Source organism: Methylobacterium goesingense (assembly GCF_022179225.1).
In the GTDB taxonomy this organism is placed as follows: Bacteria; Pseudomonadota; Alphaproteobacteria; order Rhizobiales; family Beijerinckiaceae; genus Methylobacterium; species Methylobacterium goesingense.
This window is the reverse complement of record NZ_BPQL01000058.1, coordinates 1-56,388: the sequence shown is the minus strand read 5'-3', so window position 1 is coordinate 56,388 and position 56,388 is coordinate 1. Positions and strand designations below refer to the sequence as shown.

The 56,388-nt window shown below is 68.6% G+C and carries 52 protein-coding genes and 1 tRNA gene (1 of these 53 only partly in view); 22 read left to right on the top strand and 31 right to left on the bottom strand.

Annotation, left to right across the window (positions count from 1 at the left end; all coding sequences use genetic code 11):
* On the bottom strand, positions 1–2,516 hold the 5' portion of the coding sequence (alaS, locus tag MFF30_RS11175; RefSeq protein ID WP_238279451.1) for an alanine--tRNA ligase. Its footprint begins 148 nt before the window's first position; the window shows 2,516 of its 2,664 coding nt (coding positions 1–2,516); it begins with the start codon at positions 2,514–2,516; the stop codon falls past the left edge of the window.
* A gap of 217 nt (positions 2,517–2,733) precedes the next feature.
* Between alaS and MFF30_RS11170 the strand changes: the two genes are divergently transcribed.
* From MFF30_RS11170 to MFF30_RS11160, 3 genes are all read left to right on the top strand, one after another.
* Entirely contained in the window at positions 2,734–3,150 is a 417-nt protein-coding gene (locus MFF30_RS11170; protein ID WP_238279450.1) for an MAPEG family protein, read from the top strand.
* A gap of 129 nt (positions 3,151–3,279) precedes the next feature.
* Positions 3,280–4,569: a PQQ-dependent sugar dehydrogenase gene (locus MFF30_RS11165; protein WP_238279449.1), complete on the top strand. Its 1,290-nt coding sequence runs from the start codon at positions 3,280–3,282 to the stop codon at positions 4,567–4,569.
* A gap of 1 nt (position 4,570) precedes the next feature.
* Positions 4,571–4,906: a c-type cytochrome gene (locus tag MFF30_RS11160; protein WP_238279447.1), complete on the top strand. Its 336-nt coding sequence runs from the start codon at positions 4,571–4,573 to the stop codon at positions 4,904–4,906.
* A gap of 125 nt (positions 4,907–5,031) precedes the next feature.
* Here MFF30_RS11160 and recA read toward each other — a convergent pair whose 3' ends face one another.
* From recA to MFF30_RS11115, 9 genes are all read right to left on the bottom strand, one after another.
* A complete protein-coding gene (gene recA, locus MFF30_RS11155) occupies positions 5,032–6,123 on the bottom strand; it encodes a recombinase RecA (RefSeq protein WP_238279446.1) in 1,092 nt (363 codons plus the stop codon).
* Between the two features lie 145 nt (positions 6,124–6,268).
* Complete coding sequence (gene cckA / locus MFF30_RS11150; RefSeq protein WP_238279444.1) at positions 6,269–8,950, bottom strand: cell cycle histidine kinase CckA; 2,682 nt, start codon at positions 8,948–8,950, stop codon at positions 6,269–6,271.
* Positions 8,951–9,085: 135 nt separating this feature from the next.
* Positions 9,086–10,153: a flagellar biosynthesis protein FlhB gene (flhB, locus tag MFF30_RS11145; protein WP_238279443.1), complete on the bottom strand. Its 1,068-nt coding sequence runs from the start codon at positions 10,151–10,153 to the stop codon at positions 9,086–9,088.
* A gap of 24 nt (positions 10,154–10,177) precedes the next feature.
* Positions 10,178–10,942 carry a flagellar biosynthetic protein FliR gene (gene fliR, locus MFF30_RS11140; RefSeq protein WP_238279441.1) on the bottom strand — a complete coding sequence of 255 codons (765 nt, stop codon included), beginning with the start codon at positions 10,940–10,942 and terminating at the stop codon, positions 10,178–10,180.
* Positions 10,943–10,960: 18 nt separating this feature from the next.
* Positions 10,961–11,227 carry a flagellar biosynthesis protein FliQ gene (gene fliQ, locus MFF30_RS11135; RefSeq protein WP_238279440.1) on the bottom strand — a complete coding sequence of 89 codons (267 nt, stop codon included), beginning with the start codon at positions 11,225–11,227 and terminating at the stop codon, positions 10,961–10,963.
* Between the two features lie 87 nt (positions 11,228–11,314).
* On the bottom strand, positions 11,315–11,629 hold the full coding sequence (fliE, locus tag MFF30_RS11130) for a flagellar hook-basal body complex protein FliE (RefSeq protein ID WP_238279439.1): 315 nt from the start codon (positions 11,627–11,629) through the stop codon (positions 11,315–11,317).
* A 29-nt stretch (positions 11,630–11,658) separates the two neighbouring features.
* Positions 11,659–12,069, bottom strand: a complete 411-nt coding sequence (gene flgC / locus MFF30_RS11125) for a flagellar basal body rod protein FlgC (protein ID WP_238279438.1) — start codon at positions 12,067–12,069, stop codon at positions 11,659–11,661.
* Between the two features lie 35 nt (positions 12,070–12,104).
* Positions 12,105–12,527, bottom strand: coding sequence for a flagellar basal body rod protein FlgB (gene flgB, locus MFF30_RS11120; RefSeq protein WP_238279437.1), 423 nt, complete (start codon positions 12,525–12,527; stop codon positions 12,105–12,107).
* 302 nt (positions 12,528–12,829) lie between these two features.
* On the bottom strand, positions 12,830–13,315 hold the full coding sequence (locus MFF30_RS11115; protein WP_238279436.1) for a nucleoside deaminase: 486 nt from the start codon (positions 13,313–13,315) through the stop codon (positions 12,830–12,832).
* A gap of 378 nt (positions 13,316–13,693) precedes the next feature.
* Here MFF30_RS11115 and MFF30_RS11110 point away from each other — a divergent pair, with 378 nt between their 5' ends.
* Positions 13,694–15,175 (top strand): hypothetical protein, encoded by a 1,482-nt coding sequence (locus tag MFF30_RS11110; RefSeq protein WP_238279435.1) that lies wholly within the window; start codon positions 13,694–13,696, stop codon positions 15,173–15,175.
* Between the two features lie 88 nt (positions 15,176–15,263).
* Entirely contained in the window at positions 15,264–16,031 is a 768-nt protein-coding gene (gene fliP, locus MFF30_RS11105; protein ID WP_238279434.1) for a flagellar type III secretion system pore protein FliP, read from the top strand.
* Between the two features lie 105 nt (positions 16,032–16,136).
* Here the strand turns inward: fliP and MFF30_RS11100 are convergent, their stop codons facing one another.
* From MFF30_RS11100 to fliL, 8 genes are all read right to left on the bottom strand, one after another.
* Complete coding sequence (locus tag MFF30_RS11100) at positions 16,137–16,310, bottom strand: DUF3606 domain-containing protein (protein WP_238279432.1); 174 nt, start codon at positions 16,308–16,310, stop codon at positions 16,137–16,139.
* Between the two features lie 172 nt (positions 16,311–16,482).
* Positions 16,483–19,881 (bottom strand): hypothetical protein, encoded by a 3,399-nt coding sequence (locus tag MFF30_RS11095; RefSeq protein WP_238279430.1) that lies wholly within the window; start codon positions 19,879–19,881, stop codon positions 16,483–16,485.
* 124 nt (positions 19,882–20,005) lie between these two features.
* On the bottom strand, positions 20,006–20,407 hold the full coding sequence (locus MFF30_RS11090; RefSeq protein ID WP_238279428.1) for a hypothetical protein: 402 nt from the start codon (positions 20,405–20,407) through the stop codon (positions 20,006–20,008).
* A 100-nt stretch (positions 20,408–20,507) separates the two neighbouring features.
* Positions 20,508–21,179, bottom strand: a complete 672-nt coding sequence (locus MFF30_RS11085) for an invasion associated locus B family protein (protein WP_238279485.1) — start codon at positions 21,177–21,179, stop codon at positions 20,508–20,510.
* Between the two features lie 129 nt (positions 21,180–21,308).
* Positions 21,309–22,091: a MotE family protein gene (locus tag MFF30_RS11080; RefSeq protein ID WP_238279427.1), complete on the bottom strand. Its 783-nt coding sequence runs from the start codon at positions 22,089–22,091 to the stop codon at positions 21,309–21,311.
* Positions 22,088–22,609: a DUF6468 domain-containing protein gene (locus MFF30_RS11075; protein ID WP_238279426.1), complete on the bottom strand. Its 522-nt coding sequence runs from the start codon at positions 22,607–22,609 to the stop codon at positions 22,088–22,090. The genes MFF30_RS11080 and MFF30_RS11075 overlap by 4 nt, the downstream gene beginning before the upstream one ends.
* A 22-nt stretch (positions 22,610–22,631) precedes the next feature.
* Positions 22,632–23,849, bottom strand: coding sequence for a flagellar motor switch protein FliM (gene fliM / locus MFF30_RS11070; RefSeq protein WP_238279425.1), 1,218 nt, complete (start codon positions 23,847–23,849; stop codon positions 22,632–22,634).
* Between the two features lie 52 nt (positions 23,850–23,901).
* On the bottom strand, positions 23,902–24,408 hold the full coding sequence (fliL, locus tag MFF30_RS11065; RefSeq protein ID WP_238279424.1) for a flagellar basal body-associated protein FliL: 507 nt from the start codon (positions 24,406–24,408) through the stop codon (positions 23,902–23,904).
* 269 nt (positions 24,409–24,677) lie between these two features.
* Between fliL and flgF the strand changes: the two genes are divergently transcribed.
* From flgF to flgH, 4 genes are read left to right on the top strand one after another with little or no spacing between them, the layout of a single operon-like run.
* Positions 24,678–25,418: a flagellar basal-body rod protein FlgF gene (gene flgF, locus MFF30_RS11060; protein WP_238279422.1), complete on the top strand. Its 741-nt coding sequence runs from the start codon at positions 24,678–24,680 to the stop codon at positions 25,416–25,418.
* Between the two features lie 12 nt (positions 25,419–25,430).
* Complete coding sequence (flgG, locus tag MFF30_RS11055; RefSeq protein WP_238279421.1) at positions 25,431–26,222, top strand: flagellar basal-body rod protein FlgG; 792 nt, start codon at positions 25,431–25,433, stop codon at positions 26,220–26,222.
* 14 nt (positions 26,223–26,236) lie between these two features.
* The gene (gene flgA, locus MFF30_RS11050; protein ID WP_238279420.1) at positions 26,237–27,298 is read left to right on the top strand and encodes a flagellar basal body P-ring formation chaperone FlgA; all 1,062 of its coding nucleotides are present in this window, start codon (positions 26,237–26,239) and stop codon (positions 27,296–27,298) included.
* A gap of 48 nt (positions 27,299–27,346) precedes the next feature.
* Positions 27,347–28,108, top strand: coding sequence for a flagellar basal body L-ring protein FlgH (gene flgH / locus MFF30_RS11045; protein ID WP_373320884.1), 762 nt, complete (start codon positions 27,347–27,349; stop codon positions 28,106–28,108).
* 43 nt (positions 28,109–28,151) lie between these two features.
* On the opposite strand, the gene dksA is transcribed toward flgH, so the two are convergent.
* Complete coding sequence (gene dksA, locus MFF30_RS11040) at positions 28,152–28,571, bottom strand: RNA polymerase-binding protein DksA (protein WP_238279419.1); 420 nt, start codon at positions 28,569–28,571, stop codon at positions 28,152–28,154.
* Positions 28,572–29,063: 492 nt separating this feature from the next.
* On the opposite strand from dksA, the gene MFF30_RS11035 reads away from it, so the two are divergent.
* Positions 29,064–29,609 carry a YciE/YciF ferroxidase family protein gene (locus MFF30_RS11035; RefSeq protein ID WP_238279418.1) on the top strand — a complete coding sequence of 182 codons (546 nt, stop codon included), beginning with the start codon at positions 29,064–29,066 and terminating at the stop codon, positions 29,607–29,609.
* A gap of 49 nt (positions 29,610–29,658) precedes the next feature.
* Here the strand turns inward: MFF30_RS11035 and MFF30_RS11030 are convergent, their stop codons facing one another.
* Entirely contained in the window at positions 29,659–30,084 is a 426-nt protein-coding gene (locus MFF30_RS11030; protein WP_238279417.1) for a flagellar assembly protein FliX, read from the bottom strand.
* Positions 30,085–30,389: 305 nt separating this feature from the next.
* On the opposite strand from MFF30_RS11030, the gene MFF30_RS11025 reads away from it, so the two are divergent.
* From MFF30_RS11025 to MFF30_RS11015, 3 genes are read left to right on the top strand one after another with little or no spacing between them, the layout of a single operon-like run.
* Complete coding sequence (locus tag MFF30_RS11025; RefSeq protein WP_238279483.1) at positions 30,390–31,463, top strand: flagellar basal body P-ring protein FlgI; 1,074 nt, start codon at positions 30,390–30,392, stop codon at positions 31,461–31,463.
* 40 nt (positions 31,464–31,503) lie between these two features.
* Complete coding sequence (locus MFF30_RS11020; RefSeq protein ID WP_238279416.1) at positions 31,504–31,881, top strand: rod-binding protein; 378 nt, start codon at positions 31,504–31,506, stop codon at positions 31,879–31,881.
* Positions 31,865–32,353 carry a hypothetical protein gene (locus tag MFF30_RS11015; RefSeq protein WP_238279415.1) on the top strand — a complete coding sequence of 163 codons (489 nt, stop codon included), beginning with the start codon at positions 31,865–31,867 and terminating at the stop codon, positions 32,351–32,353. Before MFF30_RS11020 ends, MFF30_RS11015 begins: the two co-directional genes overlap by 17 nt.
* 55 nt (positions 32,354–32,408) lie before the next feature.
* Here the strand turns inward: MFF30_RS11015 and MFF30_RS11010 are convergent, their stop codons facing one another.
* The 4 genes from MFF30_RS11010 to MFF30_RS10995 all read right to left on the bottom strand — a co-directional run bounded on the left by MFF30_RS11010 (position 32,409) and on the right by MFF30_RS10995 (position 38,060).
* Positions 32,409–32,723, bottom strand: coding sequence for a porin (locus tag MFF30_RS11010; RefSeq protein WP_238279414.1), 315 nt, complete (start codon positions 32,721–32,723; stop codon positions 32,409–32,411).
* A 197-nt stretch (positions 32,724–32,920) separates the two neighbouring features.
* A complete protein-coding gene (locus MFF30_RS11005; RefSeq protein WP_238279413.1) occupies positions 32,921–34,708 on the bottom strand; it encodes a flagellin family protein in 1,788 nt (595 codons plus the stop codon).
* A gap of 38 nt (positions 34,709–34,746) precedes the next feature.
* Positions 34,747–36,624 (bottom strand): flagellar hook-associated protein FlgK, encoded by a 1,878-nt coding sequence (flgK, locus tag MFF30_RS11000; protein ID WP_238279412.1) that lies wholly within the window; start codon positions 36,622–36,624, stop codon positions 34,747–34,749.
* 44 nt (positions 36,625–36,668) lie between these two features.
* On the bottom strand, positions 36,669–38,060 hold the full coding sequence (locus MFF30_RS10995) for a flagellar hook protein FlgE (RefSeq protein ID WP_238279411.1): 1,392 nt from the start codon (positions 38,058–38,060) through the stop codon (positions 36,669–36,671).
* A 256-nt stretch (positions 38,061–38,316) separates the two neighbouring features.
* Here MFF30_RS10995 and MFF30_RS10990 point away from each other — a divergent pair, with 256 nt between their 5' ends.
* Both MFF30_RS10990 and MFF30_RS10985 read left to right on the top strand, forming a co-directional pair.
* The gene (locus tag MFF30_RS10990; protein ID WP_306424572.1) at positions 38,317–38,784 is read left to right on the top strand and encodes a BLUF domain-containing protein; all 468 of its coding nucleotides are present in this window, start codon (positions 38,317–38,319) and stop codon (positions 38,782–38,784) included.
* A gap of 54 nt (positions 38,785–38,838) precedes the next feature.
* Positions 38,839–39,291, top strand: a complete 453-nt coding sequence (locus MFF30_RS10985; protein ID WP_238279409.1) for a response regulator — start codon at positions 38,839–38,841, stop codon at positions 39,289–39,291.
* 18 nt (positions 39,292–39,309) lie between these two features.
* Here MFF30_RS10985 and MFF30_RS10980 read toward each other — a convergent pair whose 3' ends face one another.
* The 3 genes from MFF30_RS10980 to MFF30_RS10970 form a co-directional block, all read right to left on the bottom strand.
* Entirely contained in the window at positions 39,310–40,101 is a 792-nt protein-coding gene (locus MFF30_RS10980; protein ID WP_238279408.1) for a DUF2189 domain-containing protein, read from the bottom strand.
* 189 nt (positions 40,102–40,290) lie between these two features.
* Positions 40,291–41,925 carry a peptide chain release factor 3 gene (locus MFF30_RS10975; RefSeq protein WP_238279407.1) on the bottom strand — a complete coding sequence of 545 codons (1,635 nt, stop codon included), beginning with the start codon at positions 41,923–41,925 and terminating at the stop codon, positions 40,291–40,293.
* Positions 41,926–42,037: 112 nt separating this feature from the next.
* A complete protein-coding gene (locus MFF30_RS10970) occupies positions 42,038–42,790 on the bottom strand; it encodes an SDR family oxidoreductase (RefSeq protein WP_238279405.1) in 753 nt (250 codons plus the stop codon).
* A 97-nt stretch (positions 42,791–42,887) separates the two neighbouring features.
* On the opposite strand from MFF30_RS10970, the gene MFF30_RS10965 reads away from it, so the two are divergent.
* Positions 42,888–42,962: transfer RNA gene (locus MFF30_RS10965), tRNA-Gln, on the top strand.
* A gap of 1,148 nt (positions 42,963–44,110) precedes the next feature.
* On the opposite strand, the gene MFF30_RS10960 is transcribed toward MFF30_RS10965, so the two are convergent.
* Positions 44,111–45,034 carry a LysR family transcriptional regulator gene (locus MFF30_RS10960; RefSeq protein WP_306424571.1) on the bottom strand — a complete coding sequence of 308 codons (924 nt, stop codon included), beginning with the start codon at positions 45,032–45,034 and terminating at the stop codon, positions 44,111–44,113.
* A gap of 124 nt (positions 45,035–45,158) precedes the next feature.
* Between MFF30_RS10960 and dctA the strand changes: the two genes are divergently transcribed.
* Both dctA and MFF30_RS10950 read left to right on the top strand, forming a co-directional pair.
* The gene (gene dctA / locus MFF30_RS10955) at positions 45,159–46,490 is read left to right on the top strand and encodes a C4-dicarboxylate transporter DctA (RefSeq protein WP_238279404.1); all 1,332 of its coding nucleotides are present in this window, start codon (positions 45,159–45,161) and stop codon (positions 46,488–46,490) included.
* Between the two features lie 60 nt (positions 46,491–46,550).
* On the top strand, positions 46,551–47,714 hold the full coding sequence (locus tag MFF30_RS10950) for a mandelate racemase/muconate lactonizing enzyme family protein (RefSeq protein ID WP_238279403.1): 1,164 nt from the start codon (positions 46,551–46,553) through the stop codon (positions 47,712–47,714).
* Positions 47,715–47,873: 159 nt separating this feature from the next.
* Here MFF30_RS10950 and MFF30_RS25965 read toward each other — a convergent pair whose 3' ends face one another.
* Positions 47,874–49,334 carry a sensor histidine kinase gene (locus tag MFF30_RS25965; protein WP_283205887.1) on the bottom strand — a complete coding sequence of 487 codons (1,461 nt, stop codon included), beginning with the start codon at positions 49,332–49,334 and terminating at the stop codon, positions 47,874–47,876.
* On the bottom strand, positions 49,331–50,014 hold the full coding sequence (locus MFF30_RS10935; protein WP_238279402.1) for a response regulator: 684 nt from the start codon (positions 50,012–50,014) through the stop codon (positions 49,331–49,333). The genes MFF30_RS25965 and MFF30_RS10935 overlap by 4 nt, the downstream gene beginning before the upstream one ends.
* 151 nt (positions 50,015–50,165) lie before the next feature.
* On the opposite strand from MFF30_RS10935, the gene MFF30_RS10930 reads away from it, so the two are divergent.
* The 4 genes from MFF30_RS10930 (at position 50,166) to MFF30_RS10915 (ending at position 55,976) form a co-directional block, all read left to right on the top strand.
* Positions 50,166–51,263, top strand: a complete 1,098-nt coding sequence (locus MFF30_RS10930) for an ABC transporter substrate-binding protein (RefSeq protein ID WP_238279400.1) — start codon at positions 50,166–50,168, stop codon at positions 51,261–51,263.
* 4 nt (positions 51,264–51,267) lie between these two features.
* Positions 51,268–52,938, top strand: a complete 1,671-nt coding sequence (locus MFF30_RS10925; protein WP_238279399.1) for an ABC transporter permease — start codon at positions 51,268–51,270, stop codon at positions 52,936–52,938.
* Entirely contained in the window at positions 52,931–53,989 is a 1,059-nt protein-coding gene (locus MFF30_RS10920) for an ABC transporter ATP-binding protein (RefSeq protein WP_238279398.1), read from the top strand. The genes MFF30_RS10925 and MFF30_RS10920 overlap by 8 nt, the downstream gene beginning before the upstream one ends.
* 391 nt (positions 53,990–54,380) lie before the next feature.
* On the top strand, positions 54,381–55,976 hold the full coding sequence (locus MFF30_RS10915) for a porin (protein ID WP_238279397.1): 1,596 nt from the start codon (positions 54,381–54,383) through the stop codon (positions 55,974–55,976).
* Positions 55,977–56,196: 220 nt separating this feature from the next.
* Here the strand turns inward: MFF30_RS10915 and MFF30_RS10910 are convergent.
* Positions 56,197–56,388, bottom strand: a 192-nt coding sequence (locus MFF30_RS10910; protein ID WP_238279396.1) for a hypothetical protein, incomplete at its 5' end; no start/stop codon positions are given.

The window sequence follows — 56,388 nt, the reverse complement described above, 5'->3', positions numbered from 1 at the left end:
TAGCGTTCGGTGAGATCGGAGGTGACTCCGACCACGAGCCCGGCCTTGCCGTCGGGTGCCACGCCCACGATGGCGACGATGCCGGAACCAAGGCGCGTCTTGCCCTCGTCGGCGAGGCTCTTGAGGTCGCGCATCTCGACGCCCTCCACCACCCGCGCCATCACCTTCACGCCACCGATTTCGGCGATACCGTCATCGGCGCCGGAGCCGGCGCCGCCCATGGCGATCTTCTTGCGGGCGTCGGTGAGTTCGCGCTCAAGGCGGCGGCGGTCCTCGATCAAGGCCGCGAGACGATCCGGCACATCCGTCGGGGAGGCCTTCAGCAGCCCGGCGATCTGCGAGAGCGTGCGGCTCTCCTCAGCGCGGTAGCGGCGCGCGGCATCCGCCGTCAGGGCCTCGATGCGGCGCACGCCAGCGCCAACCGCACTCTCGGCGACCACGGAGACCTGTCCGATCTCGCCGGTGCGGCCCGCATGGGTGCCGCCGCAGAGCTCCACCGAGAAGGCCTTGGTGCGTCCGGTTTCACCGGTCACCGGGGCGCCCATGGAGACGACGCGAACCTCGTCGCCGTACTTCTCGCCGAACAGCGCGCGGGCGCCGGAGGCCACGGCCTCGTCCTGTGCCATCAGCTTGGTGACTACGGGCGTGTTCTGCAGGAGCACCGCGTTGGCGATATCCTCGACGGCGCGGATCTCCGCCTCGTCCATGGGCTTCGGGTGGCTGAAATCGAAGCGCAGGCGCTCGGGCGAAACCAGCGAGCCCTTCTGGGCGACGTGGTCGCCGAGCACCTGGCGGAGGGCCTCGTGCAGCAGGTGGGTCGCCGAATGATTGGCGCGGATCGCGGAGCGCCGGTCATGGTCGACGGCGAGTTCCACCGCCTGGTTGAGCGACAGCGTACCCTCCTCCACCGTGACGTGGTGCACGAAGAGATCGCCGAGCTTCTTCTCGGTGGCGGTGACGCGCGCCTTCAGACCGGAGGCAGACAGGGTGCCGGTGTCGCCGACCTGGCCGCCGGATTCCGCGTAGAAAGGGGTCTGGTTGACCAGGACGAGGCCGGTCTCACCCGCCTTCAGGCTCTGGGTCTCGGCCCCGTCGCGCAGCAGCGCGGTGACGATGCCCTCGGCGCCCTCGGTCTCATAGCCGAGGAACTCGGTGGCGCCGACGCGCTCCTTCAGGCCGTACCAGACCGTCTCGGTGGCGGCCTCGCCGGAGCCGGTCCAGGCGGCGCGCGCCGCCTTGCGCTGGCGCTCCATCGCCTGCCCGAACGTGTTCGTATCGACGCCGATCCCCCGTGCCTTCAGGGCGTCCTGCGTCAGGTCGAGGGGAAAGCCGTAGGTGTCGTAGAGGGTGAAGGCGGTCTCGCCCGAGAGGTTCTGGCCGGACGAAAGATCGCGGGTCTCCGCGTCGAGGATCGCGAGGCCGCGTTCCAGGGTACGGCGGAACCGGGTCTCCTCCAAACGCAGGGTCTCGGCGATGAGCCCCTCGGCCCGGGTCAGTTCCGGATAGGCCTGGCCCATCTCGCGCAGCAGCGTCGGGACGAGGCGGTACATCATCGGTTCACGCGAGCCGAGGAGTTCCGCGTGGCGCATGGCACGGCGCATGATGCGGCGCAGGACGTACCCGCGGCCTTCGTTACCCGGCAGCACGCCGTCGGCCACGAGGAAGGAGGCGGCACGCAGGTGATCGGCGATCACTCGGTAGGAGGCTTGGGTGCCGGGCTCCGGCGGGCGGCCGACCGCGTGGGCGACGGCGTCGATGAGGGCCCGGAACAGGTCGGTCTCGTAGTTGCTCTTCACGCCCTGGAGGATCGCCGCCATGCGCTCGAGGCCCATGCCGGTGTCGATGGAGGGGCGCGGCAGGGCGAGGCGGTTGCCCGGCTCGATCTGCTCGTACTGCATGAAGACGAGGTTCCAGAACTCGAGGAAGCGGTCGCCGTCCTCGTCCGGCGAGCCGGGCGGGCCGCCCTGGAGGGATGGCCCCTGGTCGATGAAGATCTCCGAACAGGGGCCGCAAGGGCCGGTATCGCCCATCTGCCAGAAATTGTCGGAGGTGCCGATGCGGATGATGCGGTCGTCGGAGAAGCCCGCGATCTTGCGCCAGAGGTCGGCGGCCTCGTCGTCGTCGGCATAGACCGTCACCAGCAGCCGGTCCTTGGAAAGGCCGAACTCCTTGGTGATCAGGTTCCAGGCCAGCTCGATCGCCCGCGGCTTGAAGTAGTCGCCGAAGGAGAAGTTGCCGAGCATCTCGAAGAAGGTGTGGTGCCGAGCGGTGTAGCCGACATTGTCGAGGTCGTTGTGCTTCCCGCCGGCCCGGACGCATTTCTGCGCGGTGGTCGCGCGGTCATAAGGGCGCTTCTCGACACCGGTGAAGACGTTCTTGAACTGCACCATGCCGGCGTTGGTGAACATCAGCGTCGGGTCGTTGCGCGGCACGAGCGAAGAGGACGGCACCACTTCGTGGCCGGCCTTGGCGAAGTAGTCGAGGAAGGTCGACCGGATCTCGTTGACGCCGCTCATCGCATCACAACTCTGTCGTAGGGTGCCGCCGGCGTACGAACGCACCGGGGTTCGTCCAGGGCGCACGCATGCCGCGCGTGGAAATACCCCCGGCGATCCCGGGACTCCCACGCTGGCGCACTCATAAGGAGCGTTCCGGCGCAAGTCACGGTCGTTTCGCTTTTGCTCACCGCCGAGCTAGGAAGACGTCCCTCCCATCCACCACGGACATCCCGCCATGCCGGTCGAAATACGCCTCCTCGCCTGGTCCTGCCTGCTCGGGCTGGTCCACATCGTCGCCGCCTCCGCGAGCGGGTTGCAGCAGCGTGGCGGCCCCGGCTGGGCCTCCGGCAACCGTGAGGGACCGACGCCCCAGGTGACCGGCGCCGCGAGCCGGCTTGAGAAGGCGTCGAAGAACTTCTTCGAGACCTTCCCGATCTTCGCTGCCCTCGTTCTCGCCTGCGTGGCGACGGGCCGGCACAACACCGCCGTGGTGCTCGGCGCCTACCTCTACTTCTTCGCCCGGCTCGCCTACCTGCCGCTCTACGGCTTCGGGGTCCCGAAGGTGCGTTCCCTCGTCTGGTTCGTGTCGATCATCGGTATCCTCTTCGTCCTGTGGGGCCTGTTCATCAAGCTCCTGCCCTACACCCCCTGAGGCGTCGGCGACCGATCCCCCTCCCCTTGCACCCTCCCCTTGCACCCTCCCCTTGCCGGCGCGCCCGGCAGGCGCATATCGTCGGGGCACAACCGCCCCGACCACGCGGGCGGAATCCGGGAGACATTCATGCGATCGGTCCTCACCGCGACGCTGCTGGCCGGTTGCGCCGCGCTGGCGTTCTCCGCCGGCGCCCTCGCGCAAGGCGCCGCCCCCGCCGAGACAAAGGCGAAGGCCGACGCCCTCGAGAAGCTCACGGGCATGCAAAGCACCGGCACCGCCGAGGCGCCGGAAATCCCCCAGACCGGCCGGCGTGCCGACGCCCTGCGCAAGACGCTGTCCAAGATCAAGCTCCCGGACGGCTTCAAGATCGACCTCTACGCCGTGGTGCCGGATGCCCGCTCGATCGCGGTCGGGCCCAACGCGGGCGTGCTGTTCGTCGGCACCCGCAAGAGCAAGGTCTTCACGGTCACGGACCGCGACAAGGATCGGGTCGCCGACGAGGTCCGCGCCTTCGCGCCCGGCATCGACTTCAAGATCCCCAACGGCGTCTGCTTCTCCAAGGACGGCGTTCTGACCATCGTCGAGCAGAACCGGGTCCTGTCCTTCCCGGCCGCCGAATTTTTCTACGAGAGCCCCGACGTCGCCGCCGGCGTGCTGGTCAAGCAGGGCAACCTGATCCCGGCCGCGGAGGAAAGCTACAACCACACGGCTCGGATGTGCCGGGTCGGCCCGGACGGCAAGACCTACATCTCGCTGGGTCAGCCCTACAACGTGCCCCCGGCCGCCAAGCGCGAGCTCTACGCGCAGACCGGGATCGGCGGCATCATCCGAATGGATGCCGACGGCAAGAACCGCGAAGTCTACGCCACCGGCATCCGCAACTCGGTGGGCATGGACTTCAACCCCGCCGACAAGGCCCTCTGGTTCACCGACAACCAGGTGGACGGCATGGGCGACGACACGCCCCCCGGCGAGCTGAATCGCATCGCCAAGGCGGGCGAGAATTTCGGCTTCCCGTGGTTCGGCGGCGGGCATGTCCGCACCGTCGAGTACAAGGACGAGACGCCGCCGAAGGACGTGGTGTTCCCCCAGGCCGAGCTGCCGCCGCACGCGGCCGATCTCGGCATGACCTTCTACAACGGACGCATGTTCCCCGATTCCTACAAGGGCGGCATCTTCACCGCCGAACACGGTTCCTGGAACCGGACCCAGCCGATCGGGGCGCGGATCATGTTCGTGGCGATCGACAAGGACGGTAAAGCCGGCGCGCCGAAGCCCTTCGCGGAGGGCTGGCTCACGGCCGACGGCGAATATCTCGGCCGCCCGACCGACGTCGCCGTGCTCCTCGACGGATCGCTCCTGGTCTCCGACGACACGGCCGGCGCGATCTACCGGATCTACTACGAGGGCAAGTAGCATGACGCCCGCTCGTCTCATTGCGGGTCTGCTCTGCGGGCTCGCCGTCGCCGTCGTGTCGACCGAGGCCGGGGCCGGTGACGCGAAGGCCGGCCGCAAGTCCGCCATCGCCTGCCAGACCTGCCACGGCCTCGACGGGGTCTCGAAGCTGCCCGAGGCGCCGAACCTCTCCGGACAGGTCGAGCCCTATCTGGTCAAGGCGCTGACGGAGTATCGGGACGGTGGCCGCCGCAACGAGATCATGAACGTGGTGGCCAAACCCCTGAGCGACGGGGAGATCGCCGATCTGGCGGCCTACTACGCGTCGATCCAGGTCGATGTGCTCCCGCCGGGCTAGGTCCCGGCCGCGTCCACCGTGGCTTCACGGAACACGGGATGCTCGAAATAAGAAAGGCCGCCGGGTACGCCCCGGCGGCCTTTCCTGCGATGGCCCCTCCCGCCTCGTGGGCGGAGGGGATGGTCTCAGGCCTCGCCCTCGTCGAGGTCGTCCTCGGTCGGCTTGGCGTTCTCGAGGATCTTCTCGGCGACAAGGCCGGAATTCTGACGGATCGACGCCTCGATCTTGCCGGCGATCTCTGGGTTGTCGCGCAGGAAGCCCTTCGAGTTCTCGCGCCCCTGGCCGAGACGCTGGCTCGCATAGGAGAACCAGGCGCCGGATTTCTCGACGATGCCGGCCTTGACCCCGAGGTCGATGAGCTCGCCGACCTTCGAGACGCCCTCGCCGAACATGATGTCGAACTCGACCTGCTTGAAGGGCGGCGCGACCTTGTTCTTCACGACCTTGACGCGGACCTGGTTGCCGATGGCTTCGTCGCGATCCTTCAGGGTCGAGACGCGGCGGATGTCGAGGCGCACCGAGGCGTAGAACTTCAGGGCGTTGCCGCCCGTGGTCGTCTCGGGGCTGCCGTACATCACGCCGATCTTCATGCGGATCTGGTTGATGAAGATGACCATGCACTTGGAGCGCGAGATCGAGCCCGTGAGCTTGCGCAAGGCCTGGCTCATCAGGCGCGCCTGAAGACCGGGCTGGCTATCGCCCATCTCGCCCTCGATCTCGGCCCGCGGCGTCAGCGCGGCCACCGAATCCACCACCAGCACGTCGATGGCGCCCGAGCGCACCAGGGTGTCGGTGATCTCCAGGGCCTGCTCGCCGGTGTCGGGCTGCGAGATCAGGAGATCGTCCAGCTGCACGCCGAGCTTGCGCGCATAGATTGGGTCGAGGGCATGCTCGGCATCCACGAAGGCGCAGACGCCGCCCTTCTTCTGGGCCTCCGCGATGGTGTGCAGAGCCAGCGTGGTCTTGCCAGACGATTCGGGTCCGTAAATCTCGATGACGCGGCCGCGCGGCAGGCCGCCGACGCCGAGCGCGATGTCGAGGCCGATCGAGCCGGTGGAGATCACCTCGACTTCCGCGACTTGGGCGTTCTTGCCCAGGCGCATGATCGAGCCTTTGCCGAAGGCCCGCTCGATCTGCGACAGCGCGGCGTCGATCGCCTTGGCCTTGTCCTTGTCCACCATCGGGGATTCCACAACTTTCAGCGCGGGCTGGGCCATTCGTCGGCATCCTTATGCATGGGGGAGGAGCAAGGCTCAATGCGCCTCGGATGCCGATTATGTACCTGTTTTGTTCTCATTGAACAAGGCCGGCACACGAAGATTCCGGGGGTTCACCGGGTGAATCTTCGTGTGCCGGCGAACGCTAGCGGGCGATCGTTTCCTTCACGGTCTCGACGAGCTGCTTCAGGCTGAACGGCTTGGGCAGGAAGTTGAAATCCTCACCGTCCGGCAGGTTCTTGCGGAAGGCATCCTCGGCGTAGCCGGAGACGAAGATCACCTTGAGGTCGGGAGATTGCTTGCGGAGCTCGCGCAGCAGGGTCGGCCCGTCCATCTCGGGCATCACTACGTCCGACACGACGAGGTCGATGGTCTCCTTGGTCTCGGCGATGATGCGGAGCGCGTCGAGGCCGGAGGCCGCTTCCAGCACCGTATAACCGCGTGCCGAGAGGGCACGGCTGTTGACGGCGCGCACGGGGTCCTCGTCCTCCACAAGCAGGATCACGCCCTGGCCGGTATGGTCCTGCGCGACCTTGCGCGGCGCGGGCTTGCCGGCCTCGGGCCGTGCCAGCTCCGGCGCGCCCTTCAGCCGGCTCGCCGCGATGGCGGCGCTGCTCTGGCCGGCGGGGGGCGCAAGCGCGATCTCGGGCTCCGGAGCCGGCTCGGCGCTCGGCTCGTGGCGCGGGAAGTAGATCCGGAAGGCGGTGCCCTCCCCCACTGTCGAGCGCACGTCGATGGTACCGCCGCTCTGCTTGACGATGCCGAACACCGTCGAGAGCCCGAGGCCGGTGCCCTTGCCGATCTCCTTCGTGGTGAAAAACGGCTCGAAGATCTTCTCCATCACGTCGGGCGGAATGCCCTGTCCCGTGTCGAGCACCTCGATCAGCACGTGGTCGCCGGTCGGCATGCCCAGGCGGTTCTCCACCGGCACGGCGTCGTGCGTCACGTTGGCGGTGCGGATGAGCAGGCGTCCACCCTCCGGCATCGCGTCGCGGGCGTTGACCGCCAGGTTCACGATGACCTGCTCGAACTGGTTCACGTCGGCCTTGATCGGCCAGATGTCGCGTCCGTGCTTGAGGTCGAGGTCGACGCGCTCGCCGAGCAGGCGCTTCAGGAGCAGCGTGAGGTCGGAGAGCGCCTCGCCGACATTCATCACCTCCGGGCGCAGGGTCTGGCGGCGCGAGAACGCGAGCAGCTGGCGCACCAGGCTCGCGGCCCGGTTCGCGTTCTGCTTGATCTGCATGATGTCCTGGAAGGCCGGGTCGGTCGGCCTGTGGCTGGCCAGCAGCAGGTCCGAGTAGCCGATGATGGCCTGGAGGACGTTGTTGAAGTCGTGCGCGATGCCGCCGGCGAGCTGGCCCACCGTGTCCATCTTCTGCGCCTGGGCGACTTGCTGTTCGAGCTGGCGCTGAGCCGTGGTGTCGAGAGCGTAGAGGATGACGCGCTCGCGGTCGTTCTTGCCGGTCTCCTCGTCGTCTCGCGAGGTTCCGGCCGGCTCGCCACCGGCCGGGCTGAGCCAGACCCGGGCCGAGCGCGTGCCCGGACCCGCGAGGGCAATCTCGATCGGCGCCACCTCGACCAGACCGGCCGCCGCCTTGGCGAGGGCGGCCTCCAGGCCGGCCCGGTCTCGCTCGGCCACCGCGTCCCACATGGTGGGCTCGCTGTGCAGCTCGTTGCGTCCGTCCGGCAGGGCCTGGCGCGGCAGGCCGCCGAACAGCCGGGCGAAGGAGGTGTTGGCCCGGGCGATGTGTCCGGCCTGGTCCAGGGTCGCGATCGCGATGGGGCTGTTGTTGAGGAAGCGTGCGAGGCGCACCTCGGCCACGCGCTGCGGCTCGTCGGTCTCGGCACCCGCCGAACGGTTGAGCACGAAGGTGCGCGAGGGACCGGGCCGGCCGTCCTGACCGAAGGCGACGCGGTGGTAGAGGCGGGTCGGCAGCGGATGTCCGTTGCGGCGGCGCAGGTCGAGGTCGAAGCGGTCGGTGCGGACCTCGCCGGGCAGGCCCTCGGAGGCGGTGAGCATGTCGGCGCCCGGCGCGATCTCGGGCAGGCGCAGGCCCCCGGAGCCGACCGTGGCGAGGTCGTAGCCGAGCCAGGCCGCCAGTGTCGCGTTCATGTAGACGATCGAGCCGGCCGGATCGATCGACAGGAAGCCGGCGGGCGCGTGGTCGAGGTAATCGATCGCGTGCTGAAGTTCCTGGAAGACGTTTTCCTGGCGCTCGCGCTCGTGCGTGATGTCGCTCACCGTCCACAGGGTGGCGGGCCGGCGCGGCCGCTCGATGGGCCGCACCCCGATCCGGAACCACGCGAAGGCGCGCTCGGGACCGCCGGGCGGCGGCGCCATCCGGATCTCTTCCGAATGGCCGAGCCCGTCGCGGGCGGCCTGGGCCAGGCGGTAGACCGCCTCGGAGACCTCGGGCGAGCCGACGAAGACCCGTTCCACCGGCGGCAGGCTCGCGAAGGTCTCGCCCCCGGCGATGCGCAGGTAGGATTCGTTGGCGTAGATGAGGCGTCCGCCCTCCTCCACCACGATGGCGCCGTCGGGCGCCGCGTCCACGATGGCCTTGGTGATGTCGTCGCGCGCGGTCTGCCCCCCGAGCTGGATCGCCCCGATGGCGAGGGCGAAGAGGCAGAACACGCCCGCCATGGCCAGGAGCGCCAGCAGGCCGAGGATGAGCGGCTGCGCCTGCTCGTTGGCCACGAAGGACAGACCCACCGCCGCGCCGACGAGGAGCCCCGCCAGCACGAGCAGCAGGCCCACCCGCCCCGGCCGCTCGGAACGATCGATCGCGTTCGACGCGGGCTTACCCGGTCCGCTGAACTCGCCCATCCGCCGCCGATCCACTCCTGAAGCCATTCCGGTTAGCGCCCCGCTCGGCGTCGCGACAAGGGCAAACCGGCGCAAGTTGCCGGGAATTCTCATGAAAGAAGGTGCATAAAGGGTGGCGGGCCCGAGCGCGACTCCTCACGCGACGCGACGGCGCAGGCGCATCACGTACCCGATGACTTCCGCCACCGCCCGATAATGCTCGGCGGGGATCTCCTGGTCGATCTCCACGGTGGCGTGCAGGGCGCGGGCGAGCGGCGGGTTCTCCAGGATGGGCACGTCGTGCTCCTTGGCGACCGCGCGGATCTTGAGGGCGAGGCTGTCGACGCCCTTGGCGACGCAGATCGGCGCGGCCATGCCGGCCTCGTAGCGCAGGGCCACGGCGTAGTGGGTCGGGTTGGTGACGATGACGGTGGCGTCGGGCACGGCCGCCATCATGCGCTTCTTCACGCGCTGGGCGCGCAACTGCTTCATGCGGCCCTTCACCTCGGGGCTGCCCTCGCTCTCCTTGTGCTCCTGCTTCATCTCCTCCTTGGACATGCGCAGACGCTGGCGCCAGCTGTAACGCTGGTAGAGCGCGTCACCGAGCGCGATGGCGACGAAGACGCAGAGCATGCCGGCCATCATCTTCAGGGCGAGGCCGAGGATGGTCGCCAGGATGGCGATGGGATCGAGGCGCACGAACACCTCGAGCTGGTCGCGCTCGCCCCACAGGATGGTGCCGCCGACGATGCCCACCATGCCGAGCTTGGCCAGCCCCTTCACGAATTGGAACAGCGCCTGCATGCCGAAGATGCGCTTGACCCCGGCCATGGGCGAGATCCGGTCCCACTTCGGACCCAGGGCCTCGGTGCTGAACACGAACGGGTGCTGCGCGAAGCCCGCCGCGAGCCCGGCCACCACCACGAGGGCCACGGGCACCACCAGCGCCTGCGCGCAGATGATGAGCATGCGGATGCCCATCTCGGTGTAGGCGGTCGGGTCCGAGGGGACCTGGTGCGCGTTCATCAGGAAGCCGCGCAGGCTCGCCAGAAGCCCTTGCGCGATGGAGCCGGAGGCCATCAGCAGCGCCATGGTGAAGGCGGCCAGGATGAAGAAGGTGTTGATCTCGGGGCTGTTGGGAACATTGCCCTGCTCGATCGCCTTCTCGATCCGTCGCGGGGTCGGGTCTTCGGTCTTGTCCTCCGGATCGGCCTCGTCCGACATCGGATCAAGCCCCCCGGCTCGGGCTCAGCGCCCGGTGAGATCGCCGAGATAGCGCCCGATATCGTCCAGGAAGACGCCCATCATCACGCCGAGGCTGCCGAACAGCACCAGCATGCCGATGAGGACCGAGGCCGGCACGGCCACGAAGAACACCTGCATCTGGGGCATCAGGCGCGCCAGCACGCCGAGACCCATATTGAACAGGATGCCGAAGGCGATGAAGGGCGCGGCGATCTGCACGCCCAGCGCGAAGCCCCGCGTGACCGCCTTGAGGGCGAGGCTCGCCGCCTCCCCGAGGCCCGGCACCCCGTCCGGCGGCAGCAGCACGTAGCTGCGCCCGATCGCGTCCAGGGCCACGTGGTGCAGGTCGCTCGCCATGATCAGCGTGACCCCCAGAAGGGTCAGGAAGTTGCCGATCGCCGCCTGCTGTCCGCCCTGCGTCGGGTCCACCGTCATGGCGTAGGACAAACCGAGCTGCTGCGAGATGATCATGCCCCCCGTCTGCAGGGCGGCGAGCAGCATGCGTACCGTCAGTCCGAGCATGAGGCCCACCAGCAATTCGCCGATGAGGAGCGCGATTAGGCCCGGCCCCGCGATGGCACCGCCCTGCATCGGTAGGAGCGGACGCACGGTCGGGAACAGGATCAGCGTCAGCAGCAGCGCGAAGGCGAGGCGCAGGCGCGGCGAGACCATCTGCTCGCCGATACCCGGCATCAGCATCACCATGGTGCCGATCCGCGCGAAGGTGAGGAGGTAGGCCGCCGCGATGCCCGGCAGGAGGAGGTTCATGGCCTCTCATAGCAGGCTCTAGCCGCCGGACACGATGCGGGCCGCGATGCGCGTCATGTAGCCGCCAAGCGCATCGCCCATGAAGGGCAGCGTCAGGAGCAGGGTGGCGAACACCGCCACGATCTTGGGCACGTAGATCAGGGTCTGCTCCTGGATCTGCGTCAGTGCCTGGACCAGGGAGACCACGAGCCCGACCACCAGGGCCACGATCATGCTCGGACCGGCGACCTTGAGGAAGACGAAGATTCCGTCGCGGGCGACGTCGATGATGGCGAGACCGGTCATGGTGGGGATGTCATCTCGCGGCTGAGCGAACGGGATACGAAAGCGGGATACGAAAAAAGGGGCCTGCGGTCGGTCCGGATCTCCGGGCTAGATCTGCATGCGCATGATTTCCTCGTAGGCCGAGATCACGCGGTCGCGCACGGCCACGAGGGTCTGCAGGGCGGTCTCGCTCTCGGCCACGGCGGTGACGACATCGACGACGTTGGCCTTGCCCCCCGCAACCGCCATGGCCTGGCCGTCGGCTCGGCGCCCCGCCTCGCCGACGGATTCCAGGGTCGAGGACAGGAGCGACGTGAAGTTCGAGCCCGCAGTCTGAGAGGCCGGCGCGAGCTTGGGCGCGCCCTTGGCACCGATGTTCTGGATCGCCGCGTAGGCGCCGGCGGCGAAGGCGTTGGTGGTCATGGCGGCAGGCTTTCAGGTGAAGCGAAGGTTCAGGCCTTGAGGATCTCGAGCGTCCTGGCGACCATGCGGCGGGTCGCCGTGATCATGTTGAGGTTGGCCTCGTAGGAGCGCTGGGCCTCGCGCATGTCCATGTTCTCGATCAGCCCGTTGACGTTGGGCATCGCGACCTCGCCCCTGGCGTTGGCGTTCGGGTTGCCGGGTTCGTACTTGGTGCGGAACGGCGCGGTGTCGCGGCGGACGCGCCCCGTTTCGATCACGGATGCACCGGTCTCCTGGTCGACCTGGCTGCGGAAGGTCGGGATCTTGCGGCGGTAGGGCTCGGCGCCGGGGGCGGTGGGCGCTGAATCCGCGTTGGCGATGTTTTCGGCGATGACCCGCATCCGGCTCGACTGGGCCTTGAGCCCCGAAGCGGCACTGGTCAGAGATTTCAGGAAGTCCACGGGGCGCCCTCCGTCCGGTCAGCCGATGTCATCGCTCAGCGCTTTCCGATGGCGATCTTCAGGGTATCGAGGCTCTTCTGATAGAGTGAGGCGGCCATCTGGTAATCCGCCTGGTTTTCGCCGGCCTTCATCATCTCTTCCTCGAGATTGACGCCGTTGCCGCTTGGCCGGATCTCGAAGCCCTTCACCCGGCGCGGATCGGCGCCCGGCCCCTCCGGTCCTCCGGCGGGCCCGATATGGGCGGCGTTGGTCACCGCGAGGCCCCCGCCCGTGGCAGCACCCGCCGGCTGCGCGAGAGCGCCGCCGGGGCGGCCGATTTCAGGGTTCGCGAGGTCGCGCGGCTTGAAACCCGGCATGTCCGCGTTGGCTACGTTCTCGGCGATCAACTTCTGGCGGGTCTGGTGCCACTGCATGCGCGTGCGCAGCATGCCGAGGATGGAAAGGTCGGTGACGGACATGGTGGCGACCCCTCCCCACACACGGAAGAATCTGCCCGGTGGGACCGGCAAAATCTGCCGCCCCCATGGTTAACGCCGCGTTAAGATCTGCCGGGAGATCGGCCGGGAGATCGGCGCTGCGGGGTCAGGGCTCGCGCTGCGTCGGCGGGCGGGCCTGAAGGCATTCCGGCGGCGGGGAGACGGTGGGGTTCAGGGGCACACAGGCGGCTGTTGCCGGACGCGCATCGCGCCTCGGCTCCAGAGCCCCTCCGACGGTTAGCGCCGCCGCCAGGAAGGGGATCCAGCGCTGCACGATCGCCGGCTCAGCTCTCCCGCGCGAGGGATTGGCGATCGCGCCAAAGGGCGTAGGGGTGCTCCGGCTCCACGACCGGGCGGTGCGCCACCCGCATCGGCTGATCGGCCAGGGGACGGCACAACTCGGCGTAGATGCCGGCACCGAGGAGTCCGTATTCCTCCCCCTCCTCCGCGCTGAAGGCGAAATAGGCCTCGCGGATGCCGGACAGGCGCATGGCCGCGTGGCACATCGAGCAGGGCCTTCCGCTGGCGTATACGATGCAACCCTCAAGCTTCGGCGTGCCCAGGCGGCGGCTGACCTCGCGCAAGGCCACCATCTCGGCGTGATCGGTTGGGTCGTTGGTCAGCGCGATCGTGTTCACCGACCGGGCCAGCACCGTTCCATCGCGCACGATCACCGCCCCGTAGGGCCGACCGCCCGAGCGGACATTCTCACGGGCCAGGATGACGGCATCGCGCAGATGATCGTCGTGGCGGGTATCTTCTGGGGGCACGGGTCCGGTCTCCCTCACACATCCGAACGCCAACGCGGCGGCACCCGTACGGGGTTCCGATCCGTGACCCGCTTCAAATGGCGCCGTGCGGCTGCCCCGATCCCGCGGGGATCTCTCGGTTCAGGGCGGTCCCGGCTCCGCCTCCGGGAAACGGCCTAGCCGCCGGCCCGTGATCGGAGCGGCCGGCGGGCCTCGGCGGTCGTGCAAGCCCTTGTGGCACCGTCGTGCAAGCCCTTGTGGCACCGAAGCGAGACGGATCCCCACAAACGACCTGTTAACGAAGTCTTAACGTTATTGCCCTGCACCGGCGGCGCCATGATACTGACACCACTAGTGTTGCGTCGGGCCACGAGCCCCTAAAAGCGAGAGACCCCGGTCTTGTCATCGTTCTTCAGCTCGGATGGACCCTTCTCCCTTCAGTTCGCGATCATCTTTGCGATCATCTTCCTGGTTCTGGCGGCGGGCCTTCTCGTGCTGCGGCGCTTCACCGGACGCGGCACCGATTTCGCGAGCAAGACCGCGGCGCGCGGGCGCCAGCCTCGACTCGGAATCGTGGACATCTACGAGCTGGACCGCCAGCGTCAGTTGATCCTGCTGCGACGCGACAACGTCGAGCATCTGCTTCTCGTCGGCGGCCCCAACGATGTCGTGGTCGAGCGCAACATCACACGCGGCATGAACGCCCGTCTGGCGACCGACGAGACCGCCTACGACGAACCCTCCGAGCCCGTTCAGGACATGGTCGCGCCGGTCGCGCAGCGCCCCGACCCCCAAGTGGACTTTCCGCAGGCCTCCCCGCCGCAGGCCTCCCCGCTGCAAGCTCTGCCGCCCCAGGGGCAAGCCATGGCCTATCGCGAGCAGAGCTTCGAGATGCCCCTCGTGGTGCCGGCACCCATGCCCGGATCCGAGGCGATCCCCACCGTCGCGCGGCCCTTGGACCTGCCGCCGCAGCCGGCCCCCGAAGACCTGTTCCGCCCTGCCCCGCCGAGCGAAGCGCCGCCCCGCAAGGAGTCGCAGCTCGCGCGGGTGATCCGCCGCGCACCGCCGTCCCTCGTCAACCTCGTGCCCGCCGCCCTCGCCGAGCGGGTCCGGATGCCCGTGAGCCAACCGGAGCCGGTGCCCGCGCCGCTCCCCGATGCGCCCGCTCCGGTGGTCGCACCGCCGGCCACCCGGACGATCGATGCCGCGATCCTGTCCGACATGGCGCGCCAATTGGAAGAGGCCCTGCGCCGGCCCTCGGCAGCCGTGCGTCCCGCCGCGCCCATGCCGACCGAAGCCACGCCCCAGCCGGAAGCACCACACGAGGTTGGAGCCGGGCATCAGCCGGAAGCTGCGACCCAGCCCGAGCCCGAGCCCGAGCCGATTTCGCACGACCGCGCTCAGGACGCCTACCTACCGCCGCCCGAACCCGTCCTCGCCCCCGGGCCGGAGCATCCGCAACCTGCGGAAGCGGTCGACCCGATCGCCGCCGCAATGGCCGCTACCGCCGCGCAGCCCGAGCCCACACCCGAACAGGCGTTGGACGAGAGCCTGTTCCGCGAAGCCGAGCCCGCGACGCATTCCGCCGCGCAGGAGCCCGAGCCGTCGGAACCGGTCTTCGTCGATCTCCCCGCGCCGGAGTCTCCCGTCGCGGTGACGTCCTACGAGGAGCCGGTGATCCACGGTGTGGTCGCGGATGCGCCTCGGATCGAGGAACCGGTGCACTCCCCGCCCATGGCCGAGGCCCCTCTGCCGACACCGCCCGAGCCGCCCGCTCCCGCGCCTGCTCCGGCACCCGCGAGCCCGAATCCCTTCTCGGTGGAGGAAATCGAGGCCGAGTTCGCCCGCCTGCTCGGACGCCCCCTCGACCGCAAGCACTAGGCGCGCGTGGCGCGAAGGGGGTGCGCGCCGGGGCCTGGGTGATAAGAGAAGCACGCGGCCGAGCCGCGTCGCACCCACCGGAATCGGTATGATACCCGCCCTATATCGCTCAAACCGTCGCCTGAGCCGCCGCTTCGCGCCGCCGATTCTCGCCGGGGCGGGCCTGACCCTGGCGGCGGGGGCCGCGCACGCCCAGAGCCTTTCGGTCGATCTCGGCACCGGCGGTGTCACCGAGCGCGCGCTTCAGCTCGTCGCGCTCCTCACCGTCCTGGCGCTGGCCCCTTCGGTCCTCGTGATGGCGACGTCCTTCACGCGGATCATCGTGGTGCTGTCGATCCTGCGCTCTGCGCTCGGCACGCAAAGCGCGCCGCCCAACGCGGTCATCACCAGTCTGGCGCTGTTTCTCACCGCCTTCGTGATGGCGCCGGTGGGGCGGGAGGCTTACCGCACCGGCATCGAGCCGCTGATCGCCGGGCAGATCACTCAGAGCGTCGCCTTCGAGCGCGCCTCGGCTCCGTTCAAGACCTTCATGCTGCGTAACGTCCGCGAGAAGGACCTTAAGCTCTTCCTCGACATGGCCAAGGCCCCGCTGCCGGCCGGACCCGAGGCCGTCGGGCTCGAAGTCCTCACTCCCGCTTTCATGATCTCGGAACTGCGCCGGGCCTTCGAGATCGGCTTCCTGCTGTTCATTCCGTTCCTGATCATCGACCTCGTCGTGGCCTCGATCCTGATGGCGGTGGGCATGATGATGGTGCCGCCGGCCACCGTCGCCCTGCCCTTCAAGCTGATCTTCTTCGTCCTGGTGGACGGCTGGACCCTGGTGGCCGGATCGCTGATCCAGAGCTACGGCGTCTGAGCACGGACCCCCGTCGGCGAAGCACCCCTTCAAAAGCACCCATCAAACGCAAAAGGGCGCCCCTTAGGGGCGCCCTCACATGTCGATCCCGTATCGCGGCCCGGATCAGCGCTCGAGGTAGCTCTTCAGGGTGGTGATGCGGCTACCCACGAGACGCACGGCCCGCTTCAAGCGGTCCTCGGAAACGCCGAGGCGCGAGGCCATCGTGCTGCGTTGCTGGCTGTCGTAGATGTCGAGATGGGTCTTGCCGGACTTCGAATCGAGAGGTTCCGTGAGCATGGCGAAGCCTTTGATGTGCGGGGCGCGTCGGGGTCGCCGCAATGAGGGATGCGATTGGATTGAGAACGTCGCCTCCGCGCTTTTGTTGCCGCGACGCGACGCGAATTTCACGAATCGCGAGAGGCTTTTACGCCGCAGCATCACGGGCGCGTGCGTGGCCGAGTCGGGTGCCTCAGCCAGGCGGGGTCGCCGGCCCTTGCGCATCGGCGCGGGCGTCCGCGTCGCGCTTGGCAGGCGCCGGAACGGCGCTCTCGGGGTAACGCTTGCGATATTCCGACAGGAAGGCCTGGAGGGTCTCGGCGCTGGTGGCCTTCTGGGCGATCTCACGGAAGCCGGCGGTGCGCACGGCGTTGGCCTGGGTGAGGAGCGCGAAGGTGCGGGCATCGACGCTCTCGGCCATGGGACCGGCGAACTTCGCCCGTAGCCGTTCGAGGCCGAGCGTCTCGCCCGCGAGCCCGTACGCGATGGCGGTGCGGAGAATGTCGGTGCGAGAGGTGTCGTCGAGTGGCGCGCGCCGGCGCCAAGCCTCGCCCACCAGGGCCTCATGCGCCTCACCGGCCTCCCGCCAGCGCCGCCCGGTCCAGAGGATGTCGGCGCGCAGGCGGGCCGCGTCCGGGCCGGGCTCCCCCTCGATGGTCTCGAGGGCGAGGTCGGTGCGCGACAGGTCCGAAAGCGCCCGGGCGCGCAGGAGTGAGCGCGCCCGGCGCAGGTCCTCGGGCAGTTCCGGCAGATAGGTCACGTCGAGACTCTGGAGCGCCTGGAGCGGTTTGTCGTCCATCAGTCGGATCGCGGCGAGGCGCGCGGCCACGCTCGCCCGGCTCGCGCCCTTCAGGCGGTGGTCGACCTGATGCTGAAGCAGTTCGCCGGCAGAATCGAGCAGGTCCAGCTCCACCAGCCGGTCCGCGAGGCGCCGCACGATCTCGTCGCCGCGGCGCCCGATCGGGGCGAAGTCCTTGAAGTCGAAATACAGCGCAAGGGCCTCGATGCCGGTGAGCTTCGCGCTCCGCTCGCCGAGGAAGAGGTCGTCGAACAGGCCCTGCGCCAGGTCGTGCACCTCCCGAACCAGGGCCGTGTCCCGGCCCATGGCGTCGGCGCGCCGCGCGGTCAGGAATGCCTGGCGCCAGCGGCCGCCCTCGACATAGAGCTTGGCGAGGTTCGCGATGGTCCGGGGCTCGAGGTCGCCGCCGTGCCAGGACAGGGTCAGCACCTCGAGCCGGTCGATGGCCTCCGCCACCGGGATCTTGCCCGCGGCGTGACCCAGCATCGTCGCGCGCAGCCGAGCTGCCGCTGCGATGCCCGGTTCGGTGCTCCCGCTCAGGCGCTCGTAGGCATCGAGGGCCGCAACGGTCTGTCCGGTGACCTCGTCGATCCGGGCGCGCAGGAGGGCTAGGTTTTCCTGAATCGGCCGGTCGGCGCCCCGCGTCGCGGCGATGATCTGCCGGTTCGCCGCGTCCCAGTCGCCGGTCTCGATTGCGGCCTCGGCGGCGGCGGCCCGCAACAGCGACTGAAGGTCGTCGGGGTAGCGGTCGAGCACGCCCGCCGCCACCCGGAAACCGGTGTCGGCACTCGACCAGCGGCCCTCCAAGGCATCGAGATAAGCCTGCCACAGGCGTGCTTCCGGATCGTTCCGGAGAATCTCGGCGGTGAGACCGCTGCGGGCATCCCCGATCCGGCCCATCAGCGCGTTACCGATGACGGTGAGCATCGGCACGTCGCGCTGTCCGGCCAGAACCGGATCCTCGCCGGCCGCGGCCTTCAACACGCCGAGGCCCTCGATCGCGAGGCGGTTTGAGAGGAGGCTGCGCGCCAGCATCATCCGAAGCGGACCGCGCGCGGCACGGGGCGCGTCGGCGGCGGCCTGAAGCTGATCGCGGAGCAATTCGCGCACGTCGCCGCGCTGGGCCGCCTCCCAGGGGGCCCGCTCGATCGCGAGATCGTTCAGGACGCCGAGGGGCCCTTCGACGGCGCGGGCCACGCCCGAGATGGCCATGCCGGCATCCCGGCCGATGGCGACGCCGTCGATGTCGGGGCGCACGCGGAGTTCGTCGGCCTGGGCCAGCACGGCCACACCCTGCCGGCTCGGCAGCAACTCGAAATCGACGAAGACCTGCCGCTTCGGGATGCCGGCCGGCTTCGGACCGTAACCCGACACCACCGCGATGCGCTCGCCGTCGAGGTCGAGCCATGAGGCCGCGCCCGGGCGCGGCAGGTGAACGGAGACCGCGATGCGGCCCGCTGCGTCCGTGGTGCGGATCGCCGCGAGGGATTCGCTCGCCGCGAGGTTCTCGCTCGCCACGAGTTCCCAGCCGGTGGGTGCGTCCTGCGGCCCGGCGGGGACGAGGTCGAACAGGCGATCGCGGGGCACTGGGAAGCGCAGCACCGTGACGCGGCCCTGACGCAGCGGCGGGCCCAACGGCGTGAGGAGCGCGTCCCCGACCGGCACGGTGACAGTCTCGGCGGTCTCGAAGACGAGGTTGGCGATGCCGGCCCGCTCGAACAGGGCGGCGGGGGGCATGCGCTGGAACGGGAATACCACACCAGGACCCGCCGGGCGTTGGACGACCGGATCGGCGGGCGGCCTCGCACGGGTCTCGACGCCGGTTGCGCTACGCGGGCGCGACGCCTCGGCCGCTTTCGCTCCATCGGCAGCGGCCTTCTGCGACGCGGCGATCGCCTCGGCGCCTGTCTTGTCCGGAGCCGCGCCGTCCTGAGGAGTTTTGTCCTGAGCGGTCTTGTCCTGTCCCGACTTGGCCTTGTCCGGCGCCGGCACGCGGGCGACATCGACCGTGACGCCGTCCTCGTCGCGGAACGTGCGGATCTCGTAGCCGGGCGCCGGCGTCACGAGGAGGCGCGGGCCGGCGGGATCGGGCTCGACCTGCAGGGACTCGATGGCGGGCTTCAGCCGGCCACGCGTGGCGGCCTCGTCGATCCGCCACGCGCCAGGTACGGTCACGCGGGTCGCCGCCCCGACGGTGTCGAAGGGCGACGTGGCACCGGGGGGCAGGCGCAGGCTGAGCCGGGTCAGGGTCGGAAGCTGCGCGAGTTCGAGGCGCAGCGGCGTCGGCTCGACCGGCGGGCGCGCCACCTTCAGGGCAAGTTCCGCCGCGCGGGTGCGCTGGAACAGCTCGGCCACGATTTCGGGCGGCAGGGCTGGCGGGAGCCCGGCCCAGTCCTGCGGCAGGAGATCGACAAAGACGGTCTCGCCCGCCTCCTGGACGTTGACGCGGTAGGGCCGCTGGAGGGCAAGGCGCAGGCCGGTCCCGTCGGGATCGCGCCGAACCGCGGAGACGTAATCCGGCATCTCGATGGCGATGCGCTCGGCGGCGGCACCCGAGCGCTCCGAGAAGCTCAGTACCAGCACGGAGCCCGAGACCCGCGCCTTGACGGAGACCGCGCTGTCGAAGCTGAGCACGATGCGCCCGTAGCGCTCGGCCTGGGCACCCTTGATGCTGGTCAGGCGTGCCGCCTCGGCGGCACCGCCGCACCACAGGCTCCCGGCGACCAGCGACGCCGCGAACAGGCCGGCCCAGGGCCGACGCCGTCGTGTCGCGGGACCGGCACGCAGAACCATTGCAGGATACGCCAACCCCGATCGACGGCCGATCCCTCCTCGGGACCTGCCACCGGACGCTACAAGTTCCGCTACTCTCCTCCGTTGCGGCTAACGCGCGATTAATGCTGTGGCGCGGCGCGGGTCACCGCTTGGCGAAGAGGCGCGGAATGGTGCGGCCGGTCTCGCCGAAATTCTCCGCCGCACGGGTGCAGTTCGTCGGGATGTCCCGGGCGTAGACATCCGCATAGGCCAGCGCCCGCAGATGAAGGTCGCCGGCCTCGAGGTCGTCGAAGGGCACGCCGAGCCCCGTCACCACCCCGCGGAAGCGCGCGTCGTCCGTGCGCAGATCCTGACAATGGATGCGCACGAAGGCCACGAGCCCGGCGAGCTTGGCCGCGTTGTTCTTCTGGCGGTCGGCCGGCGTCTCCGGGGCGGCCGGACCCGGGGGCGGCTCCGGGGGACCGGGCGGGCGCGCCTCCTGGGCGACCGCCTGTCCGAGCAGCAGTCCGGCGATGGTCGCGGCGGCCAGCATGGGGTGGATCATGGCGCGTCTCCTGACGTGATGACGATCGCGCCGCCGGATCGATCCGAAGGCGCCCTTCACAGCCTCGCCACGGGCTGAGGTTCCGGATTGACCCAGGCGTTCAGTTCGTCAAGGCGGTGGCACGCGCCAGGGCCGGGGCGAACCCGGCCAGCGGAACGCTGATAACGGTCGGGTCCTTCGACTCGGGCTTCATCGCCGAGACGAGGAGGTTCTTGGCCGTCTTCATGGTGTCGGTCGCCAGCGTCGGAAGGGCGATCGGCACCAGACAGCCCTCCTGGCTGCAGGACAGGTAGGGCGCGCCCTTGCCGAGGACGGCGTCGTCGAGCTTGAAGGTCAGCCCCGGCTCGATCGCGAGGCCGAGGGGCATCAGGATGAAGCCCGGCGCGCGTCCATCGGACGGCGGGCGGATCTCGATGGCGAATTCCCGCCGGCCCTTGGCGCCCTGGGCCTGCATCACCGCGCATTCGGTCTTTGCGACGGAGACGTCGGCGCGGGCGCACGTCACCGTCCAGTCCCCGTAGACCTCGCTCAGCGACGTCGCGCCGACGGGCCAGACGGCCGCCGGGGTCGAGGCAGCAGGCGTCGCGGCTGCCGTCGTAGCGGGCTTGGGAGGGGCCGGTTTCGCGGGGACGGGCTTGCGGGGCTTGGGCTTGGCGGGAGCTTCCGCCGCGGGTTCGGGCGCCTCGGCGTCCTGTGCGCGGATCGGGCTCGCGGCGGCGAGCGTGATCGCCACGACGGCGAGAGGTCTGATCAGGCTGGTGAACGTCACGATGATGGCTCCCCGGACCCGGAGGGCGCGTCCTGGCCCCACGGATGGCCTGCCCCTAAATGCCGAGGGCGCGCGGCGCAATGGAGGCGGGACGCCGCGAGGATGTTTCCCGGGGGGCAGCGATCCCGATTCTCAGCGCCGGCCGGTGGGCTCGATCGCCGGAAGCTCGTTGGGACCGAGCCCCGAGGCCACCGTCGGCACGGGGGACGCGCCCTGGCCCCGGGCGCGGTTGGCCAGGGCCACGGTCAGCTTCTCGGCCGGCTCCGATTGCATCAGGGCCAGCACCTCGGCCATCTTGCGCGGGTTCATGGCGAGCACGATGGGAACCAGCACCTCCAGGTTGAGCCGGTCGAACACCCGTGCGGCATCCTTCGGCTTCATGGTCTCGTACATCGTCACGATGTTCTTCAGGGCGGCCCGTTCGGCCTCGGCGCGCTGGGTCCCGCCGCCCTCACCCTTTTCCTCGCCCTGCTTGAGGGTGTCGACACCCTCCTCGAGCTTGCGTTCGGCGGTGCCGAGGAGCTGCTCGCGCAGATCCAGCGCTTCGCTGCGCTGCTTCAAGCTGTCCCGGCGCGCGGCCAGGCGTTCCAGCAGTGCCCGCTCGGAAGCCGGCATCGCCTCGGGCGGCGGCGGAGGACGCGGCGCAGGCTTCTCCGGCTCCGGCGCGGATTTTTCCGGCTCCTTTGGGGTCACAGATCCCGTCGTTACCGGGTCCGACGGCTCGTAGTTGGTGCGGGCCTTGGCCAGGACGCGGGCGAAATCCGGCAGGGGCGCGCCGGGCTTCGCTTCCTCGACCGCGATGGCCGAGAGCTTGAGGACGAGCAGGCCGGCGGCCGCCAGGGTCACGGCATCGATCAACCGCAGCCGGAAGGGGCGCGGCTGTGGAAAGCGGACGAGGCGGCCGGGTCGCTTCACGCGGCCTTGCTCCGCAGGCGCCCGAGCGCCCGCTCCGACATCGCGAGCGCGGCGGCGGCGGCGACCCCGAGGCGCTCGCCGTTGGGGCTCGCCGGGGCGGGGGCGGCGCGCATGGGCGCCACGACGATCTCGCTGGGGTCGCGCCTCTCCACGATCTCGGGAGCCGGGGCGCGCTGGGGGGCGCGGCCGGGGGCGGCCTGGGACACGATCGAGGCGATGCGGGCGATCACCGTTTCCCCAGCCTCCACGTGGGCGGCGAGATCCGTGGCGTAACGCTCGGCGGTGCCGAGGCGGTCGCTCAGGGTGCGGTCGCATTCGTCCAGGGTGGCGCGCAGGCCCACGATCGCGCGCTCGGCGGTGGAACTCGCCATGACGAGGTCGCCGATCGTCTGGCGCAGGGCCGCCTCGTCGGCCTTGAGCTTGGTGATGCGCCGGCTCAGCCGCACCGAGGAGACGATGCTGGCGACCAGTAGGATCGCCACGAGGACGTCGGCCGTGAGGGTGACGAGGAGGCTCATGGGCGGACACTCATGTGATCGGTCACCCGTCCGTGCGGTTGTTCATGGAGGCCTCGAAGGCCTGGAGGGTCGTGCGGGACCGGCGCAGGGGCCGGGTGAGCTGAACTGCGATGTTGTCGTCGATCCGGCCGATACGCCCCTGCGTCAGAGCCCAGTCGCCGCAGCGCACGGCGATGAGGTCCGAGGGCTTGGTGTCGAACATCAGGGTGTCGCCCACCTTCAGGGAAAGCACCCGCTTGAGGGGCAGCATCATCTCGTGCAGCACCGCCTCCATGGTGGCGTCGGCCTGCCAGATCTCGGTCGCGAGGTGGCTTTCCCAGACGTGGTCGCGCCCGAGCTTCTCGCCCATGAAGCTCTGCATGAGCAGTTCACGGATCGGCTCGATGGTGGCGTAGGGGAACAGGATCTGCAGCTGGCCGCCTCGGCCATCCATGTCGAGCTTGAGGCTGATCAGGATCGCCGCGTTGGCGGGCCGGGTGATGGTGGCGAAGCGCGGATTGGTCTCGATCCGGTCGATGGCAAAGCGCACCGGCGAGAGCGGCTGGAACGAGAGTTCGAGGTCGGTAAGGATGATCTCCACGAGGCGCCGCACCAGCTGCATCTCGATGGTGGTGAAGGGCCGCCCGTCGAGGCGGGTCGACGAGCCGCCGCGCTTACCGCCGAGCAGCAGGTCGAGGGTCGAGTAGGCGAGATTCGACTCGACGGTGACGAGGCCGGAATTCTCCCAGGCATCGGCCCGGAACACGCCCAGCAGGGTCGGCAGCGGAATCGCGTTGAGATAGTCGCCGAACCGCACCGAGGTGATGTTGTCCAGCGTCACCTCGACGTTGTCCTGGAAGAAGTTGCGCAGGCTCGTCGACAACAACCGGATCATCCGGTCGAAGACGATTTCCAGCATCGGCAGGCGTTCGTACTGGACGACGCCCGAATCGACGATGGCGCGCACGCCGCCCGCGCCCGAGGCCGAGAGCTCGCGCAGGGAGAAGCCGAGGACGCCGTCGATCTCGTCCTGGTTCAGGATGCGGTCGTTGCCGGCGAGCTCGGGGAGATTGTCGGTCTCCCCGTCCTCGATCATCGTCGCCCATTCGGCGGCGACGTCGCTGGCATGGGTCGTGGTGCCCTGCTCGGCGAGCGCGGCGCCCCATTCGTCGGCGAGCGAGGATTCCCCGCCCTCGCCGTTCTGGGCGATGAGTGCGGCCGCCCAGTCGTCCTCGTCGATCGCGTCGTCCGGTCCGGCCATCAGACTCTCGTCACTCGCATGGTTCTCGTCGTCCCGCTCCGCCCACCGCCGGCTACTGGACCACGACGTCCTTGAACAGGACCGCCTCGGCGCGGGCCGGATGGATCGCGACGTTCACCCGCCGCAGCAATTCCTCGCGCAGGCGGTAGATGCCGGCCGAGCCGGACAGGTCGCTGGCGCGCAGTTCGCGCAGGTAGACCTGGAAGGCGTCCTCGATGCGCGGCATCAGGGGCTTCACCTCGCCCTCGACCTTGGCGTCCTTCAACTCGATCGCGACCTTGATCTTGGCAAAGCGCGTCTTGTCCTGGCCGGGCTCGCTGGCGAGGTTGATCATCATCTCGCGGACATCGAGGAACACGACCGGCTTCTTGACTTCGGCTACCGCATCGCCGTGTCCGTCGCCGCCAGCCTTCTTCTTCATGAAGAAGAACCCGCCGCCGCCCGCGAGCGCCAGCACCACCGCGCCGATGACGATGAGCTTCTTCTTGCCGGATTTCGGGGCTTCGCCCTCGGCGCCCTCCTCGCCCTCGGGCGCGGCCTTCTTCGGCTTCTTGGCCATGGCGGGACCTCGGGGATGGGACTGGATCGTCGGATTGGCGCCCCTGCTCGGAGGAGCCTGACATCGGTATCGGGCGAACAGAGTTAACGTGTCGTTAAGGCGGCAAAAGCTGCCGGGTCGGACTTGCCGCGCGGCGTTGCGCGTCCCCCGTCGCGGGTCACCTGGCCTCTGTCTAACCTATTCGAAGCGAACGAAAAATCGTCGTGCGGGCGATTGGCATGCACCATGCGGACACCCTGACGTCGTCGCGTGTCGGGGCTGAGGGTGTCATGCAGAACGCATTGTTCGTGGGGGTTTCGAGCCAGGTCGCGCTTCAGCGCGAACTGGACGTCATCGCCAACAACATGGCCAACGTCTCGACCAACGGCTTCAAGGCCCGCAACAGCCGCTTCCAGGAATACCTGATGCCGGTGGCGAGCGCCGATTCGTTCCAGAAGCCGGACCGGCGCGTTTCCTACGTCATCGACCAGGGCACCGCCCTCGACCTCGCGCAGGGGCCGATCGAGCAGACCGGCAACCCGCTCCACGTCGCCGTGCGGGGCGACGCGTTCCTGGTGGTGCGCACGCCGAACGGCGACCGCTACACCCGCAACGGCGCCTTCGAGACCAACGCGCAGGGCACCCTCGTGACCAGCGACGGCTACCCCGTGCAGGGCGACGGCGGCCCGATCCAGATCGGCCCGCAGGAGACCGGGATCGCCATCGGCCCGGACGGGACCGTCTCCACCAAGCTGGGCATCCGGGGCCGCGTTCGCCTCGTCACCTTCGCCAACCCGCAGGCCCTCACCAACGAGGGGGCCAACCTCTACGGCTCCACCGCCCAGCCGCAGGCCGCAGGCCTCGCGGGCCGGGTGGAGGCGGGCGCCCTCGAGCGCTCCAACGTCAGGCCCGTGGTCGAGATGACCCGGCTGATGGACGTGAACCGCACCTACACCATGGTCTCGGGCGTGATCTCGCGCCTCGACGACCTGCGCGGGACGGCAATCCGCCGCCTCGCCGACGTCGCGTAAGGAACACCGCAGATGCGCGCCCTCTACGCCGCCGCCACCGGCATGGCGGCCCAGGAACTCAACGTCCAGGTCATCTCGAACAACATCGCGAACCTGCGCACCACCGGCTACAAGCGCCAGCAAGCCCATTTCCAAGACCTGCTCTACCAGAACCTGCGCCGGGCCGGCTCCTCGACCTCGGACCAGAACACCCAGCTCCCCGCCGGCCTCGCCATCGGCTCGGGCGTGAAGACCACCTCGACCGCGCGGGTGATGTCCCAGGGCACTCTGACGAGCACCGAGAAGGACTACGACGTCGCGATCCGCGGCGAGGGCCTGTTCCGCGTCACCCTGCCGGACGGCCGCACCGCCTACACCCGCGACGGCTCGTTCGACCTCTCGGCACAGGGCCAGCTCGTCACCCGCGACGGCTACCTCGTCGATCCGGGTGTCACGGTGCCGAACAACGCCACCTCGGTGACGATCAGCGCGCAGGGCGCCGTGCAGGCGACCGTGCCGGGCCAGACGGCGCCGCAGGCGCTCGGGCAGTTCCAGCTCTCGCGCTTCGTCAACAAGGTCGGCCTCGAATCGATCGGCGACAACCTCTTCATCGAGACCGCGGCCTCCGGGCCGGCGATCAACGGCCTGCCCGGCGCCGAAGGCTTCGGCAACCTCCAGCAGAGCTATCTCGAAGAGGCCAACGTCAACGCCGTCACCGAGATCTCCTCCCTGATCGCCGCGCAGCGCGCCTACGAGATGAACTCGAAGGTGGTGACGGCCGCCGACCAGATGCTCTCCACCACCTCCCAGATGTTCCGCAGCTGACCGGGCTCCCAACCATGCACGCCCTCCGGCAGATCACCCCCTATCGCCCCACGCGGGTCGCCACCCTCAGCGCCGGCGTCGTCGGCCGCGCCCTGCTCGCCGTCCTCGCGCTCTGTCTGCTCGTCGGCCAGGTGCTGGCGCAGGACGACCGGGGGAGCGCCCCCTTACGCCTGCGGGGCGACGTCACCGCGCGTGGCGACGTCCTCACCCTCGGCGACCTCGTGGAGGGCGCCTCCGCGGAGGCTGCCCACCAGCCGCTGTTCCGTGCGCCGGCCCTGGGTGCGACCGGCACGATCCAGGCCCGGCGCATCGCCGACGCGGTCGCGGGCCTCGGCCTCGGCGCGGTCGAGACGGGCGGGCGGGTCCAGGTCTCGGTGCTGCGCTCGGCGCGCCGGGTCACGGCGCCCGAGATCGAGGCCGCCCTCAAGCGCGCCCTCGAAGCGGGCCACGCTCTCGATGCCCGCAACCTCGCCGTACGCCTCGACGGCGAGGCGCCGGTGCTGCTGGCCCCCGTCGACCTCGACGGGCCGGCCTCTGCCCTGGACGTGGCCTACGATCCGCGCTCGCGCCGCATCGCCGCCCTCATCACCCTGGGCGAGCGCCAGGCCTCCCTGCGCGTCACCGGCCAGGTCGTGGAGATCCGCGAAGTCGCCGTCCTCGGCCGCGCCCTCAACCGGGGCGAGGCCGTCACCGCCGCCGACATCACGCTGGAACGGCGCCCGCGCGAGGCCACCCCGCCGGACGCACAGGGTGCGCAGGGCGGGCTCGCGGGTCAGGTGGCCCAGCGCGGCCTCAGCGCGGGCGCGATCCTGCGTGCTGGCGACCTCGCGCCGCCGGATCTCGTCGCGCGCGGCGAGGCGGTCACCATCGTGTTCGACGCGCCCGGCCTCAACCTCTCCCTACGGGCGCTCGCCAACGAGAGCGGCCGCCTCGGTGCCACCATCACGGTCACCAACCCGATCTCGAAGAAGATCCTGTCCGCCACCGTGATCGGCCCCGGCCGGGTCTCGGTCGGCCCCGCCCCGGCGATCCGGCAGGCCAGCGCCGCCCTCGACGCGCCCGCCCTTCAGCGCTGACCCTTCGCGGTCGGCCCGTCCATCCGGTTTTCCAAAGGTTCGGTCCCGATGCTCCCCCGCCCGATGACCCACCATGCGTCCCGCCCCCTGGCCGTCGCGCTGCTCTGCACGGCGCTCGGCGCCTGCAACACGGTCGACCGGCTCTCGCAGATCGGGGCGACCCCGGCCCTCTCGGCGATCGAGGATCCGACGGCGCAGGCCGGGTACAAGCCGGTGCGCCTGCCGATGCCGGAGGTTCAGCCCGTCTCCTACGCGCCGAATTCGCTCTGGCGGACCGGCTCGCGCGCCTTCTTCAAGGACCAGCGGGCAGCGCGCATCGGCGACCTCGTGACCGTCAAGGTGAACGTCACCGACAAGGCGAACCTGAACAACGAGACCAAGCGCTCGCGCTCGAACGCCGAGGGCTTCGGCCTGCCCAACGCTTTCGGCCTGGAGAAAAACGCCGGGGTCGCGGCGGCGGGCATCGCGGCCGACAAACTCCTGAATGCCACCTCGACCTCGTCGAGCGATGGCGCCGGTTCGGTTCAGCGCAACGAGACGGTCACCACCAGCGTCGCCGCCATCGTCACGCAGATCCTGCCGAACGGAAACCTCGTGGTGGAGGGCAAGCAGGAGATCCGCATCAACTTCGAGGTGCGCGAACTCATCGTGGCCGGCGTGGTGCGTCCCGAAGACATCGAGTCCGACAACACCATCGAGTCGACGAAAATCGCCCAGGCCCGCATCGCCTATGGCGGCCGCGGTCAGATCAGCGACGTCCAGCAGCCACGCTACGGCCAGCAGCTGGTGGATGTGATCCTGCCGTTCTGAGCAGCAGGCGAGGCGGGGGCGTCGCCCCCCACGCTGCCGGTCTCTAATCGTCGCGATACACCCGCTCGCGGCGCTCGTGGCGCTCCTGCGCTTCGAGCGACAGGGTGGCGATGGGTCGGGCGTCGAGGCGCTTCAGGGAGATCGGCTCGCCCGTCTCCTCGCAATAGCCGTAGGAGCCGTCCTCCAGCCGGGCCAGCGCGGCGTCGATCTTGCCGTTGAGCTTGCGCTGGCGGTCGCGCGCCCGCAATTCGATCGAGCGGTCGGTTTCCGACGAGGCACGATCCGCCAGGTCGGGATGATTTTCGTTCTCGGTCTGGAGTGCCACCAGCGTATCCTGGGCTTCGCGGAGAATGTCCGATTTCCAGCTCAGAAGTTTTCGGCGGAAATATTCACGCTGCCGATCATTCATGAACGGCTCGTTCTCACTCGGTACGTACCCGTCCTCAATCGTGATCTTCGCCATTCGCGCCTCTTGCAGCCGGTTCGCGGCGACCATTTCGCGTGGCTATAATGCAGGGGCCAGGCCACGACAACGCATCGTGAACGCCGCCCACCGCAATCCTCACGGATGATTCTGGCGCTGCGGCAAACACGCAACGGCTGTAAGCACTTGGGGGCGAAGGCCAACGCGCGACAGCGACGCCTCTTTGTCACGGCCACGCCGTCCTGCGTTAAATTGCAGGCGTCGCGTCCAGCCGATCCACAGGCGTCCAGGCCCGGACAGGAGCCGACCCACCGATATCGCGGAACCGCCACGAGGGGTTCACGTTGGGCTCGGCGCCGTCGAAACGCGCTGCCATCCGAGCATAGCGCAGGCCGATCCAAACTTTTCAGCCTCGCCTGACGTGAACACCGGCCGACTTGCACGATTGTAAGTCTGCCCCTGACCTTACGAAGGTCCGGGGCCGGGCCAGAGAATTCGTTTCCTCATCATCCATCATTTGGAGCAAGCGTCATGGCCACCAAGACGAAGACCCTGCACGACGCGTTCTACGAGACGTTGAAGGACGTCTATTATGCCGAGAAGCAGTCCGTCCGCGCTCTCAAGAAGTCCGCCAAGGCGGCCGAGCATGAGGACCTGCGTAGCGCTTTCGAGACCCATGCTGAGGAGAGCGCCGAGCAAGTCGAGCGTCTGAATCAGGTCTTCGAGATCATCGGCAAGCCGGCCCGGGCCAAGACCTGCGAGGCCATGCAGGGGATCACGTCCGAGATGGAGGAGGACCTGGAGGATTTCGCCGGCAGCCCCGCCGCCGATGCGGTGCTCACTGCCTGCGCCCAGGCCATCGAGCATTACGAGATCGCCCGCTACGGCACACTGAAGACCTGGGCCCGCCAGCTCGGCTACGAGGACGCCGCCAAACTGCTGGAGCAGACCCTGGAAGAAGAGAAGAAGACCGACGCGCTCCTCAGCCAGATAGCCGAACAGATCAACGCCGAGGGCAGCGAGGCGGTGGAGGAGACCGAGGCGGCCCCGCGCGCGAAGGCCAAATCCAAGGGGTGATCCGACCCTTTCCGAGACGGGGACGCTGACCGAGGCGGGGCCCCGGATATCAGGCGGCGCGGGCTGCCGAGAGCTTCGCGATCTCGACGGCCGCCCGCAACTCGATATCGGCGATCAGTCCGTCGAGGCGCGGGTCGCCGCTGACACCGGCGCGCTCGGCAAGACGCGATGCGATGGCCTGGAGATCCCGCGTCGAGACCCGGCCCATGATGAGCGAGGCCTTGAGCCGGTCGAGCCCGTCGAGAAGGTCGTTGCCACGCTTTGCCGAGCGGCGGCGGCGTTCTTCCGGCGTGTCCGTGTTCGTCTGGAGGGTGAGGATCGCGTCCAGCCCCGCCAGGGTGGCGGCCGGCGTCGCTGCGGCGCTGCTTGGGGCCGCAGCGGGATTCGACACCGCGAAGGCGGGTGCGCCCTCGGCGCGGCGGGGAGTTCCGGCGGAGGCGGTGCCCGTGGTGACGAAGCGGGTGTCGACGCGCATGGCTTGAGACCGATCGGGGCGATGGACCGCCCAACAGCCCCAGCATCCGGGCGGCGTGGTTAACGAATTGCAAACGGCCCGGCAGAAGCTGCCGGGTCGGCAGGAACGGCGTTTCGGACGGCCCGCCCACGGAGCATGGTCTTTTCGAAAACTAATTTTATAACAATAGCTTAGCGAACCCAGTCCGCGTGGCACGCTCCTGGCAGATGGAACGGGACCCGTCCGTCTCAAAGTGCGCCATGATCGATCGGTTTGCCTGTCCCGCCCCGCTCCGCCGTCTCGCCCTGTGCCTCCTGGTGCTGGCGATGGCGATCGGCCAGACGGTGCCTGCCCGGGCGCTGTCGCGAGTGAAGGACCTCGCCAGCGTCGAGGGAGTGCGCCAGAACCAACTCGTGGGTTACGGCATCGTCGTCGGCCTCAACGGCACCGGCGACACCCTCAACAACATTCCCTTCACCAAGCAATCCCTCCAGGCGATGCTCGAGCGCCTCGGCGTCAACACGCGGGGCGCGACCATGCGCACGCAGAACCTCGCGGCCGTGATGGTCACCGCGAGCCTGCCGCCCTTCGCCACGCAGGGGAACCGCATCGACATCACGGTCTCGTCGCTGGGTGACGCCAAGTCCCTCCAGGGCGGCACCCTGCTGGTGACGCCCCTGCTCGGCGCCGACGGCGAGGTCTACGCCCTGGCACAGGGCTCGGTCGCCATCGCGGGCTTCTCGGCCGAGGGCGACGCCGCCAAGATCACACGGGGCGTCCCAACCAACGGACGCGTGCCCAACGGGGCCATGATCGAGCGCGAGATGGCGTTCAAGATGAATGACATGCGCTCCCTGCGCCTGTCGCTCCGCAATCCCGATTTCACCACCTCGAAGCGCATCGCCGCCGCCATCAACGATTTCATGGGGGCCGACACCGCCGAGCCAACCGATCCGGCGACCGTCACCCTCCAGATCCCGGCGCGCTACTCGGGCAACATGATCCGCCTCGTCACCGAGGTCGAGCAGCTGAAGGTCGAGCCCGACCAGACCGCGCGGGTCATCGTCGACGAGCGCTCCGGCATCATCGTGATGGGCCGCGATGTCCGGGTTTCCACCGTGGCGATCGCGCAGGGCAACCTCACCGTGACCATCACCGAGCAGCCGCAGGTGAGCCAGCCCGCGCCCTTCTCGAACGGCACGACCACGGTGGTGCCGCGTACCGGCGTCAAGGTCGATACCGGCGACGGCAACAAGCTCGCCCTGGTGAAGGAGGGCGTGACCCTGCGCGAACTCGTCGACGGACTCAACGCCCTCGGCATCGGCCCCCGCGACCTCATCTCGATCCTGCAGGCCATCAAGGCGGCGGGCGCCCTTCAGGCCGACATCGAGGTGATGTGATGCCGGCCCCCTTCCGTCTCAGCCAAGCGAGGTGACACCCATGCTGTTCGCACCACTCGCCGCCAGCGCCGCCCTCGGGGTCGGCAAGGCCATCATCGGCGACATCGCCAAATCCGTGCAGGGCGCGGTCGGGTCCGCGGCCACCACCACGGGCAAGGCCGCCGCCGAGGCCAAGGCGCGCAAGGCCTCGACCGACTTCGAGTCGATGTTCCTCGAGCAGTCGCTGGATCGCCTCACGCAGTCCGACGGCACCGACGGTCCCCTGGGCGAGAACGGCACTGGCGGCGGCGTCTACCGCTCGATGCTCACCAAGGAATATGCCGCGCAGATCGTGAAGAGCGGCGGCGTCGGCATCGCCGACGGCGTCTTCCGCGAGATGATGAAGATGCAGGAGGGAACCGGTGCAGCGAGCAACTGAGGGCCAGCTTCCCCGCGTCACCGACCGGGCCGGCGCCGCCGCCCTGGTCGCCGCCGTGATGGTGAGCCTGGACGCCCTCGAGGCGCTGCTCGCCCGCGAGAGCGGCCATGTCCGCGTAGGACGCCTGCGCGAGGGCCTGGCCGAGACCGAGCGCAAGACCGGGCTGGCCTCCGACTATCTCCAGGGCCTGGAGGCGATCAAGGCCAACGCCATCGCGCTCGCACGCTTCGCACCCGAGGGCATCGCCGCCCTGAAGGCCGCCCATGCGCGCTTCACGCAGGCCGTCGAGACGAACCAGGCGGTGCTGGCCACCGCCCGGACCGTGTCGGAGGGTCTGGTGAAAACCCTGGCCGACGAAATGAACCGCGCGCGGACGCCGACGGTCTACGGCCGGCCCTCGCAAGGTCCCTCCCCCTACGGCCGCAGCGGCGTCGCCCGCAGCCAGCCCCTGGTCCTGTCTCGCAACCTCTGAGCGGCGCCGCGTCCCGCGCGGATTCCGCAACGGCGGCGGCTGAGGCTTCGTCCGCTCAGGGTCGGCCGTGTCCCATGCGCACGAAAGCGCGCACGGGGCCGAGATCCGATTCGTTGCGGGTGTCGATGGAGAGCTGGCCCGCCGTGACCGGGCCGGAATGCTGCGTGCCGAGATCGACCCCGGCCACCGCGCGGCCGCTGACCCGCACACAGGTCGCAGAACCCGGAGCCCGCACGAAGCCGGGTCCCAGCCGCGGACAGGGCAGCATCGCTTCCCGCTGCGGCTGCGGCACCGGTCGCTCCGCGGCGCGGGCGGGCCCGGCACCGCTGAGCACGGCGCAGATCAAGCCGGCACGGATCGCGACGTTCATGGTGCGGGCTCCCCGGGGATGCTGTCGCTCCAGGATTAGGCCATCTCGGGCGGCGCGCAAAGCCACCCGGATACGGGCTTCGAGCAAGTCTCACTGGGTCTGACACATAGGTCAGCCTCCCTGAGGTCCGGCGGACGACCGCCGCCGCGCCGTCGCGCGGGCGGACCTCGATGAGTCAGGCTCATCAAGGTCCCGTATTAGCCGAGATAGTTCACCAGGGTCAGCTTCGACAGCATGGAGGTGACCTGGTAGCTCGCCTGGAGTTGCGTCTGCAGTTGCAGAAGTTGCGCGGTGACAGACTCCGCCGAGATCGTATCGACTCCGTCGAGGGAGCCTTCCAGCGCGGCGCGGCTCGTCCGGTTCGACGCCTTGGTATTGGCGAGCGTGCTCGACGCGAGGCCGAGATCGGCGGCGATGCCGGGCACGCCGTCCTTGGCCGTGTCGGACACGAGCAGGTCGCGCGCGCGCTCGGAGAGCGCGTTGAAGTGCTGGGCCTGCGGTGTTCCGGCCGCGCCGCCGGTGCTGGACTCCGCCGCGACCATCGCGAGCCCCGACAGGACGGCGCGGATCGGCGCCTCGTTGGCCTGCACGCCGATGTTGAGCACCCGGGTGGCGCTGACCTGCGCCGTTGCGGTGGCGCGGGGATCGGCGGCCGTGTCGTCGCCGGTGTACCAGATCACCGTCTTGTCGCTGGCCTGCCCGGCATAGCCGTTGCCCTCGACCCGGCGCGGGGCGAGCCCGGCCGAGGCCGAGCCAGCAAAGAAGTCCTGCGTGGCGCGGGAGGCCGAACTCGCGCTCAGGGTGGTCGTGGCCGCGCCCTTCAGGGCATTGTTGACGGCGTTCGACAGGTTCGCGGCGATATCGCCGGTGAGGGCGAAATCGGTGGTCGAGGTCGCGTCCGCGCTCGCGCGTGCGGTCAGAGTCAGGCTCTGGGTCGTGCCGTCGCGCAGGGCCACGTTGATCGTCACGGTGTCGCCGGCCTTCGGCGTACCGGTGATGCCGAGGGTGAGCGAGGCCGGAGTGCCGGCGCCGAAGTTCGCCTGAAGGTCGAGGGCGGCCGGCCCCTGGATGCTGGCGACGGGGACCGCCTTGAAACGGTCGTTCAGGTAGGTCTGCGCCTCGGCGGCGGTCGCGAAGACCGGCATCGTGTCGGCATCCCCCGTCGCCGAGGAGGCTCGGGCGGTCAGGTCGACGAAGCTCTGGCTACCGTCAGGCTGGTTGACGGCGACCCGGATGCGGTCGCCCTCGGCAGGTGCGGCCGCCATCGTGAAGGTCACGTCAGGGCTGGTGGCTTTGGTCGTCGTGCCGGCGGTGATCCCGGCGGTGTTGGAGCTGGTGGCCGAGAGCAGCCGGAACCCGAAATTCGCCCGGGCCTCGGTGCCGGCCACGCCGGTGCCCTCCTCGCTGAGGGTCACCACCGTGCCGGCCGCGCTCGCGCCGATGCGCCCGTTGGCGTTCGGGCCGAGATCGGCCGACTTCTGCTCGGCGATCAGGGTCTTCAGCCCGTCGCGGCCCGCCGCGGGCTCTCCGTTCAGGATCGCGTCCGTGGTGGCCACCGGCGGGGAATCGGTGGCGCGGCCGCCGAAGATATACTGTCCGCCGAGGTCGACGTTCAGGGCATCGATTGCGGCATTCAGGCTGTCTCGCGCGAGCTTGGGCGTGTCGACGGCGGTGGACGCATTGCTGGCGGTGAGGGAGCGCTGCAGCGTGGCACCCAGGGTGTTGACCTGCGTCACGCTGGTGTTGGCGAGGGCCACCCGGGTGGTCGCCCCCGTGATGGCGGCGTCGTAGCCGTCCAGGGCGGAGAGGGCCGCGTGCGCGCTGAGGCTGGTGGTCCGTCCGACGCCGAGGCCGCCATAGGTCGTGGCTGTCTTGCCGCTCGCGAGCTGGTTCGTCAGCGTATCCAGGCGACCTTTCAACCCGACCAGATTGGCGGTGTTGCGGTCGCCCACATAGGTGCTGGCGTTGAAGGGCGCGATGCTCATCGGGACCTCGCGAGGTGTGGGCGCATGGCGGGCGGCACCTAGATCCGCAGCAGGGTGTCGAGGAGGTCGCGGGCGGCGGTGAGCACCCGCGCGTTGGCGCTGTAGGCGGTCTGGAGCTGCACGAGCTTCGACATCTCCTCGTCGATGCTCACGCCGGAGGTGGAGGCGACGCGCGACTGGGCGGTCGCCAGAGCGATGCCTTGGCCCTCGTCGAGACTCTTGGCAGTGGCGGCACCGGCGCCCTGCGCGTCGATGATGCGCTGGGCGAAGGTCTGAACGCTGGAGCTGTAGGGTGCGTTCACGCCCCCGATCCCGCTCGCCGCCCCGAAGGTCCGGTTGTCCCCGGTCAGCGCCGTGTAGAGGAATTGCGGCCGGGTCGGGTCGGAGGCGAGCGACTTCCCCGAAGTGTCGACGAGGTTGGCGGTGTTTCCGACCAGCGCGGGGTTCAGTGCGATGCGCTGCGCAAAGCCCGTCAGCTGCGAGCCGGTGTCGAACGATCCGGTGTAGAGGGTTCCCTTGGCGGTGATGTCGACGAAGAGCGGCAGCTGTCCCTGCCCCGTCTGGAAATCCGTCGTGTTCAGCGGCTGGGTCACGCTCGCTGCGACGCCCAGCAGGGTCGGCGCCCCGGTGGTGGGATCGGTGGTGATGCGCAGGCCGCCGGTTCCGGCGCCGGGCTGGGTGGTGACGCTGAAGGTCGTGCCGAGGGCGGCCTGGATCGCGTCGCGCAGGCCCGTCGCCGTGCCCGACACCTTGAAGGGCACGACCATCGCGGTCGGATCGTTGAGGTCGGCGGCGGCGACGGTGGGTGCGGTGCTGCCGCCATAGGGCATCAGCACGAGGTTGCGTTGGACGCCCGCGGCATCGCGCAGGCTCACCGTGATGGCGTTGCCCGCTTTCAGGCCGTCGAGGTCGATGTCGAACCCGCTACCGGCGCCGGCGGTGACGGCGGTTCCCGTCGCCTGCCGGTCGGACATCGAGCGCGCGAGGCCGGCCGCCAGCTCGTCGAGCTGGCGCTGTGCCTGGGGCAGGACCGTGTCGCGCAGTTCGATTCCCGCCGCGAGGGATCCGGACCGGATCGCATTGGCGGCGATGAGGTCGATGCGTGCCCCTCCGGGCGTGGTCGCCGTGATGGTGCCGACGCCGCGCGTCGCTGGATTCTGCGTGTAGGCCGCGTCGGGGGAGAGAGTGCCGCGCCCATCGAAGCTCAGGGTCGCGGCCGAACCGCGATCGACCAGCGTCATCCCCGAATTGGTGATGACCGAGACCGTGCCGTCGCGCTGGTCGACGGTCTGCACGTCGAGATAGGCCGACAGGCCCGTGATCGCCCCGTCGCGCTGGTCGAGAAGGGCGTTTCGCGCCCCCTCGTCGTTGGTGGCGGCGATCTGCGTATTCAGGGTGGCGATCGACGCCAGGTACGCGCTGGCCTTGACGGTGTCGCTGCCGAGTTGACTCTCGGTGGCGGTCCGCAGGTTCTGGACGCCTTCCGCGATGCCGCCGATGCTGTCGGCGAGGTTGGCGGCCTTGGTGAGCACGGCCGAGCGCGCGGGGACCAAGGTCGGGTCGCTCGCGAGCGTCTGCAGCGAGAGCGCGAAATCGTTCATCACCCCGTCGAGGGCGGTGGCCGTGCCCGGCGTGCCGTAGAGCTGATCGAGCTGCGTCCGCACCGCCGCGAGCGAGCCGGTATAGGCCGCCCCCGAGGTCTCCATGCGCAACTGCTTCAGGGACGCCGCGTCGAGGGCGCGCCCGATCGTGCCGATCGAGACGCTCGAATTGCCGACGCCCTGCGCCACCGAGGTGACGGTGCGCTTGGTGTAGCCGGCTGTGCCGACATTCGCGATGTTCTGCGAGACGACGCCGATCGCGGCCTGGGTGACCTTCAGCCCGGCGGAGGCGGTATTGACGGTGTTGAAGCTCACGAACCCCTCCCCCCGATTCTACGTGACGATCGCGCTTCTCGAACTCAGCGGATGATGTTGATCAAGGCGGACATCATGTCCTGCGAGGTGGAGATGACCTTCGTGTTGGCCGAATAGGCCTGCTGAGTGACGATCATCTTGGAGAACTCGCTGGCGATGTCGGTGTTCGACTGCTCGACGTTGCTGCCGATGATCGTCGTTCCGTTCAGACCGACGAGGGGCGTTCCGGAACCGAGAGTCTGCTCGTAGGTGCCGTTCGAGTTGGCCTTGAGGCCGTCGGAATTGTTGAACTGGACCACCTTGATGTTCGCGAGTGCGATCGTGTTCCCGTTGCTGTACTTGCCCATAACCTTGCCGTCTGCGGTGACGCTGAGGTTGTTGAGCGTTCCCGACGTATAACCGTCCTGGGTTAGGGTGTTCGTCGTGACCGTGCCGCCCGAGGAGGTGTAGCCGGTCAGTCCGCCGCTGCCGTAGTTGAGTTGGATGTTGCCGAGATTGACGCCGTCGACCGTCAAGGCCGGGATGGCGACGGTCGAGGTGGCCGGCGCGGTAAGCTGGCCGCTGTTGTTGAACTGGAACGCCGTACCGGCATTCGTCCATGCGGTCGCGGTGCTCGTGACCGTGCTCTGGTTGGCGTAGAACAGGTTCCAGACGTCGTTAGTCCCGGCCGTCGCATCCGCGTTCTGGACCTTGGCCCAGCGGGTCTGGATCGCCACGGGGCCACCGCTCGCGGTATAGGCGGTTAGCGAAGGTCCATCGACGCTTCCGTTGATGAAGCTCGCCGCATCCGCCGCCGAGACCGTGGCGCTCCCGGTGCCGGACAGGATGGCCGGATTCGCGCCGGAGGCCAGGGTACCGAGGAGTTCGGAGCCCGGAATGCTGGCATTCGCGTTCTTGGTGGCGGGCGTCTTGGGCAGGTTGGCCGAGTACGTGATGGTGCCGGTGGGGTGCGCCGGCAGGATGGAGTTCGTCACCTTGACCGGGCCCTCGCCGGTGGCCTGCCCGGTGACGGGGTCGAGGCTGTTGCCCTTGAGGTAGGACCCGGCGCCGTTGACGAGGTAGCCGTCCTTGTCCAGGGCGAAGTCGCCGCGTCGCGTGTAGGAATCGTTCGTCGAGAAGCTGGACTGGCCGTTCGCGTCCCCGGACTTGGTCTGGACCACGAAGAAGCCCTCGCCGTTCAGCGCCATGTTCGTGCCGATCTCGGTGGCGTTCAGGCCGCCCTGCACCGTGGTCGTCTGCCGCGAGTTGGCGGCTACCGAGCCGGCGACCTGCCGCGTCGGTGTCTGCTGCTCGGCGACGAGATCGACGAAGTTCGTATCCACCCGCTTGAAGCCGACGGTCTGCGAATTCGCGATGTTGCCGGAGATGTTCTCCAGCGAGAACGACTGGGCCTTGAGGCCCGAAACGGCCGTCTGCAGCGCGGTGAAGACATCCATGGCCGAGGCCCTTCTTTGACGAGACGACACCCGATGCGTAGCGCGCACCGGCTTTGAGACCGGATGCCGCAATCGTCATGCCAAGACTAAGCCACTGAAAAACCTAGGGATACGCTCGCAATTGCTCGGCAAGAACCGCAGGGTCCGCGCCGATGCGGCAGCTTTTGCCGGGTACATCCGATGCCAAGTCGGATGTTTACGCCGCGTTATCGTCGATCTGCCTATCGTCGGGGAACCGCAGTTGTGGATCGCCACCATGAGAGCCAAACGGACGACCCTCGTCCACCTGATCTACTTCTCGCGCCTGAATCTCTCGGCCGACGCGACCTCGCGCACCCAGCAGATCGGCGAGATCACGCGTCAGGCCCAGAAAAAGAACGAGTTCGCGGTGATCACCAGCTTCCTGATCATCGAGCAGAACTTCGCCGCGCAGATCATCGAGGGCGAGCGCACCTCGGTGAGCGACACCTTCGCGCGGATCAGCAACGATTCGCGCCACCGCGACGTGCAGATCGTCGAGTGGCGCGAAATCGTGAAGCGTGAATTCGTGAATTCCTTCACGACCGGCATCCGCACCCCGGTGAATGATGGCATCTTCCAGAAGGCCAGCCTGCTTCCGATGTTCCAGCGTGGCACGCCCAAGGCGGGGGCCATCCATGCGCTCGCCGTCACCCTCCAGGCCGAATCGATGACGAAGCAGGGCATCGACCACTTGTTCGTCTGATTAGAGCCAGACCGGCGCGACCCCGTCGCCCCGCACCCGGATTCGTGAAAGCCCATGAGCGATACGCCCGCGATCCTCATCGTCGACGACCAGGAGAAGCTCCTGAAGCTGGTCATCCTGCTGATGAACCGGCTCGGCTTCCCGGACGTGGAGGGGGTGACCGACGCCGTCACCGCCCTCGAGCGCATGCGCGAGCGCCGCTACGCGCTGGTGATCTCGGACCTCGACATGGAGCCGATGGACGGCCTCGCCTTCCTGCGCGAGATCCGCGCCGACGACGCGTTGATGAACACGCCGTTCCTGCTCACCGAAGCGTCCTTCGATTTCGAGGACATCAACCTCGCGCACCAGGCCGGTGCGGACGCCTTCATCCTGAAGCCGTTCGACATGTCTGTGCTGAAGGCCAAGCTGAAGCAGGTGATCAACCGCAAGCCGCGCCGCCGAGAGGCACCGCTCGCCGCCGAGTCGGCCCTGTCGATCGATTTCCCGATGCTGGGAAAATTCTGACGTCCGGCGGGTCCGAGATCAGGCGGGGATGATCCGCCGATACAGGTGCCAGGTCGCGTGGCCGAGGATCGGCATCACCACGGCGAGACCGACGAAGAGCGGCAGCGAACCGAGGATCAGCAGGCCGGCCACCACGAAGCCCCAGGCCGTGAGGGTGCGCGGGTTGCGCCGGAAGGCGGCGAGCGATGTCTCGACGGCGGTGAGCATGTCGACCTCGCGGTCGACCAGCATCGGCACCGAGACCACGCTGATGGCGAGCACCACGAGCGAGAAGGCGAAGCCCACGAGGTTGCCGATGGCGATGAGGGCCCAGCCGCGCGGCGTCGTAAGCACCTCACGCACAAAGTCGAGGACGGAGACCGGAGCGGCGTCGCCGTAGAGCGCCCAGAAGATGCCCTGGGCCGCGAGCAGCCAGGACGCCAGGATCACCGCCAGCACCAGCCCGAAGCCCGCCAGAGCCCCCGCCGCCGGCCGCCGAAGGCTCGCGAAGGCATAGGCCCAGTCGGTCGACAGACCCTGCTCCCGCCGCCGGCTCAGCTCGTACAGGCCGATCGCCGCGAAAGGCCCGATCAGGGCAAAGCCCGCCGCGAGGGGGAACACCAGCGGCAGCACCTCGGTCCCGAACGCGAAGGTCGCCAGCACGACGCCCACGATGGGGTAAATCAGCCCGATGAAGAGCGCGTGTGTCGGCATCGCCAGGAAGTCGTCGACGCCCTGTCGGAGCGCCTCCGACAGATCGCGGCCGTCGATGGCGTTCACCACCGGGCGGGCCATGCTGTGGCCGAAATCGTGGACCGGAAGGGTCGTCATTGCTCAAGCCCTCACGCAAGGAGAAAGCTCACGACGTCGACGCCCAAGCCTTGTACGCATGCCCGTGCGTGAAGGCGCCGAGAGCGAATGCACCCGACGCTAAACCCATTTTCAGCGTCTGTCTTCGGCTTTCACGCCGACCCGCGATGATTTCCCGAACCTTGAGTATAAGCCCGTGAAAGCTTGACGCTATGCGGCGCGCTTCTGGTAATCCTTGATGTCGCTGAAGCGCACCTCCGGCGCCCGCTCCTCCTCGTAGCGGAGCGAAAAGGCCGTGGTGGCCATGAAGACCGGCGCACCATCGAGGTCGCTCGCCATGGCCGAACCGTGGCTGCCGATGAACTTGTCGAGCTCGGGCTCCTTCTCGGCGGTGATCCAGCGGCAGATCGAGAAACGGGTCGGCTCGTAGTCGATCGGCAGGCCGTACTCAGCCTGGAGGCGCTCCTTCAGCACGTCGAGCTGGAGGGCGCCGACGACGCCGACGATGGCCTGGGAGCCGTCATGCGGGCGGAAGACCTGCACGACGCCCTCCTCGCCCATCTGCTGCAGCGCCTCCTTCAGCTTCTTGGCCTTCATCGCGTCGGTGAGCTTAATCCGGCGCAGGATCTCGGGCGCAAAGCTCGGCACGCCGCGGAACACGATCTCCTCGCCCTCCGTCAGGGTGTCGCCGATTCGTAGCGTGCCGTGGTTGGGAATGCCCACCACGTCACCCGCGAAGGCCTCGTCCGCGATGGCGCGGTCCTGGGCGAAGAAGAACTGCGGCGCCGAGAGCGACATCGGCTTGCCGGTGCGCACGAGCTTGGCCTTCATCCCCCGGTTCAGCCGCCCCGAGCAGACCCGCATGAAGGCGATGCGGTCCCGGTGGTTCGGGTCCATGTTCGCCTGGATCTTGAACACGAAGCCCGTCATCTTCGCCTCGGTCGGCTCCACGAGGCGCTTGTCGGCGTCCTGACCGCGCGGCGGGGGCGCGAAGCGGGCGAGCCCGTCGATGAGGTCGCGCACGCCGAAATTGCGCAGCGCCGAGCCGAAGAAGACCGGCGTGAGGTGGCCCTCGCGAAAAGCCTCGAGGTCGAAGCGCTTCAGGCCGGTCTCGGCGAGCTCCGCCTCCTCGCGCCAGGTCGCCGCCTCGCCGTCCTCGGTGAGCAGCGCGTCGAACAGCGGGTCCTCGACGCCCGTCACCGCCACGGTTCCGGCGTCGTCCGCCGCGTCGAGGCGGCGCACCCGGCCGTTGCCGAGGTCGTAGGTGCCGGCGAAGCTGCGGCCGCGCCCGATCGGCCAGGTCACCGGCGCCACGTCGAGGGCGAGCACCTTCTCGATCTCGTCGAGGAGCTCGAAGGGGTCGCGCGCCTCGCGGTCGAGCTTGTTGATGAAGGTGACGATCGGGATGTCGCGCAGGCGGCAGACCTCGAACAGCTTGCGGGTGCGCGCCTCGATGCCCTTGGCCGCATCGATCACCATTACGGCCGAATCGACCGCCGTCAGGGTGCGGTAGGTGTCCTCGGAAAAGTCCTCGTGGCCCGGCGTGTCGAGGAGGTTGAAGACGCAGTCGCCGTACTCGAACGTCATCACCGAGGTGACGACCGAGATGCCGCGTTCCTTCTCAATGCCCATCCAGTCCGAGCGGGTCGAGACCCTGTTGCGCTTGGCCTTGACCTCGCCGGCGAGCTGGATCGCGCCCCCGAACAGCAGCAGCTTCTCGGTGAGCGTGGTCTTGCCGGCATCCGGGTGCGAGATGATCGCGAAAGTGCGGCGACGGGCGACGGGGTCGGCCTTCGCGTCGCTGGGCTTGGCGTCGGCGGGCTTCGAGTCGTTCTGCATCAGCATGGCGGGCAAGGCGTTCCATGTCCGCGCGCGGCGGACGGCGTTCGCGAAGGGGCGGCCGCGAAGGTACGGCGAAGTGCCGTTCTGTAGGCGCTTCGGGCGCGATGCGCAAAACTCAACCGCGCCCGAGATACGGCATGTTGGTGGCGACCACGGTCATGAACTGCACATTGGCCGACAGCGGGAGCCCCGCCATGTAGACCACCGCGTCGGCCACGTGCCGCGCATCCATCACGGGCTCGGCCCGGACGCTGCCATCCGCCTGGCGCGCGCCAGTGGCGATACCGGCCGTCATTTCCGTCTCGGCGTTCCCGATGTCGATCTGCCCGCAGGCGATGTCGTAGGGGCGCCCGTCCAGGGAGGTCGCCTTGGTCAGGCCCGTGATGGCGTGCTTGGTGGCCGCGTAGGGTGCCGAGTGCGGACGCGGTGCCTGCGCCGCGATGGAGCCGTTGTTGATGATGCGGCCGCCGCGCGGATCCTGGTCCTTCATCATCCGGAACGCCGCCTGAGTGCACAGGAACGCGCCGGTGAGGTTCACATCCACCGAGCGGCGCCAGTCCGCGAGGCTGACCGCGTCGATCGCCGCGCCGGGGGTGAAGACGCCCGCATTGTTGAACAGGACGTCGAGGCGCCCGAAGCGCTCCGCCACATGGGCGAACAGGCGCGTCACCGATTCGGCATCCGCCACGTCGGTGACCACCGCCTCGGCGGCCACCCCCGCATCCCGCGCCAGAATCGCCACGCGTTCAAGGGGCTCGGCGCGGCGCGCCGCCAACACGAGGTCGTAGCCGGCCCGCGCTAGCCCAAGCGCTACGACGCGCCCGATTCCCGAACTCGCCCCGGTCACGACTGCAATCCGTCCGAGCATGCCGCTTCCCTTCGTTCCACACACCGGATCATAAAGCCCGCCCCTCCCCCGTTGCCAGGGCCGAAGACTGCGTCTAGACAACGCCACGCCAGCGCTTTGGGGCGTCGCCAAGTGGTAAGGCAGCGGTTTTTGGTACCGCCATTCCCAGGTTCGAATCCTGGCGCCCCAGCCAGTTTTTTCTCGGACGATCAATTGCCGTCCGCAGCGGATCTTGCCGTCATGGCGGAACAGGCTGTGCTGTGCGGACGCACGAAAGTCGGCACAGTCGGACCGTCGAGCGAATCGGTTCCGTGCCTTCCAAGCGACCGTCCTCACCCTCGCCCAGATTTTCCGTCCGGTCCGCCGCAGCACCGGCCATCCTGTCATGGCTCTCTGCCCGTACGACCCCAGGCCTACGGCCAAGAACCCGGCATCCGGTGACGGCCCGCCGATCCGGGGCCGTGCCCTTCAGGTCCTCCGCAAGGCCGCATGGCTGATGGGGCAGGACATGAAGAAGCCCGGCGCGCCATCACGGCGGCCGGGCGATTGGCGTGGTCCGCGATACGGGAGCCCGCACCGCGAAGCGACGATCTATGTCGAGCGACAGCGACCGGTCTTGGTCTTCTCCTTGTCGCCATCATCGTAATTGACGCCGAGAGACTCGCCGGCCAACGAAGCGATCACACCCGGGAACCACTTCCCGCCGCCTTGGAAGTTGCACTCGACGCGCGTTCCGATTGCCCAGGCATATGGCCTCACGTTGGATAGGCTCATCGCCTCCCGGTCGCCGTCATCGTAAGCGACAACGATCCTATCAGAGGAAACACTCTGGATGACACCAGGGTACCAGTACGCCCCGCCTTTATACCGTCCCAGGACCCAATCACCCGCAGTCTGCGCAACAGCACTGCTGTTTCCAATGAAAAACAGGCTGCATAACGCAGGAAAAATCCTCAAGAGCAGCGGTGATCGCAAGTTTTTCATTTTCTGAAATCCAGTGTTCTGTCTCTGTGCGAAGCTCCCGACTAAGTTCGACGCACGATAACGAGAGTCAAGGCTTGTAAACGCGGTGTGCGTGACAAAAGAAACCCGCCGCGGCCGGAGCCGGGCGGGTAAGGGTCGAGTCTCGCTTGGGATGTGTCAGAACGGGCCGGTGGCGGGATGGTTCCCAGCCTGTGGCTCGCCGAGCGATCGCCGGAGCGTCAGGGCCGGCGCATGCCGGTGGGGATCTCCCGCACCGGTCCCGTGGCGCGCCTCGGTTGCGCAAAACGAGGAACGCCGCCCCGGCGGGAGCCGGGAATGGTCGAAGGCCCTCGATCTCCGACGGTGTTCGGCTGCAGACTAGACGATCTGGGGCTGGCTCAAGAAATTCCAGAGCGCGTCGGCGGCTGGATTGCGGCACTCCAGGGATCGGAAGAGCCTGATCTCGATGGGCACATCGAACTGTTCGGGTCCCGCGCGGACGAGGCGACCACAGGACCGGTCGTCGGCCGCGACCGTCTGCGGTAGCCAGGCGACGCCGTGCCCCTCCCGCGCCATGGTGGTCAACGTCGCGGCGAGATGCGAGGTGAAGCGGGTCGCGCGGTGGATGGGCGGCTCGGCCTGACAGCTCTCAAGGATCCGGCCCAGCCCGGAGGCCGAACTGTACGCCAGATAGGGAATCGGGTCCGAGCACGATCCCGGCAGCGACCACGATCCCTGGTCCTGGCCCGGCGCGGCGGGTGTGCAGAGCGGAACGAGCACGTCGTCGCCGACGCGCACGCTCTCGAACCGGTCGGGCTCGAAGCGCGTCGGCGCGTCCGGATGATGGTGGCAGAGCAGGAAGTGCACCTCGCCCGACAGCATGATCTGCTCGCAGGCTTCCATGCTATCGGAGATGAGGTTGAGGGTGCCCAGCGTCTGGGTGCGCATCACCCCACGGACCCAACTCGGAAAGAACGTGAACGAGAGGGCGTGGGTCGCTGCGATCGACAACGTCGCCGTGTCCTGGGCGCCGGCGGCCCGCGTCTCGCGCCGGGCGCGCTCCAGGCCCCGCAGCAACGCATGGGCGGCTGGCTCGAAGTGGGAGCCCGCCGGAGTGAGGGCCGCCCCCTGAGCACCGCGCACGAAAAGCTGCGTCCCGATCCAGTCCTCCAGGGCGCGGATGCGGCGACCGAAGGCGGGTTGCGACACGTGCCGAGCCTGGGCGGCGCGCGAAAACGTCTTCTGCTCGGCAAGCGCGAGGAAATCTTTCAGCCAGTCCAGTTCCATCTCTGTGCCGTTCACGCATAGCGCATACCGAACATGGCATTGGCCGAGCGCGGCTGTCCACACGTATGGGAGGCATCACACCCCGCAAGAGGGATCGAAGATCTGACCGCCGCGAAGCGGTAAGAGGAGGAAACACGACATGAAGTCATGGCTCGGCCGGCTCTATGTTCAAGTCTTCATCGCGATCATCTTGGGTGGATTCATCGGGTACTTCTTGCCGGACGTCGCGGTGACCCTGCAGCCCCTGGCGGACGGCTTCATCAAGCTCATCAAGATGCTGCTCGCGCCGGTCATCTTCGGCACCATCGTGGTCGGCATCGCCAAGATGGGCAACCTGAAGGAGGTCGGGCGCATCGGGGTCCGCGCGCTCGTCTATTTCGAGGTGGTCTCGACCCTCGCGCTCGTCATCGGCCTCGTCGTGGTCAACGTGATGCAGCCGGGCGTCAGCATGAACATCGATGCGACGCACATCGACGGCAGCGCCATCGCGGCCTACGCCAAGCGGGCGGAGGCGCAGCCCGGCCTCGTCGGCTTCCTCATGGACATCATCCCCACCACGATGGTGGATGCCTTCGCCAAGGGCGCCATGCTGCAGATCATCCTGATCTCGCTGCTCTTCGGCCTCGCCCTTGTGCAGGCGGGCGAGCGGGCCAAGCCGGTGGTCGCCGTCGTCGACAGCCTGCTCGACGCGCTGTTCCGCATCGTCGCCATGGTGATGCGGCTGGCCCCCATCGGCGCCGGGGCGGGCGTCGCCTTCACCATCGGCAAGTACGGCTTCGGGACCGTCTGGTCGCTCGCCTACCTGATGCTCGGTGTCTACGCCACATCGATCCTGTTCATCGTGCTCGTGCTCGGCTCCGTCTGTGCCTGGACGGGATTCCCGCTCCTCAAGGTCCTCGGCTACTTCAAGGACGAGATCCTGATCACCTTCGGGACCTGCTCCACCGAGGCCGTGATGCCGCGCATGATGGCCAAGCTGGAGCGGCTCGGCTGCGAGAAGTCGGTCGTCGGCCTCGTGCTGCCCACCGGCTACACCTTCAACGCGGACGGCACCTGCATCTATCTGACCATGGCGGCGATCTTCGTGGCGCAGGCCACCAACACGCCGCTCGGCCTCGGCGACCAGCTCGTGGTCCTCGGAGTGCTGCTCCTGACCTCGAAGGGCTCGGCCGGCGTCGCCGGCGCCGGCTTCGTCACCCTCGCCGCCACCCTGTCGAGCATCCACACCGTCCCGGTCGCAGGCCTCGTCCTGCTGCTCGGCGTCGATCGCTTCATGAACGAGGCGCGGGCGGTGACGAACCTGATCGGCAACGCGGTCGCCACGATCGCGGTCGCCAAATGGGAGGGCGCCTTCGACCGCGACAAGGCCGAGGCGGCCTACCGCAACCGCGCGACCACCGCCGCCGAGGACGTCGTTCCCGAGACGAAGGCGGGTCACCGCCTGCCGGCGTCCACGGCCACCGCCTCGTAGGGCCACGGCCCGTCCGACCCCACGCCGTTCCAATCCCCGCTACGCTCCAAGGAGAGACCCATGCGTATCGTCGACGTCTGCGAAGTCACCAAGCCGATCGCGTCACCCATCCGCAACGCCTACATCGACTTCTCGAAGATGACCGCCAGCCTCGTGGCCGTGGTCACCGACGTCGAGCGCGACGGCCGCCGGGTGGTGGGCTACGGCTTCAACTCCAACGGCCGCTACGGCCAGGGCGGCCTCATCCGCGAGCGCTTCAGGAACCGCCTGCTCGAGGCCGACCCGACGAGCGTGCTGAACGCGGCCGGCGACAACCTCGATCCGCACAAGCTCTGGGCGGCGATGATGACCAACGAGAAGCCCGGCGGCCACGGCGAGCGCTCGGTGGCGGTGGGCACCCTCGACATGGCGATCTGGGACGCCACAGCCAAGATCGCCGGCAAGCCGCTGTTCCGGATGCTGGCCGAGCAGAAGGGCATCGCGGCCGACCCGCGCGTCTTCGTCTACGCGGCCGGCGGCTACTATTATCCGGGCAAGGACGACACCCAGCTGCGCGCCGAGATGCGCAGCTACCTCGACCGGGGCTACACGGTCGTGAAGATGAAGATCGGCGGCGTCCCGATCGCGGAGGATCAGCGCCGCATCGAAGCCGTTCTGGCGGAGATCGGCGCCCAGGCGCAGCTCGCCGTCGACGTGAACGGGCGCTTCGACCTCGAGACCGCCATCGCCTACGCCAAGATGCTGCGCCAGTATCCGCTGTTCTGGTACGAGGAGATCGGCGACCCCCTGGACTACGCCCTGCAGGCGGCGATGTCGGAGTTCTATCCCGGCCCGATGGCCACCGGTGAGAACCTGTTCTCGCACCAGGATGCCCGCAACCTCCTGCGCTACGGCGGCATGCGGCCGGACCGGGACTACCTGCAGTTCGATTGCGCCCTGTCCTACGGCCTCGTCGAGTACCTGCGCACCCTCGACGTGCTGGAGCAGTTCGGCTGGTCGCCCAAGCGCTGCATCCCGCATGGCGGTCACCAGATGTCGCTCAACATCGCGGCGGGCCTCGGGCTCGGCGGAAACGAGAGCTACCCGGACCTGTTCCAGCCCTATGGCGGCTTCCCCGACGGGGTGCGGGTCGAGAACGGGCACATCGTCATGCCCGAGCTTCCGGGCATCGGCTTCGAGGGCAAGTCCGACCTGATCAGGGTCATGCGCGAACTCGCGGCGTAAACCCGGGTCGTCGGCTGCACGGGGTCGATGGCACCCCGCGCAGCCTCGTCTTGCCCGGACGGCCTCACGCCACGGTGGCGATCGACGTTCGGGCGTTGGGGAACGAGCGAGCCGGGCTCGCCATTCTGACCAAGTGCTTCGTCAGCGCCATCGTCGCGGTCAGGCGCAGGCCTCGTTCTCGCTGCGCGCAGCGACCTCGCGCAGCGGCGAACCTCCGGCCGGCCTGAGTTCGGGCGACAGAATGATCTCGGCGCGCAGACCGCGTCCGTCCCGGCCACAGGCGAGCGTCACCCGGGCGCGGAGCTGATCGGCGTAGGCACGCACGATGGCGAGGCCGAGACCGCTGCCGTCCGTGTCGCGATTCGCGTCGAGGCGGTGGAAGCGTTCGAAGACCCGTTCGCGCTCCGCCTTTGGAATGCCGGGGCCGTTATCCTCCACCGCGATCCGGACCGCGCCGCCATCCTCGTCCGCCGCCGACGCGACACTGACGGCGACCTGTCCGCCGGGCCCGGTATAGCGCACGGCGTTGTCGATCAGGTTGCGCAGGATCTCCTCGAGCAGCAGCGGTTCCAGCCGGATGGACGGGTGGCTCAAGGCCTCGAAGGACAGGTCGATGTCCCGGCGCAGCGCCAGGCCGGCGAAGTCGGCGGTGGCGTCGCGGGCGAGGCGCGCGAGGTCGATCGTCACCGGTTCCGGGCGCCGGGCCGCGCCTTCCTCCACCGCCGCGAGCGTGAGAAGTTGCGCGATGAGGTGATCGAGGCGGTCGACGGCCGCCGCGATGTCGGCCCGCGAGGTGTTCCAGGCCGCGCTCCCGGGGGGCTGGCGGTCGAGAAGGCTGAGGTGGGTCTTCAGGATCGCCACGGGCGTGCGCAGCTGGTGCGAGGCATCGGTCGTGAATTCGCGCATGACCGTCAGGGCGTGATTAAGCTGGCGCAGGAGTTCGTTGAGGGCGCCCACCAGGGGCAGCGCCTCCCCCGGCACGCCCGCGACGGTGAAGGGCGGCACCGCGCCGCGCCCGTCGAAGCGGCGCTGCTCCACCTCGCGGCGAAGGCGGTCGAGGGGCGTCAGCCCCATCTGCACCGCGAACCAGACGAGCAGGACGCCGATGGCGGCCAGAACCAAGCCCAGGACCGTCAGGGCGGTGAGCATCCGCCGCACCAGCAGGTCGCGGCCGTGCGTTGTCTCGGCCACTTGCACCAGGGCCGTGTGGTTCGTGACGTAGATGGGCTTCAGCATCGCGCCGATGCGCACGCGCTGACCGAGGAAGACGCCGTCGCGGTAGGCCAGCGTCTCGACGGGCGGCAGCGTCGCGGGCAGACCGAGATCCTTGTAGCCCGTCACGAACTCCCCGTCGGCCGAGACGCTGTAGAAGATGCTGTCGCGCTCGGAATTCGAGAGCATGCGGAAGGCCGCTGCCGGCATGTCGACGGTGACGTGCCCGTCCTGAACGGAGAGCCGCTCGGCGATCGACAGGATCGAGCCGGCCAGCACCCGGTCGTAGGCCCGGGTGACGAAGGCGTCCACGAACCAGGTGCCGCCCGCCGCGAGCGCCAGGGCCAGGGCCGCCATCGGGATCAACAGGTAGGCGGCGACCCGCAGGCGCAGGGAGCGGATGCTCACCGTGTGTCCCCGGGCGGACCAGGCTCCATCAGGTAGCCGAGCCCCCGCATCGTGACGATGCGCGGCCCCGTCTCGCCGAGGTGCCGGCGCAGACGCGCCACGTAGACCTCGACGGCGTTGGGGGTGATCTCCTCGTCGAATCCGAACACCTCCGCGGTCAGGCGCTCCTTCGAGACGACGCGGCCGACCCGGGTGATGAGGGATTCGAGGATCGCCATCTCGCGCTTGCGCAGGGGCAGCACCCGCCCGGCGAGCGTCGCGACCTGGCCCGAGCGGTCGAAGACGAGGTCGGCGCAGGTCAGGATCGGATCGGGTTGGCCGCTGCCGCGCCGGACCAGGGCGCGAACCCGCGCCTCGAGCTCGGCCGGATCGAACGGCTTGGCGAGATAGTCGTCCGCGCCGAGATCGAGGCCGGTGACCCGGTCGGCCACCGCCGCCCGCGCCGTCAGGATCATGACCGGAACCGTCATGCCGGCCCGGCGGATCTCGCGCAGCACGTCGAAGCCGGAGCGGTCGGGCAAGCCGAGATCGAGCACGACGAGGGCGTAGGATTCTTGGCGCAGCCAGGGCAGGACCTCGGCGCCGCGCGCGGCGCGGTCGACGGCGAAGCCGCTCAGGCGCAGGGCGGAGACGATCCCGCGGGCCAGCGCGGCGTCATCCTCCACGATGAGGATCCGCATGGTGACCCCTTCTCCCCGGCGGCCGAAGGTGTGGCGATGAAGTATCTTTCCTGACGTGGCGGGATGCCGTGTCAGGATGATGCAAGGTCGGGTGGTTACCTTACCCTTCGACAGGTGCGCAACGAGACGCACCATCGCCAGGGAGCTCATCATGAACAAGCGGCTCGTATTGTCGCTCGCATTGTCGATCCTCGCCCTCACCGGCGAGGCCCAGGCTCAGACCCCCGTACCGCCCGGGTATCCGGCCGCCTATGCGGAGCTCATCGAGGCCGCCAACAAGGAAGGCGCCCTGTCGATCTACTCGACAGCCGATGCCGCCGAAGTCTCCGAACTCCTGACCCAGTTCCGGGCGCTCTATCCCAAGCTCAAGGTCGAATACGCCGACCAGAACTCCACCGAACTCTACAGCCGTTACGTTGCGGAAGCCGCCGCGGGCGCCACCGCCGACCTGATCTGGTCCTCGGCGATGGACCTGCAGATCAAGCTCGTCAACGACGGCTACGCGATGACCTATGCCTCGCCGGAGAAGAGCGCGCTGCCCGATTGGGCGAAGTGGAAGGATCAGGCCTACGGCACCACCGCCGAGCCCATCGTCTTCGCCTACAACAAGCGCCTGGTGCCCGAGGCCGACGTGCCGCGCAGCCACGCGGACTTCGCCAAGCTCCTGGCGGCGCAGCCCGATGCCCTGAAGGGCAAGGTCACCTCCTACGATCCGGAGCGGTCCGGCGTCGGCTTCCTCTACGTGACGCAGGACGTGCAGATCAGTCCCTCGACGACCTGGGACACGGTCAAGGCGATGGGGAAGGCCAGCGCCAAGTTCTACACCTCCACCGGCGCCATGATCGAGCGCGTGGTCTCGGGTGAGCACACGCTGGCCTACAACATGATCGGTTCCTACGTCCTGCAGCGTAACCGCAAGGACCCGAACCTCAGCTTCGTCCTGCCCAAAGACTACACCCAGGTGATGTCGCGCATCGCCTTCGTCTCGGCCAAGGCCAAGAACCCGGCGAGCGCCAAGCTGTTCCTCGACTTCATCCTGTCGAAGGCCGGCCAGGTCGAGCTCGCCCGCCACGCCATGACCTCGGTCCGCGACGACCTCCAGGAGACCCACGGCATCAAGAGCTTGCCCGGCGCCACGGAAGTCACCCTCAAGCCGATTCGCGTCGGGCCCGAGCTCCTGACCTACCTCGACCAGATCACCCGCCTGCGCTTTCTGAAGCAGTGGCAGCGCGCGCTGGCGGCGAACTAGAGCCATGCCCCGCGCCTTCCGCATCGCGGTCGTCCTGATCACCGCGCTCCTGATCCTCGGCCCCGTGGGGCTGGTGGTCTACCAGAGCTTCCTCAGCGGGCCGTTCTTCCAGCCCAACAGCACGCTGACGACCCAGGCCTACGAGTTCGTCCTCTTCGAGGAGGAGGATTTTCGCGATGCCTTCCTGAATTCGGCGATCATCGCCGTCGGCATGACCGCGATCGCGGTGCCGCTCGGCTGCATGATGGCCTTCCTGCTGGTGCGCACCGACCTGCCGGGCAAGCGCTTCATCGAGCCCCTCGTGCTGGTGCCGATGTTCGTGTCCTCGGTGGTGCTCGCCTTCGGCTTCGTGGTTGCGCTCGGCCCCGTCGGGATCGTCAGCCTGTGGGTGAAGGGCCTCACGGGGAGCATCCCCTGGTACCTCTACTCGAAGACCTCGCTGATCCTCATCGCGGGCCTCACCCACGTACCGCACGTGTTCCTCTACGCATCCTCGGCCCTGCGCTCGCTCGGCTCCGACGTGGAGGAGGCGGCCCGCTCCGCCGGGGCCGGCCCCTTGCGGGTGGCCCTGACGGTCAGCCTGCCGATGATCATGCCGAGCATCCTCTATGCCACGGTGCTGGTGTTCTTCCTCGGCTTCGAGCTGTTCGGCCTGCCTCTGGTGCTGGGCGACCCCGAGCGCATCCTGGTGCTGGCGACCTACCTCTACAAGCTCACGAACAAGCTCGGCACGCCGTCCTACGACCTGATGGCGGTGGTGGTCGTCTCGATCATCTTCGTGACGCTGCCCCTGGTCTACACCCAGCGCAAGCTGCTGGCCGCCGCCAGCCGGTACGTGGCGGTGAAGGGCAAGGCGAGCGCCCAGCGTCCCCTCGCCATCGGCGCCTGGCGCTGGCCGGCCCTCGGCCTGATCGTGGCCTGGCTCGGCGTCACCGTCGTGATCCCCGTGACGGCCCTCGTGCTCCGCTCCTTCCTCGCCTCCTGGGGTGAAGGCGTGGGCATCTGGGAGAACCTGACGACCGCACATTTCCGCGAGCTGATGGAATACCCCAACCTCGTCCGGGGCATCGTCAACACCCTGCTCATCGCCACGGTCGGCGGCGCGCTCTCGGTGAGCTTCTACGCCCTGGTCAACCTCGCGCTGCACCGCTGGCGCTCGCGCTGGACGGCGGTTCTCGACTACCTCGTGCTGGTGCCGCGCGCCATGCCGGGGCTGATCGCCGGCCTCGCGATGTTCTGGCTCTTCCTGTTCACGCCGATCCTGCAGCCCTTCCGCCAGACCCTGTTCAGCCTGTGGCTCGCCTACACGCTGGTCTGGCTCGCCTACGGCATGCGCCTCGTCAGTGCGTCCCTGCTGCAGATCGGCCCCGAACTGGAGGAGGCCGGGCGGGTCTCGGGCGCACGCCCCGCCCAGGTCAGCCGCGACATCACGCTGCCGCTGATCAAGGCGGGCCTGATCGGCTCCTGGGTCCTCATCTTCGTGACCTTCGTGCGCGAGTACTCCACCGGCGTCTACCTGCTCAGCCCCGGCACCGAGGTGATCGGCTCGCTCCTGGTCTCCCTCTGGGGCACCGGTGCCGTCGACCTTGTCACCGCTCTTTCCACCGTCAATCTCGCCCTCATCCTCGTCGGCCTCGGCCTGATGTTCGCACTCGGGAACAAGCGTCATGCCTAAGCTCGTCATCGAAGACCTCCATCTCCGCTACGGCTCCGTCGAGGTTCTGAAGGGCATCGACGCCCGCTTCGAGGAAGGCTCCGTCGTCTGCCTCCTCGGGCGTTCGGGTAGCGGCAAGACCACGCTGCTGCGCTCCATCGCGGGCCTGGAGGAGCCGTCCCACGGGTCGATCCGCATCGACGGCCGCCCGGTCTTCGACGCGCGCACCAAGGTCAACCTGCCGCCGGAGCGACGGGACCTCGGCTTCGTGTTCCAGTCGTACGCGCTCTGGCCCCACCGCACGGTGTCCGAGAACGTCGCCTACGGCCTGCGCCTGCGGGGCGAGTCGAAGACCGGCATCGGCACCAAGGTGCAGGCGGCGCTGGAGGGCGTCGGCCTCGGGGCGCTGGGCGAGCGCTATCCCTCCCAGCTCTCCGGGGGCCAGCAGCAGCGCGTCGCCATCGCCCGCGCCCTCGTCTACGAGCCGCCGGTGATCCTCCTCGACGAACCGCTCTCGAACCTCGATGCCAAGCTTCGGGAAGAGGCCCGGATCTGGATCCGGGCCCTCATCAAGCGCCTCGGCATCACCGCCGTCTTCGTCACCCACGACCAGAGCGAAGCGCTGGCCATCGCGGACCAGATCGTGCTCCTCGACGGAGGCCGCCTGATCCAGTCCGGCACCCCGGAGGAGCTCTATGAACGCCCCGCCACCCTGTTCGCCTCCGAGTTCATGGGCACCAACAACACGCTGAACGTCGGCGTGGTCGAACGCCAGGGCGGACGCGCCCGCGTGACCCTGGGCCAGCACCCGCTCTGGGGCACCGACCGGACCGAAGGCGGAGCTGCCAGGGAGGATGCCAAGGGGGTGATCCGGATCGAGGCCGTGCGCCTCGTCGACGGTGCGGGCGAGAACCGGATCCCAGTGGAGTACGAGACCTCCATCTATCTCGGCAACCAGTTCGAGCACCTGTTCCGCTGCGGCGACCAGAGCCTGCGTCTGCTCTCGCACCAGCGGGTCGGGCCCGGAACGCATTGGGTGGAATGCCCGCCCGACCGGCTCTGGGTGTTCTGAGCGATCGGCTGCCGTACGGGCCCCGTACGGCGCCACCATTCTCGGACGACCGGCCGCGCACCAAGCTTGGGATTAATCACGCCGCCGATTCGTGCCGGCGCGAATGCGATTTAGCTTGAGTTAATCTATATGTACTTGCCACCGGAATGTTGTAAATTTGCATTTATCTGCAAATATTCCCGCATATAACTAGACTATGCTTGATTCGTTCGATTAGAAATCCGGTGCGACTAGCACAGTCCGATCGCATATCAATTTATAAGCCTCAAAAGTCTATCAACCCGGCAAACATCATGCACGGATCTTCGGATCGGCGGCACCGGTCATGGCATGCTGGACATAGCGACAGATCTCGTGGGAGATACGCGTGCACCACCTGAACAAAGTCCTCATGTCATCGGTTGCGGCTCTTGCCGCAACATCCGCGGCTAGCGCCGCAGATCTTCCCGCTAAGGTCGCTGCACCGATCGAATTCGTTCGCGTCTGCAACGCCTACGGCAACGGATTCTTCTACATTCCCGGCACCGATACCTGCATCCGGCTCTCCGGGCGCGCGCGCTTCGAGGTCGGATACCAAACCTCCTACAGCCGGGGCTCGAGCGGAACCTCGACGCCCGGCGATCTCACCGGCTACCGTGGCCTCGCCCGCATCAACGTGGATGCGCGCACGCAGACCAGCTACGGGACCCTGCGGGCCTTCCTGAGGCTCGAAGCGGCCAGCCGTACCGGCATCCCGACGATCCGGTCGGGCACCACGGAGCGCATCGGCAACGCCTTCGGCGCCACCGGGCAGGACCAAGCCGGTCGCGTGCAACAATTCTTCAACACCGACAAGGCGTTCATCCAGTTCGCGGGCTTCACGGCGGGGCGCGCCACCTCGTTCTACGATTTCTATGCCCACGACTTCGAGATCATCGCCTCCTCGATGAGTTCGGACGTGACCTCGACAAACCTCGCCGCCTATACGACCAAACTCGGCAGCTCGGGCTTCTCGGCCACGGTTTCGATGGAGGATCCGAGCTTCCGCCGCACACCGCTCTTCACGGCGGCGAACGCGCCCGGCACGACGCTGGCCGCCAGCCCGCTCTTCATCGGCTTCTCCGCCACCGGCACGCCGACGGGCGTCGGCTTCGTCGACATCGTGCAGCGCAACCGCATGCCCGACTTCGTCGGCGTCCTGCGCTACGACGCGACCTGGGGCTCGGCCCAACTCTCAGCGGCCGTGCACGAGCTGAACTACGCCAATCCCATTGCGGGCGCTTTCGCGGGCACCAACCTCGGCAGCGCGGTGACGGCGGCCAACAGCGTCACGGGTCCCGGCCTCGCCACCGCCTACGGTTGGGCGGTCCAGGGCGGCGTGAAGGTCAACCTGCCGTTCATCGCGCCCGGTGACACCCTCTACCTCCAAGCCTCCTACGGCGAGGGCGCCGGGATGTATACGGGCTTCTCGGCCTATACAGGCTCCTACATCGGCAATACATCCTCGATCCAGGGTTCGGCGTTCAACCAGTACTTCAACGACGCGGTGCTCAACCCTTTTACAAATCGGCTCGAACTCTCGACGACTTTCACCGCGGTCGCCTCGTTCCTGCATTACTGGACGCCGGAGCTGCGCTCAGCCGTCTTCGGCTCCTACGGCGAGTTGAACTTCGCCAGCGGCGCCCGCGCCCGCCAGGGCGCCTATTACGGCATCACCGGCGCCGGTCCGGGAACGCCCGGTACACGCTTCTTCGACGTGAGCCAGGTCCTGCGCGACAACTACCGCTTCGTCGTGGGCGGAAGCCTGATCTGGTCGCCGGTCCGCGACCTCGATATCGGGTTCGAGGGCATCTACACGCAGTACGGCGTCACGTCGGGCCGCGTGCTCGACCTGAGCAAGTTCCCGGCGCAGAATGCGGCCTTCGTGAACAACCTCGCCAACACCATCCGGACGAAGACCAGCGAAGACACTGTCCAGGTCCGGGCTCGCGTCCAGCGCGACTTCTGAACACGGCACCGGACGATCCTCCCGACGGCTCAGGGGTGGTCCAATACCGATCCGGGCAGGGTCGCGGGTGGGTCGGCGGTGGGCTTGCCCGCCGCCTTCCCCGGGGCGATCGATCCTATGGATAAGCCAGAGTGCACCGCGCATCGGCGCGTCGGACACCGCGCGACGACCCGGATCCTTGCCGTTGAAGCGCGCGAAGATACGCCAGTCGGCGATCGCCTCAGCCCCCAAGCACCAAACCCGATACGGATTGCCGGCCCGACGCTGATGTCGCGTTACGGCGCGACCACGCTTGTGGTGGGTTCGGCCGTGGCACGCCCACGGGATCGACGACAAGGTCGATCGAATCTCGGACCCGGCCGGGCCGAAACCGTTCGGCGATCGTGCTGGTGTGCGCCGCACGCGTGCGGCG

Bases quoted from the DNA above. Each gene is read 5' to 3' on its own strand.
- MFF30_RS11170 (WP_238279450.1), top strand. From the start codon at position 2,734: ATGCCGGTCGAAATACGCCTCCTCGCCTGGTCCTGCCTGCTCGGGCTG.
- MFF30_RS11165 (WP_238279449.1), top strand. From the start codon at position 3,280: ATGCGATCGGTCCTCACCGCGACGCTGCTGGCCGGTTGCGCCGCGCTG.
- MFF30_RS11160 (WP_238279447.1), top strand. From the start codon at position 4,571: ATGACGCCCGCTCGTCTCATTGCGGGTCTGCTCTGCGGGCTCGCCGTC.
- recA (WP_238279446.1), bottom strand. From the start codon at position 6,123: ATGGCCCAGCCCGCGCTGAAAGTTGTGGAATCCCCGATGGTGGACAAG.
- cckA (WP_238279444.1), bottom strand. From the start codon at position 8,950: ATGGGCGAGTTCAGCGGACCGGGTAAGCCCGCGTCGAACGCGATCGAT.
- flhB (WP_238279443.1), bottom strand. From the start codon at position 10,153: ATGTCGGACGAGGCCGATCCGGAGGACAAGACCGAAGACCCGACCCCG.
- fliR (WP_238279441.1), bottom strand. From the start codon at position 10,942: ATGAACCTCCTCCTGCCGGGCATCGCGGCGGCCTACCTCCTCACCTTC.
- fliQ (WP_238279440.1), bottom strand. From the start codon at position 11,227: ATGACCGGTCTCGCCATCATCGACGTCGCCCGCGACGGAATCTTCGTC.
- fliE (WP_238279439.1), bottom strand. From the start codon at position 11,629: ATGACCACCAACGCCTTCGCCGCCGGCGCCTACGCGGCGATCCAGAAC.
- flgB (WP_238279437.1), bottom strand. From the start codon at position 12,527: ATGTCCGTCACCGACCTTTCCATCCTCGGCATGCTGCGCACGCGCATG.
- fliP (WP_238279434.1), top strand. From the start codon at position 15,264: ATGATACCCGCCCTATATCGCTCAAACCGTCGCCTGAGCCGCCGCTTC.
- MFF30_RS11100 (WP_238279432.1), bottom strand. From the start codon at position 16,310: ATGCTCACGGAACCTCTCGATTCGAAGTCCGGCAAGACCCATCTCGAC.
- MFF30_RS11095 (WP_238279430.1), bottom strand. From the start codon at position 19,881: ATGGTTCTGCGTGCCGGTCCCGCGACACGACGGCGTCGGCCCTGGGCC.
- MFF30_RS11090 (WP_238279428.1), bottom strand. From the start codon at position 20,407: ATGATCCACCCCATGCTGGCCGCCGCGACCATCGCCGGACTGCTGCTC.
- MFF30_RS11075 (WP_238279426.1), bottom strand. From the start codon at position 22,609: ATGAGCCTCCTCGTCACCCTCACGGCCGACGTCCTCGTGGCGATCCTA.
- fliM (WP_238279425.1), bottom strand. From the start codon at position 23,849: ATGGCCGGACCGGACGACGCGATCGACGAGGACGACTGGGCGGCCGCA.
- fliL (WP_238279424.1), bottom strand. From the start codon at position 24,408: ATGGCCAAGAAGCCGAAGAAGGCCGCGCCCGAGGGCGAGGAGGGCGCC.
- flgF (WP_238279422.1), top strand. From the start codon at position 24,678: ATGCAGAACGCATTGTTCGTGGGGGTTTCGAGCCAGGTCGCGCTTCAG.
- flgG (WP_238279421.1), top strand. From the start codon at position 25,431: ATGCGCGCCCTCTACGCCGCCGCCACCGGCATGGCGGCCCAGGAACTC.
- flgA (WP_238279420.1), top strand. From the start codon at position 26,237: ATGCACGCCCTCCGGCAGATCACCCCCTATCGCCCCACGCGGGTCGCC.
- flgH (WP_373320884.1), top strand. From the start codon at position 27,347: ATGCTCCCCCGCCCGATGACCCACCATGCGTCCCGCCCCCTGGCCGTC.
- dksA (WP_238279419.1), bottom strand. From the start codon at position 28,571: ATGGCGAAGATCACGATTGAGGACGGGTACGTACCGAGTGAGAACGAG.
- MFF30_RS11035 (WP_238279418.1), top strand. From the start codon at position 29,064: ATGGCCACCAAGACGAAGACCCTGCACGACGCGTTCTACGAGACGTTG.
- MFF30_RS11030 (WP_238279417.1), bottom strand. From the start codon at position 30,084: ATGCGCGTCGACACCCGCTTCGTCACCACGGGCACCGCCTCCGCCGGA.
- MFF30_RS11025 (WP_238279483.1), top strand. From the start codon at position 30,390: ATGGCGATCGGCCAGACGGTGCCTGCCCGGGCGCTGTCGCGAGTGAAG.
- MFF30_RS11020 (WP_238279416.1), top strand. From the start codon at position 31,504: ATGCTGTTCGCACCACTCGCCGCCAGCGCCGCCCTCGGGGTCGGCAAG.
- MFF30_RS11010 (WP_238279414.1), bottom strand. From the start codon at position 32,723: ATGAACGTCGCGATCCGTGCCGGCTTGATCTGCGCCGTGCTCAGCGGT.
- MFF30_RS11005 (WP_238279413.1), bottom strand. From the start codon at position 34,708: ATGAGCATCGCGCCCTTCAACGCCAGCACCTATGTGGGCGACCGCAAC.
- MFF30_RS10995 (WP_238279411.1), bottom strand. From the start codon at position 38,060: ATGGATGTCTTCACCGCGCTGCAGACGGCCGTTTCGGGCCTCAAGGCC.
- MFF30_RS10990 (WP_306424572.1), top strand. From the start codon at position 38,317: ATGAGAGCCAAACGGACGACCCTCGTCCACCTGATCTACTTCTCGCGC.
- MFF30_RS10985 (WP_238279409.1), top strand. From the start codon at position 38,839: ATGAGCGATACGCCCGCGATCCTCATCGTCGACGACCAGGAGAAGCTC.
- MFF30_RS10980 (WP_238279408.1), bottom strand. From the start codon at position 40,101: ATGACGACCCTTCCGGTCCACGATTTCGGCCACAGCATGGCCCGCCCG.
- MFF30_RS10975 (WP_238279407.1), bottom strand. From the start codon at position 41,925: ATGCTGATGCAGAACGACTCGAAGCCCGCCGACGCCAAGCCCAGCGAC.
- MFF30_RS10970 (WP_238279405.1), bottom strand. From the start codon at position 42,790: ATGCTCGGACGGATTGCAGTCGTGACCGGGGCGAGTTCGGGAATCGGG.
- dctA (WP_238279404.1), top strand. From the start codon at position 45,159: ATGAAGTCATGGCTCGGCCGGCTCTATGTTCAAGTCTTCATCGCGATC.
- MFF30_RS10950 (WP_238279403.1), top strand. From the start codon at position 46,551: ATGCGTATCGTCGACGTCTGCGAAGTCACCAAGCCGATCGCGTCACCC.
- MFF30_RS10935 (WP_238279402.1), bottom strand. From the start codon at position 50,014: ATGCGGATCCTCATCGTGGAGGATGACGCCGCGCTGGCCCGCGGGATC.
- MFF30_RS10930 (WP_238279400.1), top strand. From the start codon at position 50,166: ATGAACAAGCGGCTCGTATTGTCGCTCGCATTGTCGATCCTCGCCCTC.
- MFF30_RS10925 (WP_238279399.1), top strand. From the start codon at position 51,268: ATGCCCCGCGCCTTCCGCATCGCGGTCGTCCTGATCACCGCGCTCCTG.
- MFF30_RS10920 (WP_238279398.1), top strand. From the start codon at position 52,931: ATGCCTAAGCTCGTCATCGAAGACCTCCATCTCCGCTACGGCTCCGTC.
- MFF30_RS10915 (WP_238279397.1), top strand. From the start codon at position 54,381: ATGTCATCGGTTGCGGCTCTTGCCGCAACATCCGCGGCTAGCGCCGCA.